Source organism: Cytobacillus gottheilii, from assembly GCF_001636345.1.
GTDB classification, from domain to species: Bacteria; Bacillota; Bacilli; order Bacillales; family Cytobacillaceae; genus Cytobacillus; species Cytobacillus gottheilii.
This window is the reverse complement of the sequence record NZ_KV440945.1, coordinates 96,340-154,010: the sequence shown is the minus strand read 5'-3', so window position 1 is coordinate 154,010 and position 57,671 is coordinate 96,340. Positions and strand designations below refer to the sequence as shown.

Sequence of the window (57,671 nt, the reverse complement as noted above, 5' to 3'; positions counted from 1 at the left end):
ACAGTCGAGCAGTCCTTCCTATCCAATTATGGCTTCACTCGATTTAGCAAGGCATTATTTAGCTTCTTTTACAAAAGAGGATGAACAATATACGTTAGAGAAGATTGCATCCTTCAGATCAGAGCTTATGAATATAAAAGGGATCAAACTGCTGCAATTCCAAGATGGCAAGGGAGATCCCTTAAAAATAACCATCCAATCTGAAACAGCTTTAAGCGGTTTTGAGCTGCAAGAGCAGCTTGAAAAAAAGGGAGTATTTACAGAATTAGCTGACCCCTATAACGTATTATTTGTTTTTCCGCTGCTGAAACAGGGAACGGATTTTCCTATGGAACAAACCGTTCAGTTAGTAAAAGAGGCTGTTTCTTCATATGAAATGAACCGTGTAAAGACGGAGAAACCTAAATTTCGTAAAACTTCCATTACAAAAGTAGAATTAAATGAAGAACAAATGAAAAAGATGCATTCAGCAGAAGTTCCACTTTCAATGGCTGTTGGTCAAATAAGTGCTCAAATGGTTATCCCATATCCGCCAGGAATCCCTTTATTGTACCCTGGTGAGAGGATTACTGAGGATGATCTCAACCTCTTAAGATTGCTGTTGGATAAGGGTGCAAGATTTCAGCAAGGAGAGAATTTAATCAAAGGGTTTATTACTATATATAAATAAGAAACAACTGGGGGTTACTAAATGGAAAATGGGATTTTTATAACAGCAGAAGGGCCTGAGGGCGCTGGAAAAACAACCGTCATTACCATGCTGGCTGAAAGCTTGAAGGCGGATGGATATCAGGTCATGTATACTCGTGAGCCTGGCGGAATTGAAATTGCAGAGCAGATCAGAAGTGTTATACTGGATACAAATAATACGAGCATGGATGCCCGGACAGAAGCGCTTCTTTATGCTGCAGCAAGAAGGCAGCATCTAGTTGAAAAAGTCATACCCGCAATGGAAAAAGGGTATATCATTCTTTGTGACCGCTTTATTGACAGCTCCCTTGCTTACCAGGGATATGCAAGAGGTCTTGGCATGGAAAATGTCCTTACAATTAATCAATTTGCGATTGAAAACATGATGCCATCTTTAACACTTTACTTTGATGTGGAGTCAGAGACAGGTCTTGCACGAATAAATCAACATAAAGATAGAGAAGTAAATCGGCTGGATTTAGAGACTCTTCAATTTCATCATTTGGTTAGGGAAGGTTATCATAAGCTTGTTCAAGCCTATCCAGACAGAATTCAGGTGATTGATGCAGGCAAGTCACTTGAAGAAGTCTTTAGCGAAGCCAAAAAAGCGGTTATTAAAAAAATTTCTGCGCAGTAATACATTCTTTTTTTTACCAGCTCTTTTACATGCGCAAATAATTGCTATAATAAGATAAAGTGATAAGAAATGAAGGGGGATTGCAAGGTGAAGCTCATATTAGCTGTAATTCAAGATCAGGACAGTAATAAACTAATGAATGCATTGGTGGATAATAATTTTAGAGCAACGAAACTCGCAAGCACCGGAGGTTTCTTAAAATCTGGAAATACAACGTTTATGATCGGAACAGAAGATATTCGAGTCGATCGTGCTTTACAGATCATAAAAGATAATTGCCAATCAAGGGAGCAATTAGTTGCACCCGTTTCTCCAATGGGCGGGCATGCTGATTCCTATATCCCTTATCCTGTTGAGGTAGAGGTTGGCGGAGCTACCGTGTTTGTACTGCCAGTAGAACAGTTTCACCATTTCTAAAATAGGTGAATCGGGGGTAAATGATGAAAATCAATCAAGATTTGCGCTTGAATTTAGATAAATCAAGACGAGATCATGGTCAGCCAGTTGCATCCTCAACCAGATTTAATGAACTTGTTCAAAAACAAGGACAAAAGATGCAATTTTCACAGCTTCAAGCATTAATGAAGGATATTGATTTAGCAGGTGAACGGCTGGGAAGATCGAGAAATTTTAAAGATATGGCTAAATTTAAAACCTTAGTCAAAAATTTTGTTAAAGAAGCAGTTGATTATGGCATGGAGCTGAAGCAATCCCATAGCTGGAATGAGATGGGGCAAGGAAGAACGCTTAAAATTGTCGAAACCATTGATAAAGAGCTTGCCTTATTAACTGAAGAAGCATTAAACAAAGAAGGAAAGTCCATTGATCTCCTAGGCAAGATTGGGGAAATTAAAGGACTGCTCATTAATTTATATATGTAAGAGAGTGATTTTTTTGGCACAATCGTGGGAGCAATTACAAGAAATACAGCCTGTAGTCTTAAAAATGTTAAAGAATAGCCTCAATAAGAACCGGCTGGCCCACGCTTATTTATTTGAAGGAATGAAAGGGACAGGGAAAAGGGAAGCCGGTATGCTGCTGGCGAAGAGTCTTTTTTGTCTGCAGCCAGAAGATGCTTATGTCCCATGCGAGCAGTGCGTAAATTGCAAAAGAATATCAGCTGGCAATCATCCTGATGTTCATATGATTGAACCGGATGGGCTATCGATTAAGAAACATCAGATTCAGCAATTGCAGGAAGAGTTCTCTAAAACAGGTGTAGAGTCAAAGAAGAAGGTTTATATTATTGCTGGTGCTGATAAAATGACAGTTAATGCAGCAAACAGCTTATTAAAATTTTTAGAGGAACCTCATGCAGAGACGACTGCCATCCTTTTAACAGAACAATTGCAGCAAATGCTGCCTACCATTTTATCACGCTGTCAAATTGTAACCTTCAAGCCATTATCTCCTATAAGAGTTGTCGATCAGCTTGTAGAACGCGGGATTGATCCCATGTTAGCGCCTTTACTTGCACAGATGACGAATAATTTAGAAGAAGCTTTGGCATTAAGTGGAGATGATTGGTTTGTACAAGCAAGAAAAATAGTGTTAAAATTATATGAAGCACTTAGGAAAAACCCTCTTGAGGCCATGGTCGCTCTTCAGGAGAGCTGGTTTTTGCACTTTAAAGAAAAAGAACAGTGTGATAGAGGTTTAGACTTACTACTTCTTTTATTAAGAGATTTATTATATATCCAGCTTGGCAAGTGGAAGCAGGTCGTTTTTCTAAATGAAAAACAGCGTTTAGAAATGTTTGCGCTGCAATCATCAAGCAAAAGGCTGACTGAGCAGATGAGTGCCGTGTTAGAAGCAAAGAGAAAATTGCACGCAAATATGAACACACAGCTCCTAATGGAACAGCTTGTGTTAAAAATGCAGGAGGGATCTACATTTGTATGATGTAACAGGAGTTCGCTTTAAAAAAGCGGGCAAAATCTATTATTTTGATCCCGGAGAACTTCCTATACAAAAGGACGACTATGTTATTGTCGAAACGGTTAGAGGTGTCGAATATGGCAAGGTGGTCATCGCTCCTAAAAAGGTCGATGAGCATGATGTTGTACTGCCTTTAAAAAAGGTCCTTCGTATAGCTGATCAAAAGGATCAAATGATTGTTGAAGAGAACAAACAGGCAGCTGCTGAAGCATATGAGGTTTGCTGTGAGAAAGTAAGCACCCATCAACTAGATATGAAGCTAGTGGATGTAGAATATACATTTGACCGCAATAAGGTGATTTTTTATTTTACAGCAGACGGAAGAGTCGATTTTCGTGAGCTTGTAAAGGATCTTGCGGCTATCTTTAGAACAAGAATTGAATTAAGACAAATTGGTGTACGGGATGAGGCAAAAATGCTGGGCGGCATCGGTCCTTGCGGAAGAATGCTCTGCTGTTCTACATTTTTAGGCGACTTTGATCCAGTATCCATCAAAATGGCGAAAGATCAGAATTTGTCTCTAAATCCTACGAAAATATCTGGATTATGCGGCAGGTTAATGTGCTGCCTAAAATATGAGAATGATGAATATGAAGCAGCAAAAGAGCAGCTCCCAGATATCGGAGAATGGATTGAGACACCTGAAGGCCATGGCAAAGTAGTAGGTTTGAATATTCTTGAACGAATTCTGCAAGTAGATGTTAAGGAGCAGGAACGCGTCCTTGAATTTACACTCGAAGAAATTACGAAACAACAAGGTGCTGTATCGGCTCAATCCACAGATTAATGAGGTGGAATGCTTGGATAAAAAAGAGATATTTGATTCAGTCATTAACATGGAAACGCAAATTGGCCAGTTGTATCAGCAGCTTGGAGAGCTAAAACAGCATTTGGCAGAAATATTAGAAGAGAACAATGCACTAAAGCTAGAAAATGAGCATTTACGTCGCCATATGAACAGCACAGTTGCAAAAGGTGCATCTCAGAAGAAAAAAGCAAAGAACGAACATGAGACAGATGCAGAGAAGCTGGATAAGCTTCTTGATGTTGGCGAAGGCTATGATAATCTTGCAAGACTTTATCAGGAAGGCTTTCACATTTGTAACCTTCATTTTGGCAGCCCTAGAAAAGAAGGAGATTGTCTATTTTGCCTATCTTTTCTTAATAAAAAGTAGTGTGATTACCTTCCTGTTATTAGGAAGGTTTTTTTTACAAATGGCAGTTACATAGTTAATAACCCGGAGGATTTAAATAATGGAATTTTTAAAGGGCGATGAACGCCTGGATTATCTGCTGGCGGAAGATTTAAGAATTATCCAAAGCCCATCTGTGTTTTCTTTTTCATTAGACGCAGTGCTGCTGTCCCGTTTTGTTTATGTGCCGATTCAAAAAGGCAAGCTTATTGATTTATGCAGCGGAAATGGAGTAGTTCCGCTTTTTTTAAGTGCGAGAACAAAAGGAACGATTACAGGAGTGGAAATTCAAGAACGCCTTTATGATATGGCGGTAAGAAGTATAAAATATAATGAGTTAGAAGATCGCCTTAATATGATTCATGGTGACCTGAAAGATATGCCGGCTCAGCTTGGATATGGAAACTATGATGTGGTCACATGCAACCCTCCATATTTTCCGACGCCATCTAATGAAGAAATAAACGAAAATGAACATCTTGCCATAGCCCGGCATGAAATTTATTGTACATTGGAAGATACAATCAAAGTATCCAGCCAGCTCGTAAGACAAGGCGGTAAAGTTGCTTTTGTGCATCGGCCTGGCAGACTAATGGATATCATAACGCATATGAGAGCCTATCAGCTTGAACCAAAGCGGATCCGCTTTGTATACCCGAAAGCAGGGAAGGAAGCCAATACGTTATTGATTGAAGCAATCAAGCATGGAAAGCCAGACCTCAAAATCCTGCCTCCTTTAATCGTTTATGATCAAAATAATGAATACACGGCAGAGGTGCGTGAACTTTTATATGGAGACAACTAGCCATTACTTCTATGTTCTGCATTGTCGGGATGGAAGTCTTTATGCTGGATATACAAATGATTTAGCAAGAAGAGTAAAACAGCATAATGAAGGAAAAGGGGCCAAGTACACACGAGGAAGAGGCCCGGTAGAGCTTGTCTTTTCACAGGCATTTGATAATCAGGGAGATGCTTTGAGGGCAGAATATCAGTTTAAGCAGCTTTCACGGCAAAAAAAGCTTCATTTTATAAAACAAACTGCGCCTATTTCGTGAACGGTGATGGCGCTTATACATAATAGAAGACGGGTGAGATGATGCAACAGCAAAAAAGCTTTCATAATGAAGAACAGAAAGGCATCCTTTATTTAGTTCCAACACCAATCGGCAATTTAGAGGATATGACGTATAGAGCAGTCCGGATTATGAAAGAAGCAGATTTTATTGCGGCAGAGGATACGCGAAATACTAAAAAGCTCTGCAACTACTTTGAAATGACAACGGCGCTGATCAGTTATCATGAACATAATAAGGAAGCGAGCGGCCAAAAAATTGTGGAAAAGCTCAAAGAAGGCTTGAAGATCGCTCTTGTCAGTGATGCGGGTATGCCTGCCATTTCTGACCCTGGCTATGAATTAGTGGCAGCTGCACTGGAAGAGAATATCACCGTTGTTCCACTTCCAGGGGCAAATGCTGGTCTAACTGCACTAATCGCTTCGGGTATTGCCACACAGCCTTTTTACTTCTACGGCTTTTTAGATCGTCAGAAAAAGGTAAAAAGAAAGCAGCTGAGTGAATTGGCAAACATGGAATCAACTATGATTTTTTATGAGGCACCACACCGTTTGAAGGAAACACTGATAATTATGGAAGAACAGCTGGGAGATCGGCAAGTTGTTTTATGCCGTGAGTTAACGAAGAAATATGAAGAGTTTATTAGAGGAAGCTTGTCAGAAGCGGTACAATGGGCAAAAACAGAAGAGGTTCGCGGTGAATTCTGTGTCATTGTTGAAGGCGGTGTGCCTGAAGAAAAGGATACTGCAGCATGGTGGGAGCACATGACAATTGTGGAGCATGTAGAGCACTATATTAATATGAAGGAACTCGCTGTAAAGGATGCAATTAAACAGACAGCCTTAGACCGGCAAATGGCAAAAAGGGATGTTTACCAAGCCTATCATGTTGAAGATCAGTGATTGTGGTGGAAAAACTCTCTTGCAGAATAAAGAAAAAGCTTCTCAAAGTGTTGAGAAGCTTTTTTATCATTATTTAGATGTTTCAAAGTTGCTTTGAATTTCTTGTAAAAGCTGTTCAGCACCTTCACGGCTTAAAATTAATTTACCGCCAGCCAAAGCAAGGTTATCATCAGAAACTTCACCAGTTACTTGGCAAGTCATGTTAGGCTTGTATTTTTTAAGAATGATTTTTTCGTCATCCACATAAATTTCAAGAGCATCTTTTTCTGCGATTCCTAGTGTGCGACGCAATTCAATCGGAATTACCACGCGGCCAAGCTCATCAACTTTACGAACAATACCTGTAGATTTCATTATTGTTTCTCCTCTCAAATCTCCAATTAATTTATGTTTATCTCTCTGTGTTTCGTCATTATTCGACAAAATTCTCTATATTTATATGATACCAGCCATTACCATATTCGTCAATTACTTTATAATGTTTTTATGTGGAAAATTTAGTTAGTCTGATAAAGGCTGATATAGAGCGGATTTCATTAAAAAAGTCTTGAATTAAGTATATATTTATTCCAGTTTATTATCAATCAAATAGTTTTAATTAAGGATAAATATTTTCTCATTCGACAAATTTCTACATTCGCAGGATGGTTTGTCGAACAGGATTTTTTAGTCAATTAAATGTCAAAAAGATAAAACGTTATAGTGCAAGGCTCATTATAGGATCTTTCCTTGCACAATTTCTTATTTTTAGGTATATTTTGTTGATATAAGAGGTAATGCTGACGAGTGTAATAATAAAAATATTTTGTACTGCAAGCTGGAATATAATGAAGAAGAATTTACGGTGCTAGAGCATAAAAAAGAGGGCCGCTTATCATAATAGTGCGTACTTTAGCACATCTCTGACCAAACTGTGCTTCCGCTATTCTTAATTCATCGATATGATAAGGAAGTTCCTTCGTTTCCCGTCTTTTCGGACGGGATTTTTTTGAAAGATGATCGGTAACTTCAAAAGGCAAACCTCGTCAGGTTATAGCCAAATAAAATGTTTGGTTCCCTGTCCATCAGGGTGGTCTTCATTAATAGGAGGTAATAGGAATGGAAGAAAAATTAAAGACGTTTTATTTAACAACGCCGATTTACTATCCAAGCGGAAATCTACATATAGGGCATGCATACACTACCGTTGCAGGTGATGCAATGGCTCGTTATAAGCGTATGCGCGGTTTCGATGTTATGTATTTAACGGGAACAGATGAACATGGTCAGAAAATCCAGGAAAAAGCAGAGGAAAAGGGTGTTACTCCGCAAGCATATGTAGATGAAATTGTGGCTGGCATTCAATCACTCTGGGAGAAGCTTGATATTTCTTATGATGATTTTATTCGAACTACACAGGATCGCCATAAGCAAATTGTAGAAAAAATCTTTTCACAGCTTTTAGAGCAAGGCGATATTTACTTGGGAGAATATGAAGGCTGGTATTGTACGCCGTGTGAATCTTATTTTACTGAACGTCAGCTTGTAGATGGAAAATGCCCTGACTGCGGCAGAGAGGTTCATAAAGTTAAGGAAGAATCTTACTTTTTCAAAGTGAGCAAGTATGCTGACCGACTGCTGAAATATTATGAGGAAAATCCAAGCTTCATTCAGCCTGAATCGCGTAAAAATGAAATGATTAATAACTTTATTAAACCTGGTCTGGAGGATTTGGCTGTTTCAAGAACAACGTTTGACTGGGGAGTGAAGGTTCCTGAAAATCCAAAGCATGTTGTATATGTTTGGATTGATGCTTTGTCAAACTATATAACAGCTCTAGGTTATGGAACAGAGGATGACCGGAAATATTTAAACTATTGGCCAGCAGATGTTCATCTGGTTGGGAAGGAAATTGTCCGCTTCCATACTATTTATTGGCCGATTATGCTGATGGCTCTAGACTTGCCGCTGCCTAAAAAAGTTTTTGCCCACGGCTGGCTTTTAATGAAAGACGGTAAAATGTCTAAATCAAAAGGAAATGTTGTGGATCCGGTTACATTAGTTGATCGATATGGTCTTGATGCGCTTCGCTATTACTTGCTTCGTGAAGTTCCTTTTGGAGCGGATGGGGTATTCACACCTGAAGGCTTTGTTGAGAGAATTAATTTTGACTTAGCTAATGATTTAGGGAATCTTCTTAACCGTACAGTTGCGATGGTTAATAAATACTTTGATGGTGTCATCCCAGCCTATAATGGGTCTACTGGTGAATTCGATCAGCTTCTTCTTCAAATGAATGAAGAAACGGTAGAAAAGTATGAAGCAGCAATGGAGAGAATGGAGTTCTCTGTAGCCTTAACAGCCTTATGGCAGCTTGTTAGCAGAACCAATAAATACATTGATGAAACAAAACCATGGGCTCTTGCAAAAGAAGAAGGAAAGAAAGAAGAGTTAGGCAATGTGATGTATCATCTTGCTGAATCTTTGAGAAGAATTGCTGTCCTTCTACAGCCTTTCCTTACACAAACACCGGTTAAAATCTTTAATCAGCTGAATGTTAATACCCCAGAACTAACATCATGGGAAAGTCTCGAAGGTTTTGGAAAAATTTCTGCTGAAACAAAGGTTGAGAAGGGAGAGCCGATCTTCCCTCGTTTAGAACTGGAAGAGGAAGTTGGTTATATTAAGGAAAAGATGCAAGGAAGCGCTCCTGCTCCGGAAGAGAAGAAAACGGAAGAGAAAACAGAAGATAAGCCGGACAGTGAAGAAATTACGATCGATGATTTTATGAAGGTCGATTTGCGTGTTGCCCAGGTTATTCAAGCTGATCCTGTTAAAAAAGCTGATAAGCTCTTAAAGCTGCAGCTGGATTTAGGGTATGAAAAGCGTCAAGTTGTCTCAGGGATCGCTCAGTTTTATAAACCAGAAGATTTAGTTGGCCGAAAAGTTGTTTGTGTAACGAATTTGAAGCCAGTTAAATTGCGCGGTGAATTGTCAGAGGGAATGATTCTTGCTGGAAGTAAGAATGGAGAATTATCTCTTGCAACAATTGCCGAGGCATTGCCGCTTGGCGCACGGGTAAAATAAATCTATTTTTCATTAGGACATAGAAGAGCCGCTGATTTTCAGCAGGCACTTCTATGTTTTCTTACAATTATAGAAGTAATTATCATATGGGACTTAATTGTTACAAAAAATAAATTTTCACGAAATGGCTCTGAACAAACTATAAAATTTATTGATAAATGGTTTTTTAGAATATTATATTTAACTAGCTATTTGAAGATTAATTTCATTTACTTGAGTTAGCCTTTTCTTAATCTTTATATGTTTAATATTTGAAAGAGCAATTGACTATGTTTTGAAGGATAAAAACTTTTATATTCTACTATAGTAAAAATCGCTGTTATACAATTGAAATAATTGTTATGGAATTTAAAAATATGACAATAAGGGGAATTCTTATGTATTTTGATACACATGTACATTTAAATGCTGAACAATTTGAAGATGATCTGCAGGAGGTAATTGACCGAGCAGTTGAAGAAGGTGTCACAAATATGGTCGTTGTAGGTTTTGATCGCCCGACCATTAAGAAGGCAATGGAGCTTGTTGAAAAATATGACTTCTTATATGCGAGTGTTGGCTGGCATCCTGTTGATGCTATTGATATGACTGATGAAGATCTCCTTTGGATTGAAAAACTTTCTGCTCATCCAAAAGTAGTTGCTTTAGGAGAGATGGGACTCGATTATCATTGGGATAAATCTCCAAAGGAAATACAAAAAGAAGTGTTTCGCAAGCAGATTCGCCTTGCAAAAAAAGTGGGACTGCCAATCGTCATCCATAATCGTGAGGCAACAGCGGATATTGTAGCGATTTTAAAAGAGGAAGAGGCAGCAGAAGTAGGAGGCATCATGCATTGCTTTAGCGGAAGTGCGGAAACGGCACAGGAATGTGTGGAAATAAACTTTCTCATTTCATTAGGGGGACCTGTAACATTTAAAAATGCGAAGAAGCCAAAAGAAGTAGCTGAGGTCATCCCGCTGGAAAAATTATTGATTGAAACAGACTGCCCGTTTTTAGCGCCACACCCGTACCGCGGCAAACGCAACGAACCGAGTTATGTGACTCTTGTAGCGCAGGAAATTGCTGAGATTAAAGAAATTTCTGTACATGAAGTTGCGAAAGCTACAACCGACAATGCAAAAAAACTATTCGGCATAAATTGATAGCAAAGGCTGTCGACATTTGGATAAGCTTGTCCGATTTTTTTCTAATTCTAAAAAGTTCTACATGTCTCATTGTCAACATAGGATAACCATGTCGATAACTCTCTCTTTTCTTTCTCTTTCTTTTTTTGCATAATAGGATATACGTTATCAGGCAAGTTTGTAAAATAAGGGAAGTTAGGCGTTGATCTGAAGGAGATTTACAATCTGGAGGTGAAAATGAAGGAGTCACTTTTGCTGATTTTTGCTTTCAAAGCTGGAGTTTTTTCGTGGAAAGGAGGAGCCCAACCGGTCTTCTATACCTATTTTTATGAAAGATGAACTTTTCCTTTAAAAATCTGGATCAAACGCCCGAACCTTTCAAACTGGAAAAGAGAAAGAGTTGACAGCCTGAGAGATTGTCTATATAATCACTCCGAGAGAAAAGGAGGCGTTTTTCATCGTGATACAAAACATGAAAAACCTGTTATCCGAGTCTTTGAGTAAAAAAAAGCTGGCCATTATTTCTGCTAGTTTTATAGTATTTGCAGCAGCCTTTGGATTTGTTATTTTTGAAATGACAAAAAAGTCCGTTGTGCTGACGCTTGATGGCCGTGAAGAAATCATCAAAACACATGCAGATACCATCAATGAAATATTTGATGATATGGATATAACATTACGCTCAGAAGATTACGTGTTTCCCTCGGTTAACACAAAGGTTGAGAATGATTTAGAAGTAATATGGAATCCTGCTAATGAGATTGAACTTGTGAATGGCAGTGAAACAAAATCCGTTTGGTCCGCAGCTGAAACAGTTGGCGAGTTCCTAAAGGAACAAAACATTGAGATCACAGAGCATGACCAGGTAGAACCAAAGCAGGAAGAAAAGATTACAGGAAATACAGCTATTCAGATTGAAAAAGCATTTTCTTTAACCCTGGCAAATGGCGGGGAAGAAAAGAAGGTTTGGTCAACTTCGACTACGGTCGCTGACTTTTTATCACAGCAGGGTATTGAGCTGAAAGAATTAGATCGTGTTGAGCCAAATTTGGAAGAGACAGTCAAAGCAGATGACACTATAAAAGTCATTCGAGTTGAAAAAGTCACCGATGTAGTGGAAGAACCAATAAATTTTGCAGTTGTGACAAAAAAGGATGACAGCTTGAACAGAGGTTCTGAGAAAGTTGTTACACAAGGTCAAGAAGGTCTCGTATCAAAACAATTCGAGATCATCAAAGAGAATGGGAAAGAAATTTCCCGCAAGCTGATAAGCGAGAAAACGCTCAAAGAAAAACAAGATAAAGTGGTTGCTGTCGGTACAAAAGTAGCTGCTGCAACGAAGGTTGTCTCTCGCGGCAGCAGTGCACCTGCTGGCGGTAAAGAGATGTATGTCAGCTCTACTGCTTATACGGCGGGCTGTAATGGCTGTTCCGGTTACACAGCTACGGGCATTAACTTAAAAGCGAACCCGAATGTAAAGGTAATCGCAGTTGATCCTAGTGTCATTCCATTAGGCACAAAGGTATATGTTGAAGGATATGGGTACGCAGTGGCAGCTGATACAGGCTCTGCGGTTAAAGGAAACAAGATTGATGTTTTCTTTGCTAATAAATCTGACGCCTATCGCTGGGGACGCAAATCTGTCAAAATAAAAATACTGAATTAACCACATTGCAGGGGATTTTTATCCTCTGCTTTTTTATGCTTTTCGAAGGATGAGCTTTATGCTCGAGGTCATTGCTTTCTTTTGTTTCCTTATATTTTCATATATAATAAATAGCATTGGAAAAAAATCTTGGTATATATATAGACGATTCACATTACAAAAATGTTTCATTTATTTTTCAATTATTTTATTTTTTTAATTTTAAAGAGGAGCATTTATGAAAATCAAAGAAATTATTGTCGTAGAGGGCAAGGACGACACTGTTGCTATAAAAAGAGCCCTTGAGGCTGATACTATTGAGACAAATGGCTCTGCCATTAATAAAGATACGCTGGAAAGAATTAAACATGCCCAGGAAGCAAGAGGAGTGATTGTGCTTACAGATCCTGATTTTCCTGGTCAAAAGATCCGACAAATCATCAGTGAATACGTCCCAAACTGCAAGCATGCGTTTATTGAGAAAAGCGCAGCCATTGAAAAGCTGGGCAGAGGAGTAGGAGTCGAGCATGCATCACCAGACGTCATCCGTGAGGCACTGAAGCATGCTCATATGATGACCCAAATCGTACAAATAGACATTACTCAGGCTGATCTGCTTGAAGCGGGACTAATTGGCGGTCCCAGGGCAAAGGAGCGCCGTGAGAAGCTGGGCAGGCTGCTTAAGATTGGCTATACGAATGGAAAGCAGCTTCATAAAAGGCTTACCATGTTTTCTGTGAAGAAGGAAGATTTTGAACGTGCGATAGAAGCAATCAGCCAGGAGGATAATCATGAATAAAGATATAGCGACACCGGTTAGAACGAAGGCGATCTTAGATAAATATGGCTTTTCTTTTAAAAAGAGTCTGGGTCAGAACTTCTTAATTGATACGAATATATTGAAGCGGATTGTTGATCATGCGGAACTAACGGAAACTTCAGGTGCAATTGAAATTGGTCCCGGCATTGGTGCGCTGACAGAACAGCTGGCACGAAGAAGTGCCAAAGTGCTTGCATTTGAAATTGATCAGCGGCTGCTGCCAATCCTGGAAGATACATTGTCTCCATACGAAAATAAAAAAATTATTAATAGTGACATATTAAAAGCGGATGTAAATAAGGCAATTGCAGAAGAATTTGCTGGTTTAGATGATATTATGGTGGTTGCAAACCTCCCGTATTATGTTACAACGCCGATTATTATGAAACTGCTTGAGGACAAGCTGCCCATTAGAGGTATTGTATGTATGCTGCAAAAAGAAGTGGCAGACCGTATAGCGGCTAAACCTGGTACAAAGGATTATGGCTCCCTATCTATTGCGATACAGTATTATACGGTGGCTGAAACGGTCATGATCGTTCCAAAAACGGTCTTTATGCCACAGCCTAATGTTGACTCAGCTGTCATTCGCCTAATAAAAAGAGAGACACCTGCAGTTGCGGTGAAAAATGAAGAGTTTTTCTTTTTTGTGACAAGGGCAAGTTTTGCTCAAAGACGAAAGACGCTGCTCAATAATTTAACAAGTCAGCTTCCGAACGGCAAAGAGAAGAAAGAGCAAATTCTTTCTGCGTTGGAACAAGTGGAAATTGATCCTGGCAGAAGAGGAGAGACCCTTTCAATTGAGGAGTTTGGAAAGCTAAGTGATGCCCTTTACCCCCATTTTGAGGGCCAGCTGTAAGGAAATCTGATTTAAAAAGCCTGCTTTTTTTGCAGGCTTTTTTTGTTATCTTACTCTATGATGAATGCTGCCGGAAAAAGCATGTGAAGAGCGCTCTCAGCTGCTTGAAACAAGGCCGTGGTTAATTATTATCTTTGAAAGGAATGGCGGGAAGAATCATTTAAACATTCATTTTAAAAGGAGAAGCCAGAAGGAACGAGTAAAAGAGGTGATCAGGGAATTACTGAGTCCATTCATTTCTGTTCATCAATATTAAAAGGCATCCCCGTCCTTAATACTCCTCTTGTTTCTATGCCTCCAATTCCTCTTTCGCCGGTTAAGGTATTACGGAGGACATCCCATACATTAATTCTCTCCATAAAGGGTGTGTAGCTTATTTTGGCTACAATATAGACTGGATCAAGGGCATGTATGTTGACTCTTGAAGGGGAGCTGGCAAAGTTCGCTCCAGCATGAATAAGAGACTCAAAATGAGATTGGCATGCTCCGGCAAATATGACAAGCTGATCTAAATGCGGAACTTTTTTGCGGGCTTCTCGTACTGTCTGTACAAAATGCTTTGAATGTCTGTAAGCGTTAATATCTGTTTTGCTGCCTTTTGCTTTTGAATAAGCATCATGGCCTGTAATGACAAGAATATCAGGTCTATAATACTCAACAAGCTCACCGATCTTTAGAGGCATTTCTTTTTCTGTTGAATGTATACCAGTGACGGGAACACCGATTTTTTCATATAAGGACAAGCACTTCTTTAAATAAGCAGGATCGCCATCAAGATGAAGAACTTTACCTGGCAGCTGAAAATAGTTATATGATTTGCTGTAGCTGTCTGTTGCTGTATATTCCTGCTTCTGCTTAATCAGATCAACATCCTGGCGGAATAAGTGGTACGATTGTTCTTCGAGAGAACGGTATTCCTGTTCTTTTCTCATCCGGTCCGGAGCACTAATCATAATTAAGTCTTCATAAGGTGCATCAGCAATTAAGCGAACATCCTCTCCGTACAAAATGGCTAGCTTCTGTCCGCCTTCTTCTTTAATATCGATGACGCGAAACATAATATCACAATTGTATGATACCCTCCCGACGATATCCATCATATTTATAGTCAAATGTCGTCACTCCAATTAGGCATTTCGTTACAATAACGTTTCTGACATAAACTATGCACTTGGCTTGTGACTTGTGCCTGCAAAGTTGAAGGCAGTAGCTCTGCTGCGAATTTAATATAAAAAAATCTAAAAAAGTGTACATATTCACTTTGATGATGGGATATCCTAAGAAATGTTGAAATTCAACAGAAAAAGAAGAAAAAAATATATTGACATACATTTTGAAATCCTGTTATAATTTATATTTTTATTTGACTATTTTGTGTCAGCGTGATATACTTTACATAGTGAGGTGGACCGAATGGCAAAAACATTAACGGATATTAAGAAAGCTCTTGATTCAAATCTTGGAAAAAGGCTATTGCTGAAAGCAAATGGCGGACGGAGAAAGACGATCGAGCGTTCAGGCGTTTTAGCTGAAACATATCCATCAGTATTCGTCATTGAGCTAGACCAGGATGAAAATGCATTTGAACGTGTATCGTACAGCTATGCGGATATACTGACAGAAACGGTTCAAATTACCTTCTATGATGAAACATCAGGACATGTTGCTTTAAGCTGACATTAAATAATGGCTACATCTGAAGCAGTGAACATGGTTTGCTGCTTTTTGCTTTGCCTTTTTATAGAACAGATATATATTGGAGAAAATAGCCTCTTATGAAAACAGAGCAGTGTTTCATACTAAGAATATCGCTGTGTGAAAAAGGAGAGGTTATCTGTGGCCAGAAGAAGAGGAATCATGTCGTATCGGCTGAAAGAAGAAATTGCAAAGGAACTTGGCTTTTATGATACAGTTCAAAAAGAGGGCTGGGGCGGCATTAAAGCTAAGGATGCCGGCAATATGGTAAAAAGAGCAATTGAAATTGCGCAGCAAAATCTTCAGGACAATCGCTAGACATCTCTAGGCTTCACTTACACAGTATTACATCACAATAGCACTGCGATGATAGCCGGGGCTCTTTGCTCCGGCTTATCTTAGAATAAAATGCCTGAAAAATGAACCAGCAATACGGAACGAATATGTTATATTAGATAGTTGCTGGTGCAAAAATGAATAATAATTTTTAATAATATGGTTTCACAGGTCTTACGATATTCGTTTTGTGGTAAAATAGGACAAAAAATGGAGATGCTGATTTACTCAAAAAGGAGTGCAGCAGGACCTATAGGATTTCAATCTGCAAACGGCAATTGCGGATTCATTTTATAAAGTAGGTGGAGATTTTGAAGCTTTTGGTGAAGGCCCCGGCGAAGATTAATTTATCATTGGATGTACTACATAAACGTGATGATGGCTATCACGAAGTAGAAATGATTATGACAACCATTGATTTAGCCGATCGGCTTGAGTTAACACTATTGGAAAAAGACGAAATTCGAATTATATCCCATAATCGTTTTGTTCCAGATGATCATAGGAATTTAGCATATCAGGCAGCGATGCTGTTAAAGGAACGATTTCAGGTAAAGCAGGGTGCCAATATCACAATTGAAAAAATGATTCCGGTTGCAGCAGGGCTGGCAGGCGGCAGCAGTGATGCAGCGGCAGCGCTGAGAGGTTTAAACAAACTGTGGAATCTTGGTTTAAGCTTAGATGAATTGGCAGTGCTTGGTGCTGAAATTGGTTCTGATGTATCTTTTTGTGTATATGGAGGGACGGCTTTAGCTACCGGAAGAGGAGAGATGATCCGTCAGCTTGAAGCACCGCCGACTTGCTGGGTGATCCTTGCAAAGCCTTTTATAGGGGTGTCTACGGCTGATGTGTATCGTAAGCTGGATTTAGACGGTGTAAAGCATCCGCAGACGGAAGCGATGATTCACGCAATTGAAAATGACGATTATGAGAAGGTGTGTCAGCATCTTGAAAATGTTTTAGAAACAGTAACATTAAAAATGCATCCTGAAGTCGCTCAGATCAAAGATCAAATGAAGCGTTTCGGGGCGGATGCGGTCTTAATGAGCGGCAGTGGTCCGACTGTTTTTGGACTTGCTCACCATGATTCGCGGATGCACCGTGTTTATAATGGTCTGCGCGGATTTTGTGATCAGGTTTTTGCGGTTAGAATGCTGGGAGAACGACATACGCTTGATTAAATCCGTATATTAATGGTATATTACTGTTAAAATATTCGGATTTAACAGGAGGGCCAATGATGAAGTTTCGCAGAAGTGAACGTTTAATAGATATGACGAATTATTTATTAGAGCATCCGCATCAGTTGGTATCCTTAACCTACTTCTCAGAGAGATATGGATCTGCCAAATCCTCTATTAGCGAAGATTTAGCTATCATAAAAGAAACCTTCGAACATAGAGGAATTGGGACTCTGCAAACCGTGCCAGGTGCTGCAGGCGGAGTAAAATATCAAGTGAGAATGACGGATGAGGATGCAAAGCCAATTATCAATCAGCTATGTGAGCTGATTGCAAGTCCTAATAGGCTGCTTCCGGGCGGTTATCTTTATATGACAGATATTCTTGGGGATCCTATGATTGTTAAACAGGTAGGACGGTTATTCGCCTCGGCATATGCGGATAAAGAGATAGATGTCGTCATGACTGTCGCTACAAAAGGAATTGCATTAGCTTATGCTGTTGCCAACTATTTGAATGTCCCAGTAGTGATTGTGAGAAGGGACAGCAAGGTAACAGAAGGATCTACCGTTAGTATTAATTATGTATCAGGCTCCGCCAAAAGAATTCAAACAATGGTCTTATCAAAAAGAAGTCTTGAAGAAGGTTCAAGGGTTCTGATTGTTGACGACTTCATGAAGGCAGGCGGTACAGTTAACGGAATGATTAGCATGCTGGATGAGTTCAATGCAGCGCTTGTCGGCATTGCAGTTTTAGTAGAGGCGGAAAAAGCAGAGGAAAGACTAGTGGATGATTATTTATCCTTAGTTAGGCTTTCAGATGTAGATGTGAAAGAAAAGAAAATCAATGTGACACATGGCAACTATTTTACCAATAAACAAGTGGAGGGAAAGTCATGAAAATCATTCAAACAAATGAAGCACCAGCTGCAATTGGACCTTATTCACAGGGAATTACAGTCAATAATCTCTTTTACAGTTCCGGGCAAATCCCTCTAAATGCTGATGGAGTGATGGTTGAGGGTGATGTAAAAGTTCAGACTCATCAGGTATTCAAAAACCTGCAGGCTGTTCTTCAGGCGGCAGGCGCTTCACTTGAAACCGTTGTGAAGGCAACTGTTTTTATTAAGAATATGGATGATTTTGCTAGTATCAACGAAGTATACGGCGAGTATTTCCACACGCATAAACCGGCGCGTTCTTGTGTCGAGGTAGCGCGGCTCCCAAAAGATAGCTTAGTAGAGATCGAAGTCATTGCACTGGTTAAATAGAATATAAGCCATAGTGAAGAAGCATCCGAAAGCATACGGATGCTTTTTATTTTGGACTCTTATTTAAAAGGGGAAAAATCTTAGCTTGGATATTTATGGTTTGAGTCTTACAGGGGTGGCGGGGAATGTGGTGAGCTTAACGGCACATCCAGCAGAAACAACGTGTCTCGCAGTGTAATTCGACCTGTTTTTCTTATATTAAAAAGCAACAAAGTCTGCAGGAACGGCCTCCTGAAGGAGCGTTTTCGGGACTTTATGACATGAAACCTGTCTATTTCATTATTTAGGCCTAATTATTCAAAAAATTTTTTCTATAAAAGGAGGAATAATGCAAAATGGTGTTGAATGTTAATAAATAGGATTTTATCTACTGGAAAAGGTGGTGAACATAGTGGAAGTAACTGACGTAAGATTACGCCGTGTAAATACGGATGGACGGATGAGAGCGATTGCCTCTATTACACTGGATCATGAATTTGTTGTTCATGATATTCGGGTGATTGACGGGAATAATGGCTTATTCGTTGCAATGCCGAGTAAACGCACCCCGGATGGAGAGTTCAGGGACATTGCTCACCCTATTAATTCCGGAACCCGCGGTAAAATCCAAGAAGCGGTCTTAGCAGAATACCACCGTTTAGGTGAGTTAGAAGTAGAGTTTGAAGAAGCTGGAGCTTCCTAGAAAGAGAGTCCAACAAGAGCCTGCTATGTAAAGTAGGGCTCTTTTTTATTTATAAAAAATGTGCACCTCGAAAGCAAACCCACCATTATATACCCTTACCAAATCTTGTTAAACATACCCCGGCAGAAAAAGTTATGAAATTGTTCAAAATTCTAATAAGACTTTCCAGTATGATTAAATAGCAGATTCAAATATAGTAAAAGTCTTTTTTATGTATGACATGCAGCGAAGTTAATCATCATGGATGAAGATGGAAGATTGAGTGTGCTTGTACAATAAGAGGAAAATATCCTGTAAAATATAACTACTTACACGAGATTCCTTGAAATCAGCCTCTATTTAAGATATATTCTTAATGGATAAAAAGGTGAAATTGGAGGCTATTAAATGTCTAATCGATACGCGGTCATTTTAGCCGCAGGTCAAGGGACAAGAATGAAATCAAAATTATATAAAGTCCTGCATCCTGTGTGCGGAAAACCGATGGTTCAGCATGTTGTTGATCAAGTTGCGAAGCTTGATATCCAAGATATTGTTACGATTACTGGGCATGGAGCTGAAAAAGTAAAAGCTCAATTAGGCGCTAAAAGCGTATATGCCCTGCAGGAAGAGCAGTTAGGTACAGCTCATGCTGTTATGCAAGCAGCAGATCATCTGGAGAACAAAGAGGGTGTCACAATTGTTGTTTGCGGAGATACGCCTCTAATTAAAGCGGAAACGATGGAAGCGCTTTTTGCTCATCACGAAAAAACAAACGCAAAAGCAACAGTGCTGACTGCTTTTGCAGATAATCCTGCTGGATATGGCCGCATTGTTCGTAATAGTCAAGGTCATGTAGAGAAGATTGTCGAGCATAAAGATGCTTCCGAGGAAGAATTAAAGTTACAGGAAATCAATACAGGCACGTATTGTTTCGATAATGCAGCATTATTTACAGCACTGAAGAAAGTTAAAAATGATAATGTTCAAGGGGAATATTATTTACCGGATGTCATCGAAATATTAAAAACAGAAGGTGAAATAGTAACAGCCTTTGGTACAAATGATTTTGAAGAGACTTTAGGTGTAAATGACCGTGTAGCATTAGCTCAGGCGGAATTGTTTATGAAGAATCGAATCAATGAATATCATATGCGTGCTGGTGTAAGCATGATTGATCCATCCAATACTTATATTGGTGCAGATGTTGAAATTGGTTCAGATACAGTTATATATCCTGGAACGGTGATTAGCGGAGAAACTAAAATTGGTTCAGATTGTACAATAGGTCCTAATTCGCATCTGGAAAATTGCGAAATTGGTGATAGAACGGTTATTCGCCAATCTGCTGCTTTTGATAGCCAGATCGGCTCAGATGTTCAGATTGGACCATTTGCGCATATTCGCCCGCAATCAAATGTTCATGATGAAGTGAAGATCGGCAACTTTGTCGAAATCAAAAAATCTGTTATTGAAAAGGGCAGTAAAGTATCCCATTTAAGCTATATTGGTGATGCTGAGGTCGGTAAAGATGTAAATATCGGCTGTGGAGCTATCACAGTAAATTATGATGGGAAAAATAAGTTCCTGACAAAAATAGAAAATGGCGTATTTATCGGCTGCAATTCCAACCTGGTTGCACCAGTGACAATTGGAGAAGGCGCATATGTTGCAGCAGGTTCAACCATTACTGAGGATGTTCCTGGAGAGGCGCTGTCTATTGCACGCGCTCGTCAAGTGAATAAAGAGAATTATGTACAAAAGCTAGATATCAAGAAATAAAAAAACACGGAGGCACAGGCATGTCGAATCAGTATTTAGATCCAAATTTAAAGGTTTTCAGTTTAAATTCAAACAAAGCATTGGCCGAGGAAATTGCAAAATTTATTGGCGTTGAATTGGGAAAATGCTCTGTTACCCATTTTAGTGATGGTGAAATTCAAATAAACATTGAAGAAAGTATTCGCGGCTGTGACGTATATGTCATTCAATCAACAAGCGCTCCTGTTAATGAGCATTTAATGGAACTGCTTATTATGATTGATGCATTAAAACGCGCTTCTGCTAAGACGATTAATATTGTTATGCCATATTATGGCTATGCACGCCAAGACCGCAAAGCTAGAGCACGTGAACCAATTACGGCGAAGCTTGTGGCGAATCTGCTTGAGACAGCAGGTGCGACTCGTGTAATTACTTTAGATCTGCATGCTCCGCAAATTCAAGGTTTCTTTGATATTCCGATTGACCACTTAATGGGCGTGCCAATTCTAGCAGAGTACTTTAAGAATAAAGACCTGCAAGGCGATGTTGTCATCGTTTCTCCTGACCACGGCGGAGTAACACGTGCCCGCAAAATGGCAGACCAGCTGAAAGCGCCGATTGCGATTATCGATAAACGCCGTCCAAAGCCAAATGTGGCTGAGGTAATGAATATTGTTGGTAATATTGATGGCAAGATTGCTATCTTAATTGACGATATTATTGATACAGCTGGAACGATCACACTAGCTGCTAATGCATTAGTAGAAAATGGCGCTGCTGAAGTATATGCTTGCTGCAGTCATCCTGTATTATCAGGACCTGCAATTGAAAGAATTGAGAACTCTAAGATTAAAGAACTAGTCGTAACGAACTCAATCGCTTTGCAGGAAGAAAAGAAAACAGGTAAAGTTGTTGAACTGTCTGTAGCATCACTTATTGGTGAAGCCATTATCCGTGTACATGAAGAACAGTCTGTAAGTGTATTGTTCGATTAATATTTTTTGTTAGGCCTGCTAAACGAAAGCAGGTCTAACTGCATTATAGAAAAATTGCCGCTCCAGCCTATATAGATCTACTTTTCTGCTTCCCGCTGTACTGATCTTATAAACTAAAACGTTTAGACTTCCTCTTTTTAGGGCATTTTTTATATAGAAAGCCATTCAATATACAAGAGGAAGGGGATCATTATGGCAATAACATTAGAAGCAAAAAAACGAAGTGAATTTCGTCATTCATCGCTTACGAAAATTAGACATGAAGGGAATATCCCAGCAGTTGTATATGGGCAAAAAGTGGAGAGTACACCGATATATTTAAGTGAGTCTGACTTTATCAAAACGATTAAGGAAGTTGGGCGCAATGGTGTATTCTCATTAAATGTTGATGGCAAGAAACATGAAGTTATGTTAACGGAATATCAAACAAACTCATTGCGTAATAATATTGTGCATGTAGACTTTCTAGCAGTCGATATGTCCAAGGAAATTACGGCAGAGGTAAGAGTCAATTTGGTCGGCGATGCACAAGGCGTGAAAGATGGCGGTGTTATGCAGCAATCACTGCATGAAGTTTCCGTAACAGCTACTCCAAATGAAATTCCTTCTTCAGTTGATGTGGATGTAACAGATTTACAAGTGAACGAAACTATTACTGTTGCTGATCTTAAGACAAGCGGTTCTTATTCACTCAACAATGATGCTGAAGAAGTGATCGCTTCCATTCTCCCGCCTAAACAGGAAGAAGAAATAAACAGCGGTGAGCAGCAGGAGGAAGGTACGCCTGAGCAAGAAGAAGGAAGAGAAACAGAAAGCGAGTAAAAAGAATAACTTTTATACTTGCCAAGAGCTGGCTGCATTACGATGTTAGGCCAGCTTTTGCTTTTTCTTTATGACGAGTTAAATTAGCATTGCAGCTAATTTAGTAACTTCTAACATGCCGTCTGGTGCTGACAGCTGCCATCACTAGATTAAGAAGCAGGTGAAGTGAAGATGAAATTATTTGTTGGCCTTGGAAATCCAGGCAAACCATATGAACATACAAGGCATAATATCGGTTTTGAAGTGATTGATCACTTGGCTGTTAAGCTTGGTATTACATTAGATCAGGCAAAGTTTAAAGGTGTTTATGGATTTGGAATTGTTAACGGAGAAAAAGTATATTTATTAAAGCCTCTTACATATATGAATTTATCTGGCGAATCCATCCGCCCACTTATGGATTACTATGGAATTGAAGATGATGAATTAACCGTCATTTATGATGATCTTGATTTGCCTGTCGGAAAAATTCGTCTCCGCCAGAAAGGAAGCGCCGGCGGGCATAATGGAATTAAATCGACAATTGCCCATCTTGGCACAATGCAATTTAATCGAATTCGAGTAGGAATTGATCGTCCCCCAGCGGGCATGAAGGTTCCCGATTACGTGCTGGGTAAATTTTCTTCTGAGGAACAGCAGGAATTACAGAGCGTAATCGAGAAATGTGTAAACGCATGTGAAGCTGCCATTAAGGAGCCTTTCTTGCAAGTGATGAATCAGTTTAATCAATCTTAAATACATCATAAGCATATAAAATGAATAAGCTAGTTTAACACATTTAACTTTTTGCACATCTTGTGCCCCTTTAATTGATTGAATAACTTCCTTTCTGAACGTCCATAATAGGGATATGTACGGATAGGAGGGGCTTTAATGGCTATTCATTATCATTGCCGTCATTGCGGCGCAAAGCTTGGCTCTATTGATTCGATGTCTGTTCAAACAGAGCAGCTCGGATTTCACAAATTAAATGATGAAGAGCGTCAAGATATGCTGATGTATGATTCCTCGGGGAATGTGCAAGTTAAGGCGATTTGTGAGGACTGCCAAGAATCTCTAGAACGCAACCCTGATTACCATCAGCAGGATTTTCTTATTCACTAACGCTTTGGGCCGTTTTGTCCAAAGCATTTTTCTATTTGCATTTATAGTATTTTTTTAATAGTTTATGGGTTTGTTGAACCCTTTCGTTATGGATAAAATGAGATTAATTTCGTATCGCTTCTACACGGCGATGTTTTTAGAAGCGACGTACTTTATATAGGGGGACTTTTCTGTATGTTAGGGCTTAAGCGAATATTTGGCCAGCAGGATGATGTAGTATCTATCTTGTCTGGTGTTCAAGAAGGGTTAAAGGAGCAACTGATCGCTGGCTTATCTGGTTCTGCACGGGCACTATTCATTTCTTCTGTTTATGAGCAGTCGAAAAGGCCTATTCTGATTGTGACTCACAATTTATTGCAGGCGCAAAAATTATATGATGATATCATCAGTTTAATAGGAGAAGAGGAAGTACTTCTTTATCCGGCGAACGAATTGATTGCTGCTGAAATAAGCATCGCAAGCCCAGAACTTAAGGCACAAAGAATAGAGGCACTGAATTATTTGATCCAGCAGAAGGCAGGGATCGTCATAGCTCCAATGGCAGGTGTGAGAAAGGTGCTGCCGCCATCAGACCTATGGAAAAAATACCAGATGACATTGTCTGTTGGAGATGACTTGCTTGAAGAGCAATTAAACCGTTTCGTCCAGATGGGTTATGTTCGCGTTGATATGGTTTCAGCTCCAGGTGAATTTAGTGTGAGAGGCGGAATCATTGATATTTACCCATTAACTGAAAATGATCCCATCCGAATTGAACTTTTTGACACAGAAATTGATTCCATTCGAACATTTTCACTAGAAGACCAGAGATCCAAGGAAAAGCTCCAGCAAACATTAATTGGTCCAGCAACCGAAATCCCGCTTGAAAAAGAACATTATGACAAACTAGTTGAGCGGATTGAACTGGGACTGGGGAAAAGCCTGAAAAAGCTTAAAAATGATAAAGACAAAACATTATTATCACAAAATATCGGCTATGAGCTTGAACAGCTGAGAACAGGCCATAAGCCTGAGCAGCTCTTTAAATACACTTCTCTTGCTTATGAATCAGGAAGTAGTTTAATAGATTATCTGCCAGAATCAGGTCTTATTTTTATAGATGAAATCAGCAGAGTACAGGAAATGAATGATTCACTTGAGAAAGAAGAAGCAGAATGGTATACAAGCATGCTCGGTGAAGGGAAAATGATTCATGATGTGAAGGTTGCTTACTCTCTAAAGGAGCTCACAGCCAGAACGGATCATTCCATTACCTATATGTCTTTATTTCTTCGCCATGTTCCTAATACAAGCCCGCAAAACATTGTGAATATGACTTGTAAGCAAATGCAGAATTTTCATGGGCAAATGCATGTGCTAAAAGGAGAGCTGGAACGCTGGGAGAAGAATAATTATTCTGTTGTATTTTTAGCATCTGACGAAGAGAGAGTAGATAAACTTCAAAAGGTTCTCGAAGATTATGAAATTGATGCTGCTAAAATAAGTGCCGATCAGGCAGTTCTTCAGGGAAGAGCTCAAATTCTTCCAGGCGGCCTGCAAACTGGTTTTGAGCTAAGCTCCCAAAGGCTGGCTGTTATAACAGAGGAAGAACTATTTAATAAAAAAGTTAAGAAAAAATCACGAAAACAAAAACTTTCCAATGCAGAGCGTATTAAAAGTTATTCCGAGCTGAAAATCGGCGATTATGTAGTTCATGTGAATCACGGTATCGGGAAATATATTGGCATTGAAACGTTAGAGATTAACGGGGTACACAAAGATTACCTTCACATTCGCTATCAGGGAAGCGATAAGCTTTATGTGCCGGTTGAACAAATTGACCTTGTTCAAAAATACGTTGCTTCTGAAGCAAAAGAACCGAAAATCTATAAACTTGGCGGAAATGACTGGAAGCGGGTAAAGAAAAAGGTTCAATCTTCAGTGGAAGACATTGCGGATGATTTAATTAAATTGTACGCAGAGCGGGAGTCATCGAAAGGCTATGCTTTCAGCCCGGATGGAGAGATGCAGCGAGATTTTGAAGCAGCCTTCCAATATCAGGAGACAGAGGATCAGGTTCGTTCCATCCATGAAATTAAAAAGGATATGGAACGGGAACGTCCGATGGATCGCCTATTATGCGGAGATGTTGGCTATGGGAAAACAGAAGTTGCCATTCGTGCCATTTTTAAAGCCATTGCGGATGGAAAACAGGTAGCATTCCTGGTGCCAACAACCATTCTGGCACAGCAGCATTATGAAACAATGCGTGAGCGTTTTCAAGATTATCCGATTGAAATTGGTCTGCTGAGCCGTTTCCGGACAAAGAAACAGCAAACAGAAACGTTAAAAGGGTTAAAAGCAGGAACGATTGATGTAGTTGTCGGTACCCATCGGATCCTTTCAAAAGATATTGAATATCGGGACTTAGGTTTGCTAGTCATTGATGAGGAACAGCGTTTTGGTGTTACACATAAGGAGAAAATCAAGCAGCTGAAAACAAATGTTGATGTTTTAACACTGACGGCTACACCAATTCCAAGGACTTTACATATGTCCATGCTTGGGGTCCGGGACCTATCTGTCATAGAAACACCGCCGGAAAACCGTTTCCCGGTTCAAACTTATGTAATGGAATATAACGGGGCTTTAGTGAGAGAAGCGATTGAACGAGAGCTGGCTCGCGATGGCCAAGTGTACTTCCTATATAACCGTGTGGAGGATATTGAGCGGAAAGCGGAGGAAATCTCGATGCTTGTCCCTGATGCAAGAGTCACATATGCACACGGAAAAATGACAGAAAATGAATTAGAGTCGGTAATGATCGGCTTTCTAGAGGGCGAGTATGACGTACTTGTCAGCACGACTATTATTGAAACCGGTGTAGATATTCCGAATGTAAATACACTGATTGTTCATGATGCTGATCGCATGGGACTTTCACAGCTTTATCAGTTAAGAGGCCGCGTAGGACGCTCGAATCGGGTAGCTTATGCTTACTTTACGTATAGGAAGGATAAAGTTCTGACTGAAGTGGCGGAAAAGAGATTACAAGCCATTAAAGAATTTACAGAGCTGGGGTCCGGCTTCAAAATTGCTATGAGAGACTTGACGATTCGAGGTGCAGGAAATCTCTTGGGAGCAGAACAGCATGGGTTTATTGACTCTGTTGGTTTTGACTTATACTCGCAAATGCTGAAAGAAGCAATTGAGGAACGAAAAGACGTTATGTTGGGCACAGAAGAGAAAAAGGCAAGAATGGAAATTGATCTTGAGCTTGATGCTTATATTCCGGATGCCTATATTTCAGATGGCCATCAAAAAATCGAAATGTACAAACGCTTCAGAGGAATTTCTGCTCTGGAGGACGTAGAAGAGCTTCAAGAAGAGATTGTTGACCGTTTTGGAGATTATCCGCAGGAAGTTTGGTATTTATTTACGATTGCAGAAATGAAAGTATACGGAGAGCTTGCTGGGGTAGAACTCATTAAACAGTCTAAACAGGAAATCTTACTGCTATTTTCGGAGCAGGCAAGTGCTCAAATCGATGGGCAAAAGGTATTTCAGCTGTCGAGCAAATATGGCAGAATGATTGGATTAGGCATGGAAGGGCAAAAGCTGAAAGCTGTATTCCATATTAAAGGCATTGAAGTAAACAAGTGGCTTGAAACATTGTACGAATTTATTCAAGGTCTTCAGAATGCGAAAAAAGAAGCAAAGCAGGCAAAAGCATAATCCTTCTGCTTTTTTATCTCAATGGAACTCAGTGGGCGAATCAAATAAGAATTTTGTAAATAAATTGAAATATATGAAATGTTTAAATGCGCAGAGTCGGGGTAATTTCACAATAAATCATCTATTGGAATGTTTATCCGTTTATGGAATTTAAAACAGCTTAAAGAAAACCTATATGCATGTGTATAGAACTTTCCATATGAAAGATACTAAGTTCAAACATGGTGATGGATTCATTTTCTCCCAATTGTGATTTTGAAGCATTGCCGTATTAGAATGGCAGAAGTGCTGGATATATGGACGTGGCCCGGTTATGAAATGGTGCTTACTCTACATATCAAACCATCCTACAAGTAGTAAGGCAGCGAATGATCCCTTATACATCCATTTTTTGCTTGAGGAACGGTAGAGTGCTTCAGTTGTTCAAAAAAATCATCAGATGAAAGTGAGGCAACGTTGGATGAAAGCAACTGGTATAGTTCGTCGTATCGATGATTTGGGTCGTGTTGTCATTCCGAAAGAAATCCGCAGAACTTTGCGCATACGAGAAGGGGACCCACTTGAGATCTTTGTAGACCGAGATGGCGAGGTCATTTTAAAGAAATATTCGCCAATCAGCGAATTAAGCGATTTTGCGAAGGAATATGCAGAGGCACTATATGACAGCCTCGGAAATGCCATTTTAATCTGTGACCGTGATACTTATATCGCAGTAGCTGGCGGCTCCAAGAAAGATTATTTAAACAAAAACATTAGTGATCTGATTGAAAAGACGCTTGAGGACAGAAGTTCCGTCCTTGTCACACAATCCGGTGACATTTCAATTGTTGATGGAAACACAGAATCAGTTGCTTCTTATACGATTGGACCGATCGTAGCAAATGGTGATCCAATTGGTGCCGTGGTTATATTTGCAAAAGAGGATACACTGGGCGAAGTAGAGAAGAAAGCAGTTGAAACAGCTGCTGGCTTCCTTGCAAGACAAATGGAATCATAAGAAACAGGCGGCGTGGGCTGCCTGTTTTTTTGTGCACCATTTCTAGTTGTCCAGTTCCGGCGGCTAGCCCCTCGAGGTCATAAGTCGATCCGTCTAGAAGGTTAAAGAACAACCTTCCAGCCGTCTCGCCTTATGCTTGTCGGGGCTGAGCAAGCCGCCTCCACATTTCTAGTGTCCAGTTCCAGGCGCTAGGGGCTCGAGGTCATAAGCCATGTTGCCCTAAAGGTTAAAGAACAACCTTTATGTCAACCTGTCTTATGCTTGTCGCCCCTGGGCAAGCGCCTTCCACATTTCGTAGTATGCTATAATATTTAAAGTTGTTTTTGAGAGGGGTTGGGCGATGGAGCGCGTGGATCGTTCAGGTGAATTTATTAGAGGCGCGCTTGTTTTGACAGCAGCGGCAGTGATTACGAAAATATTGAGTGCTGTGTATCGGGTGCCTTTTCAAAATATTGTAGGAGATGTTGGTTTTTATATTTATCAGCAAGTCTATCCTTTTTACGGGATTGTTCTTGCATTAGCTACCTATGGGTTTCCCGTTGTTATTTCTAAATTGTATGCTGAACAAATTAGTTTAAATAAATGGCATGGAGCTCGTCATGTATTAGCTGTGTCGTCGATTATTTTATTATTCGTTAGCATTGGCGGATTTTCTTTATTGTATGGCAGTGCCAATTTCCTGGCTGAAAGAATGAAGGATCCGTATTTGGCAGATCCCATCCGAACAGTTTCATTTGTATTTCTTTTACTGGCTCCAATTTCTATACTAAGAGGCTATTTTCAAGGAAGAAATGATATGGTCCCTACAGCGATTTCTCAAATAGGAGAACAGCTTATTCGGGTTTTAACTATTTTACTGCTTGCTATTCTATTAGTGAGACAGAATGAATCACTTTATAGCATAGGAAGTTCTGCGTTTTTAGGTTCTTTGGCAGGCGGATTGATGGCGATTGTTTTGTTGAGCCTTTTTTTTGTTAAAAGAAATGCAAATTTGAAAAAGACTTTATGGGGAGAGCGGCTGGAGTTAACTTCCTCTGTCACAATAGCAAAGGAACTCACCGTTCAAGGATTTGCTATTTGCGTAAGCAGCCTGCTGCTTGTCTTCATTCAGCTGGCGGATTCGTTTAATCTTTATTCTTTGCTTTTTTCATCTGGTTTTGGCATTGAGGAGGCAAAGCAGTTAAAGGGGATTTATGATAGAGGACAGCCTATTATTCAGTTAGGTACTGTAGTTGCTACCTCATTATCACTTTCGCTTGTTCCCTTGATTACCAAGGCGAAGCTTGAGAGTGACCGGCAGCTTTTAAAAGAGAAGATTCAGCTGGCCTTTCGCGTTGCCGTCTTTGCTGGAGCAGGGGCGATGGTGGGGCTAATAGCTATTATCAAACCAACGAATACGATGTTATTCGAAAATGCGGCTGGCTCTAATGTGCTGCAGATTTTAAGTATACTGATTTTCTTAAGCTCGATTATTATGACTGCGTCAGCCGTATTACAAGGTTTAGGATTTACCTTATACCCTGCTTTTGTTATTTTAGGCGGCTTTATTATAAAATATTGTTTAAATATACTGTTCATCCCTCATGCAGGCTTAAGAGGCGCTGCTATTGCGTCATGCATTGCTTTGCTTCTTGTTGTCATAGCCTTGCTGATTAAGTTAAAATTTCAATTACATATTAAAATTGTTCAGTTGGAATTTATCACTCCCATTTTAAAGGGAGCGGTTTGTATGTATATTGTTTTAAAAGGGTATTTGCTGCTTACCGATTTCTTTTATGGGATTGGTTATGAAAGAATAGCATCAAGTTTCCAGGCTATAAGTGCTGTTTTTTTAGGCGGATTTATTTATTTGATAGTGGTGCTGAGAAGCCAGGTCTTTACTGAGGAGGAACTGTATATGCTTCCTTTAGGCAGTAAGCTTTTACTGCTGCTTCCCAAAAATAAAACGAGGATGACGAAAAAATGAACAAAATTAAGATAATTGGATTAGGTGCAGGCGATTTAAATCAGCTTCCTTTAGGCGTCTACAAAACGATACAAAACACTGAAAATCTTTATTTGCGGACAAAGGAGCATCCAGTTGTGGAGGAGCTAATAAAGGAAGGGGCTCATTTCCAATCCTTTGATGAAGTGTATGAGAAGTATGATACCTTTGAGGCTGTTTATGAAGAAATTACGAATGTGCTCCTGAATGCTGCACAGAGTGAAGATGTTACATATGCCGTGCCTGGTCATCCGCTCGTTGCTGAAAGAACGGTACAGCTTCTGATCGAACGGGCAGAACAAAGTGGAATACAACTAGAAGTTGGCGGAGGCCAGAGCTTTTTGGATGCCCTTTTTCAAGCTCTGCGAATTGATCCGGTAGAAGGATTTCAGGTTCTTGACGGAACTGATTTTTCGGTTGAGGAAGCACAGCTGCGCCAGCATATCATCATTGGCCAGGTATATGATCAATTTGTTGCCTCAGATGTAAAGCTGGAGTTAATGGAAAGGCTGCCGCATGATTATCCGGTTTTTATTGTGACAGCTGCCGGAAGCAGTCAGGAAAACATCAAAAAAGTAGAATTGGTTGAACTTGATCGTGAGGTAGAGCTGAATAATCTAACTTCTCTTTATGTACCGCCTGTCCAGGATGAAACCATTCTTTATAAAGACTTTGCTAAGTTAAAAGAGATCATTGCCATTTTGCGCGGACCGGATGGCTGTCCTTGGGATCGGAAACAAACCCATGAATCACTAAGAAAATATGTCATTGAAGAAGCATATGAACTGATCGATGCAATCAACAATGATGATATTGATAATATGATTGAAGAGCTTGGCGATCTGCTGCTGCAGATTATGCTTCATGCCCAAATTGGTGAAGATGAAGGCTTTTTCTCTATCACAGATGTCATTGAGGGTATATCAGAAAAGATGATCCGAAGACATCCGCACGTATTTGGTGAAGGACAAGCGGAGGATGCAGAAGAGGTCGTTAAGAATTGGCAGGAAATCAAAAAGGAAGAGAAGGCAGGCAAGGAAGAAAAAACATCTCTCCTTGATTCTGTTCCTCGCTCTTTCCCGGGACTAATGAGAGCAGAGGAGCTGCAGAAAAAGGCTGCATCTGTTGGATTTGATTGGGATGAAGCGGATGCTGCCTGGGAAAAGGTTAAGGAAGAAATTCGTGAGTTTGAGGCAGAAAAAGAGTTAAGCAGTGAAAAGATGAAATTAGAATATGGCGATATTTTATTTGCTTTTGTCAATGTTGCAAGATTTTTAGGCCTTAATCCAGAAGAAGCAATCCATGAGACCAACGAAAAATTTATCCGGCGTTTTAATTATATAGAAGATAGGGTAAAGGAAACAGGGAGAGAGTTTGCTGACTTCCAGCTTGAAGAACTGGATCAATATTGGGAAGAAGCCAAAAAATCTGGGATATAAACTAAAAAACTAAGTGATGGAGCGTTTGCATATGAGATTAGATAAATTTCTAAAAGTTTCCCGTCTGATAAAAAGGAGAACATTAGCAAAAGAGGTTTCCGATCAGGGGAGAATTTCAATAAATGGAATACAAGCCAAAGCAAGCTCTAATGTAAAAGTAGGCGATGTATTATCCATTCGCTTTGGTCAAAAGCTTGTAACAGTCAGAATTGATGGGCTGCAGGAAACAACACGCAAGGAAGAAGCACAAGAGCTTTACAGCATTTTAAAAGAAGAAAACGCTGGAACTGAAGCTGGAAAAGATTGATAGGAATTCACCAGTAAAAAGTGATATCTGAACATCTTAAAAATAGATTGCCAAGCCTATGTGGGGGCTGATTAAAGGTAGGCGTAAGTGTCTTGCCCGATAACCTTAAAAGCTGATCTTTCCGTATAAAGGAATGGCTTGTTCTAATTCATCCCTTACCTTCATAAACATGTACAAACAGCAGTACATTGCGATTGTGAGGGATATGATATGAGCCAATATTATGAATCAAATGCAAATAAGCCAAATGCCCAGGAGCATGACGTGATCATGCGAGGCAGAAGAACATTGGAAATATCAGGGGTAAAACAAGTAGAAAGCTTTGATAATGAAGAGTTCTTACTCGAAACGGTCATGGGATTTTTGGCGATTCGAGGGCAAAATCTGCAAATGAAAAACCTTGATGTCGACAAAGGAATCGTATCCATTAAAGGGAAGGTTTTTGATCTTGTCTACATCGATGATCAGCACGGAGATAAGGCTAAAGGATTCTTTAGCAAGCTATTCAGATGACACTGACGACACAATTTATGACAATGCTTGCGATGATCGGCATGGGCGGAATGTTTGGTGCGTCGCTTGATACGTACCAGCGTTTCCTCAAACGACCGGAAAGAAAGAGATGGGCTGTTTTTATAAATGATATTTTCTTCTGGCTCCTGCAAGGACTAGCCATCTTCTACATTCTATTCCTCGTGAATCAAGGCGAATTGCGTCTATATGTTTTTCTCGCCTTATTGTGCGGATTTGCAGCTTATCAAAGCTTATTCAAAAGAATTTATTTAAAGCTCTTAGAGTTGTTAATTTCCATGTTTATTTCTTTTTACCGTTTTATTGTAAAGTTTTTGAGATTTTTTGTCATAAAGCCAGTCCAAGGGCTTGTAACGGCAGTAATAGCGGTTATACTTATGCTAGGAAAAGCGACTTTAGCACTATTCTTATTTTTGTATAAGGTCATTATACTTATATTGAAAATAATCACACTTCCGCTAAAATGGATCTTTATGCTTATATGGAGACTTTTGCCGAAACATATTAAAAAAATGGTCGATAAGTTCTATAGAGCGTTAGCAGGATATTTTATAAAAATAAAGAATTATTGTGTTAAGAAAATAAACAACTGGAAGAAAAAGAACTAACAGAGAGGGGGGAGCGACGAATGAGTGACAACGAGAGAAAGAATGTAGCCAAAATGCAAACGAGCTATGTGAAGCAGAGAGAGGATGCAACGATTAGTGCCAATCGAAAAAGAAAGCTATTGTTTAGAAGATTAGCCGCTTTTTTCATTGTCGCAGCGACTGTATCCATATTTATGATTACTACACTCGTCTCGCAATCCGCCGCTCTGGATGAAAAGCTGGCTGAAAAGAAAAAACTTGAAGATGAGCTGGCGGGATTGGAGAAACAGCAAGTCGTACTCGAAGAAGAAATCGTTAAACTGAATGACGATGAGTACATTGCCAAACTTGCCCGCAAGGATTATTATTTATCAGACAAAAGTGAAACAATCTTTGTTTTGCCGGAGACAGAAGAGGAGCAAAATAAGGAGAAGAAAAAGGTAAAAGAAAAGGACGCTGAATAGAGCTGTATTGACACCCTTTTTTCTAATTCGTTATAATATAGAGTAAGTATGAAATTTTTTAGTTTCACTTTATATCTTTAAGGAGGCAATTTCTTTTTATGTCAATCGAAGTAGGCAGCAAGTTACAGGGAAAGGTCACAGGAATTACAAATTTCGGAGCGTTTGTTGAGCTGCCGGAAGGTTCAACTGGTCTTGTTCACATTAGTGAAGTAGCAGACAACTATGTTAAGGATATCAACGATCATTTGAAGGTTGGTGACATGGTTGAGGTTAAGGTCATTAATGTAGAAAAAGACGGAAAAATCGGTTTATCTATTAAAAAGGCTAAAGACCGTCCTGAAAGACCGGAAAGACCAGAAAGACCTGAAAGAAGAGAGTCTAGAGGTCCTTCTCAACGTCCACGTCAAGGCAGAACAAATGATAATCGTGCTCCAAGAGAAAATTTCGAATCAAAAATGGCACGCTTCTTAAAGGACAGTGAAGACCGCCTATCATCTTTAAAGCGCAATACGGAATCAAAACGTGGGGGAAGAGGCGCTAGACGAGGCTAACTTGTTGCTGATTTTATTCATATATCGCAGGGTTTATCGTGATATTCCCTTAAAAATAGACAGTCCAATTATGGACTGTCTTTTTTTTTGTCTGAATGATAGGGAACAGGATTAAAATACAAAAAAAACGTCTGGAATTCTCCAGACGCTTTTTCTTATAGATGACCCGTACGGGATTCGAACCCGTGTTACCGCCGTGAAAGGGCGGTGTCTTAACCGCTTGACCAACGGGCCAGTACATATTTAATAACAAGTATAGCGGCGGAGGGGATCGAACCCCCGACCTCACGGGTATGAACCGTACGCTCTAGCCAGCTGAGCTACACCGCCAAATGTATCAATCAGACACAAGTAATATCATACAAACTTTTATAGGAAGTGTCAATAAAAAATTGTAAAGTATTTTATGCACCTGAAGGGAGCAATACTTTTTTTAGAAAATGGTCAGAAATCTATGATATATATCCCTATAGTCGTTTTTTAAAACCGTAAAAATATTGTCATATTGCTCCCTATTAATGCCGCATAGCATCAATAAGAACATTTTTATCATAAACAGCTATCTCCGCCATTCCTCGATTTCCCTTATTTTTTGTACAGAATTCACTCATTTCGGAGAAACAAGTCGAACGAAAAAATAAAGCTTGTCTGCGATTTTGACAAACTTTTTTATTTAAGAATTTTATAATGATCTGCAAACAATACGAATCTAAATAGGGAGTGAGCAATATATGCAAAAGGTTGGAAGGTCAATGACAGAGCCGCTCGGGGAAGTTCAGCTTAATCGATCTAAGGTGGATATTGGACAAGCCTTTATCAATTTTCAATTATGGCTGGAGACTTTTTTTCTAAAAAAGGGGTACATCCTTCTGTTTATCGGTTTCTTGCTGGGCAGAGCCTTAATTTTAGCTAAGCTGACCCCTTTTACGCTTCCTTTTTTCGCAGCTGTATATCTATTAAGGAAGGATCGGGCTCCTTTGGCACTTGTTGGACTCACGGCCGGTGCGGCTACACTATCCGTGCAAAATGCTGCATCCGCGTTTAGTATATCTTTTTTACTTTTATTTGTGTTCAGGATCTCAAAAAAGTGGCTAAGTAATGAAATGAAGGCCCTTCCGTTTTATGTTTTTGCGATTTTATTAGTAGGGAAAATAGCGGAAGGTTTTATTCTGACAAGCACGGTCACGCTATATAACGGGATGATGGCGGGAGTAGAGGCTAGTCTCGGATTTATTTTAACCATGATCTTTTTGCAGGGGCTGCCGCTGTTATCCATTAATAAGAGAAGGCAATCCTTAAAGACAGAGGAGATTGTCTGTCTAATTATTATTCTTGCTTCTGTGATGACCGGGACAATTGGCTGGACGATTTACGATTTGTCGATTGAGCATATCATGTCGAGATATTTGGTTTTATTATTTGCCTTTGTTGCAGGAGCAACAGTTGGTTCTACCGTAGGGGTTGTAACGGGCTTAATATTCAGTCTTGCCAATATTTCAAGCTTCTTTCATATGAGTTTGCTGGCCTTTGCCGGCTTACTTGGCGGGCTCTTAAAAGAAGGCAGGAAATTGGGTGTATCTCTAGGACTTCTGATTGCGACATTGTTAATGGGCATGTATGGAGAAGGTAATGGAAATCTTATGATTACCCTTTATGAAACAGGTGCTGCTATTTTTATTTTCCTGGTTACGCCGATCAGCTTGACTTCAAAGCTTGCGAAGCATATACCAGGTACTCCTGAATATGCAGCTGAGCAGCAGCATTATATGAGAAAGATGCGGGATGTTACAGCTCAAAGAGTCTCTCAATTTTCAAACGTGTTTCAAGCTTTATCAAAAAGCTTTTCTAATTATGATGCAACATCCAGCAGGGACGATGATGAAGATCGTGAAATTGATTATTTCTTAAGCAATGTTACTGAAAAGACATGCCAGACATGCTTTAAAAAGGAACATTGCTGGGCAAGGAATTTTAATACAACCTATGATTATATGAAGGATATTATGACAGAAATAGATAGCAGCGATGGAATTGTATCTCCAAAACTAGCAAGAGAATGGGAAAAGCATTGTACACGTTCAAAAAAAGTAACGGAAACGATTCAGCAGGAACTTACTTATCTAAAAGCAAATCAAAAACTGAAGAAGCAAGTGCATGAAAGCAGAAGACTTGTAGCAGATCAGCTGCTGGGTGTTTCAGAGGTAATGGGAGATTTTGCGAAAGAAATACAGCGCGAGAGGGAAAACCATCATAAACAGGAAGAACAGATTCTTGAAGCACTTCAAGAATTCGGAGTAGAAATCGAACAGGTTGACATCTACAGCTTAGAGCAGGGCAATGTGGACATTGATATGGCGATTCCATACTGTAATGGGCATGGAGAATGCGAAAAACTGATTGCACCGATGCTATCGGATATTCTTGGAGAAACCATTCTTGTTGGCAAAGAGGAGTGTGCTGCTTATTCAACCGGATTTTGTCATGTTACGTTCCGTTCAGCGAAAGCATATGCGGTTGAAACGAGTGTGGCCCATGCAGCAAAGGACGGAGGCTTTATTTCTGGTGACAGCCATTCTACGATTGAGCTAGGAAGCGGAAAATATGCGATTGCCATCAGTGATGGAATGGGGAATGGCGAGAGAGCACATATAGAAAGCCAAGAAACACTCGAACTCCTTCAAAAAATCCTGCAATCGGGGATAGAGGAACGGGTAGCGATTAAATCAGTGAATTCCATTTTATCATTAAGGACCACAGATGAGATTTTCTCGACCCTGGATTTAGCCATGATTGACCTGCAAAATGCTGAAGTGAAGTTTTTGAAAATTGGCTCAACACCAAGCTTTGTTAAGCGTGGGTCAAAGGTGATGAAAATACAGGCAAGCAATCTGCCGATGGGAATCATACAAGAGTTTGATGTCGATGTGGTCAGCGAGCAGCTGAAGGCAGGTGACCTATTGATCATGATGAGTGATGGCGTATTTGAAGGGCCAAAACATGTTGAGAATTTCGATTTATGGATGAAGCGGAAAATTACTGAGTTAAAGACCTCAGATCCGCAGGAAGTGGCAGATTTAATTATGGAGGAAGTGATCCGATCCCGCTCCGGCAGAATAGAAGATGATATGACAGTAGTTGTATCGAAAGTTACTCATAATACACCAAAGTGGTCGAGTATTCCAATGCAAAATATGCGCAAGAAGGCAAATTAAGAATAAATTTATTAGGATCTGCTAAATGAAATGAAATCATGTATATTTCTACCTCATACCGTCGAAAATGGTAATAAATTGAGATGGAGGGGAAAATATGAAAACAGGTACATTGAAACAGATTCTGCTGATTACAGACGGCTGCTCCAATCAAGGTGAAGATCCAATTGCAATGGCTGCCTTGGCGAAAGAACAGGGAATTACCGTTAATGTCATTGGTGTTATGGAAAATGATGTGATAGATGAAAAAGGGATGAGTGAAATTGAAGGAATCGCCATGTCAGGCGGCGGAGTGAGTCAGGTTGTTTATGCAAAACAATTATCACAAACGGTTCAAATGGTGACAAGAAAGGCGATGACTCAAACACTTCAAGGAGTCGTTAATAAAGAATTAAAAGAAATTCTAGGGAGTTCTAAAACGGTTGAAGATCTACCGCCTGAGCAAAGAGGCGAGGTCATGGAAGTGGTAGATGAACTCGGTGAAACTGTAGAACTGGAAGTGCTGATCTTAGTTGATACGAGTGCAAGTATGAAACAAAAGCTGCCAACCGTGAAAGAAGCGATATTTGATTTATCATTAAGTTTAAACGCCAGGTCAGGAGATAATCGCTTCTCGGTCTTTGTATTTCCCGGGAAAAAGAAGGATGTCGAGAAGCTGCTTGATTGGACACCAAGGCTGGAGTCATTAAATAGTATTTTTGCTAAGCTGACAGTAGGCGGCATTACGCCAACAGGGCCAGCACTGCGCGAGGCATTGCAATACTTTAAGAAAAAACGGTCGTTAAGGGGACTGCTTTCTCGTGATGATGAATCATTCTATGAAGAGTCAGTTTAACGTTCGCTCCGGCACAGTTATAGAGGGGAAATGGCACAATAACCGTTATGTCATTTTAAAAGAGCTTGGATATGGAGCAAATGGCGTTGTTTACTTGTCAAAGTTTAATAATCAGCAAGTAGCGATTAAAATGAGTGATAACGGGATGTCCATTACATCCGAAGTGAATGTGCTTAAATCATTTGCGAAGGTCCAAGGGTCTGCCCTCGGGCCTTCTTTGCTTGATGTTGATGATTGGGCTGTTAATGGGAAAAACATTTCTTTTTATGTGATGGAATATATTCATGGTCCGGACTTGCTGTCCTTTATTCAGCAAAAGGGTCCGTCATGGACAGCTGTACTGATCCTTCAGCTTTTAAATGATCTGGCAAAGCTTCATGACAGCGGCTGGGTGTTTGGCGATTTAAAGCCAGAAAATTTGATTGTGACGGGCCCGCCCTCCAAGGTGCGCTGTATTGACGTTGGCGGGACGACCATGCAAGGAAGAGCAATCAAGGAATTTACAGAGTTTTATGACAGGGGCTACTGGAATCTCGGTACAAGAAAGGCTGAACCAGGATATGACCTATTTGCGGCAGCTATGATTATGATCAATACAGTTTATCCAAATCGATTTACAAAAAAGACTGGCGGAATAGCGGAATTAAAGGAGAAAGTGCAAACCAGCAAAGAACTAATTCAATATGAAGAGGTTATTTTAAATGCCTTAATGGGTAAATATCTATCAGCTAAAGAAATGAGGCATGCACTACTGGAATCAATGAACAGAAGTGATGCTCCGAGAGCAAGCAGCAGGGTTAATAGAAAATCGCCCCCGCCTGTATCTGGAGGCAGCACGGTTACGCGCACGCAGCAGAACGTCCGGAAAAGGAAAAACGGAGGATTTTTTGAAACAGCCTGTATTGTCGCCGTTATTTCTTGCCTATATTTTCTTTATATTTATGGTCAATTAATTTAAATGAAAGCGCCAAGACTTTGATGCAAAGCATAAGAATGGTATGATTTTAATATAGGTGAATGGGAGTATAAAAGAGGACAGTAATACAGGCAATTCTCCTGCTCATTTATCAATACTGTAAAGAGGAAACGAAGATGCTGGATTCAAAAGTAAAATTATTTCTCAATAGACGGGGCTTTGACCTGCAGCATAAACGCATTGCGGTCGCAGTGTCAGGAGGTCCGGATTCATTAGCGCTGCTCCACTATTTAAAAGAGAAAAGTGCGATCTTTCATATAGAGCTGCTCGCTCTGCATGTCGATCATATGTTCAGAGGGGAAGAATCTTTACAAGATGCGCAATTCGTTGAACAGTTTTGTGAAAAATTAGACATCCCTTTTAAAATGGAGCGCATTGATGTTCCTGCTTATATGAAAGTGACCGGTAAAAGTGGCCAAGTTGCAGCAAGGGAGTGCCGTTATCGCTTTTTTGCTGAAATGATGAAGAACGAAAACTTTACTTATTTGGCACTTGGGCACCACGGGGATGACCAGGCAGAAACGGTTTTAATGCGGCTTGCAAGAGGCAGCACAGGAGCAGCTAGAGCAGGGATTCCCTTTGAGAGAAAATTTGCCGGAGGTTTCATTATCAGACCTTTTTTATGCCTTAGCAGAGAAGAAATAGAAGATTATTGCCGAGAGCATCAATTAAACCCCCGCCGAGATCCTAGCAATGAAAAGGATACGTACAGCAGAAACCGATTTCGCCATCATGTATTGCCGTTTTTGAGACATGAAAACCCGCAAATGCATGAACAGTTCCAGCGATTTAGTGAGGATTTGGAGAGCGATGAGGATCTGCTGCAGGAATTAACTTTCAGAGAAATGAATAAAGTAATGGAGAAGAAAAAAGATAACGAAGTAAGATTAGCCATTGATTTGTTTCTAGATATGCCAATGCCTTTACAAAGAAGAGGGATTCAACTAATATTAAACTATCTTTATAATGAGAAACCATCTTCTTTATCCGCAGTGCATATTGAAAATGTTTTTTCTTTAATCCGTAATCCTCACCCATCAGGAGTCCTGCATTTGCCAGGTGGATTGATTGTTAAACGCTCGTATAGGGAATGTAGTTTTTCATTTCAAACGAAAGACTTGCCACAGTCATCCTATCATTATGAGTTATCTGAACCTGGGAAAATTGATCTTCCAAATGGCAGCAGTATTGAATTTGAGTTTACCTGCAGCCAACATGCGAAAGATCATTCCGGATCCCTCCTTTTATCTGCTGACAGTATTCCCATGCCACTCATTATCCGAACGAGAAAAAATGGAGATCGAATTGATTTAAGAGGAATGAAAGGAACAAAAAAGATTAAAGATATCTTTATTGATCAAAAAGTTCCAAGGGATGAAAGGGATCAATGGCCGGTACTGACAGATGCAACAGGGAAAATTCTTTGGCTCCCGGGTTTAAGAAAGTCTGATGAGCCTATGCTGGGTGATGCTCATTCTTGTTATATTCTTTTAAAATACATAAAGCAATGATCTTCTAGGGGGCACAAAAATGAAAAATGATATTGAAAAGGTACTGATTTCAGAGGAAGAGCTGCAAGAAAAAATCGCTACTCTTGCAAAAGAGCTTACAGATGAATATCAAGATCGTTTCCCGCTTGCAATCGGTGTGTTAAAAGGAGCAATGCCTTTTATGAGTGACCTGCTCAAACGCATGGATACATACTTGGAAATGGACTTTATGGATGTTTCCAGTTACGGAAACTCCACTGTTTCTTCTGGTGAAGTAAAAATTCTAAAAGATCTTGATACTTCAGTAGAGGGCCGTGACATTCTTATTCTTGAGGATATAATTGACAGCGGCTTAACATTAAGCTATTTAGTAGAGCTTTTCCGCTACAGAAAAGCAAAATCCATCAAGATTGTAACGCTATTGGATAAACCTACTGGAAGAAAAGTAGACATTAAAGCAGATTATGTCGGCTTTATTGTTCCAGATGAATTCGTTGTTGGCTATGGTTTAGATTATGCTGAAAGATACCGCAACCTACCATATATTGGGGTTCTTAAACCAGAGGTATACAGCAGCAACGATTAAGAGAAAGATAAAAGGAAATAATCTTGGTAAGCCCTTTACTTACAGCATGAATTGGCCCGGTGTGAAAAGTGTAAATATTTGAATTGGCACGATTTTCTATGATACTATACTATGTAGTTTGTTTACCGTGGGAGGAGGTAAGGGATGAATCGGATCTTCCGTAATACCATCTTTTATTTATTAATATTTTTAGTGATTATAGGGGTTGTCAGCTTCTTTAATGGCGGCAACGAACCAACAGAACCAATGAGCTATGATGATTTTGTTCAAAACCTTGAAAGTGGTGCAATTGAATCAGTTTCACTGCAGCCTGAAAGAGGCGTGTTTGCCGTAACAGGTAAATTAACATCTCAAGATGAAGGTGAACAATTCATTACGTATGTAGCTAATAGCGATTCAGTACTTACTCGAATTGATGCATTAGCAGCAGGGAATGAATCAGAAGTGAATATTCAGCCTGCTAAGGAAACAAGCGGCTGGGTGACATTTTTCACCTCAATCATTCCATTTATCATTATTTTTATCCTGTTCTTCTTCCTTTTAAATCAAGCACAGGGCGGCGGCAGCCGAGTAATGAATTTTGGGAAGAGCAAAGCAAAGCTTTATGATGAAAGCAAGAAAAAAGTACGTTTTAAAGACGTTGCTGGTGCAGATGAAGAGAAGCAAGAGCTTGTAGAGGTTGTTGACTTCTTGAAGGATCCGCGCAAATTTGCTGAACTCGGTGCAAGAATCCCTAAAGGAATCCTTTTAGTCGGACCTCCGGGAACTGGTAAAACATTGCTTGCACGTGCTGCGGCAGGTGAAGCTGGTGTGCCATTCTTCTCAATCAGCGGATCTGACTTTGTGGAAATGTTTGTCGGTGTCGGTGCATCTCGTGTTCGTGACTTGTTTGAAAATGCGAAGAAAAATGCGCCATGTATTATCTTTATTGATGAGATTGATGCAGTTGGACGTCAGCGTGGAGCCGGACTTGGCGGCGGTCACGATGAGCGTGAACAAACGCTGAACCAATTGCTAGTTGAAATGGATGGCTTCGGTGCAAACGAAGGTATTATTATCATCGCAGCAACTAACCGTCCAGATATTCTTGATCCTGCCTTATTGCGTCCAGGACGTTTTGACCGTCAAATTACGGTTGACCGACCAGATGTAACAGGCCGTGAAGCGGTATTAAGAGTACATGCACGCAATAAACCGCTTGATGAATCAGTTAACTTAAAATCCATTGCACAGCGGACACCAGGCTTTTCTGGAGCTGACCTTGAAAACTTATTAAACGAAGCGGCGCTAGTAGCTGCTCGCCGAAATAAGAAGAAGGTAGACATGGAGGACGTGGACGAAGCGACAGACCGCGTTATTGCTGGTCCATCGAAGAAGAGCCGTGTCATTTCAAAGAAAGAAAGAAATATTGTTGCATTCCACGAAGCTGGTCATACAGTGATCGGAGTTGTGCTTGATGAAGCAGAAATGGTTCATAAGGTAACGATTGTACCTAGAGGCCAGGCAGGCGGATACGCTGTTATGCTTCCAAAAGAAGATCGTTATTTCATGACAAAACCAGAATTGCTTGATAAAATTGTCGGCTTGCTTGGCGGACGTGTTGCTGAGGAGATTGTGTTTGGAGAAGTGAGCACAGGTGCTCATAACGACTTCCAAAGAGCAACAGGCATTGCTCGCCGAATGGTAACAGAATTCGGTATGAGTGATAAGCTTGGACCGCTTCAATTTGGTCAATCCGGGGGCGGGCAAGTATTCCTTGGCAGAGACTTCAATAATGAACAAAACTATTCGGATGCTATTGCATACGAAATTGATTTAGAAATTCAGCGTATTATTAAGGAGTCTTATGAAAGATGTAAGCAGCTTCTTACTGAACACCGCGAGAAGCTAGACCTTATTGCCAATACGCTATTAGATGTTGAGACGCTTGACGCTGAACAAATTAAACACCTTGTTGATCATGGAACACTTCCAGATCGCTCAGCTAAAAAAATCGAAACTTCTAATGATGTGAAAGTAAACATCAACATGAAAAAAGAAGAAACAACAGGTGAAGGTGAAATCACAGAAAGCAGAGAGAATACTTCTCCTGAAGAATCTGTTGATCCGCCAGCCATCGATGAAGAGCGCAAATAGATAGCAGAATGCCCCAATGCCATTGACATTGGGGCATTTTTTCATTCCTTCACAGTATATCAATTCCGCAGAGCTCCTGCTGTTTCTCTTCCTGCGATTTTTCAATTACACGATCAGTTGTTAGTTATGGTATGATGTTTGCAGTATAATAGGCAAGAATAAAAATAAAGTGGTGAGAATGGTGATTTTTGTTTTTGATGTAGGCAACACGAACATTGTGCTTGGAGTATATGACAAGGATGTGTTAAAACATCACTGGCGTATTGAAACAAACCGTAATAAAACAGAAGATGAATATGGAATGATGGTTAAATCATTATTTGATCATGCAGGATTAAGCTTTAATGAGATCGATGGCATTATTATTTCATCGGTTGTTCCGCCCATTATGTTTTCGCTTGAAAGAATGTGCCAAAAATATTTTCAGCTCAAACCTTTAGTTGTTGGACCTGGGATTAAAACAGGTTTAAATATAAAATACGAGAATCCTCGTGAAGTAGGGGCAGACCGAATTGTAAATGCGGTTGCTGCTATACATGAATATGGAAGCCCGCTTGTTGTAGTTGATTTTGGAACAGCTACTACGTACTGCTATATAAATGAACATAAACAGTATATGGGAGGCGCGATTGCCCCTGGAATAGGCATTTCAACAGAGGCTCTATATTCGAGGGCTGCTAAGCTTCCTCGTATTGAAATTGCCCGTCCTGATGGAGTTGTTGGCAAAAATACAGTTTCTGCTATGCAGGCTGGTATTTTTTACGGCTATGTTGGACAAGTTGAAGGAATTGTAAAAAGAATGAAGGACGAATCAGCCGTTGCGCCAACAGTCATTGCAACGGGAGGTCTAGCTACATTAATAGCAAAGGAATCCACGATGATTGATATTGTTGATCCTTTTTTAACCTTAAAAGGATTACAGCTTATTTATAAACGCAACATGGATAGTATAAAAGATAAGGCATAAACGATTGCCATAGGGGCTGTTGTAAAATGCTCTTATGACATCTGAATAAAGGAGATTGAAATATGAGTGATTATTTAATTAAGGCACTTGCCTACAACGGACAAGTTCGGGCATACGCAGTATCATCCACAGAAACCATCGGAGAAGCACAGCGCCGTCATCAAACATGGCCAACTGCTTCAGCAGCTTTAGGAAGAGCAATGTCTGCATCTGTAATGATGGGTGCTATGCTAAAAGGCGAGGAGAAAATCACGGTTAAAATTGAGGGTGGCGGTCCGCTTGGTCCTGTCTTAGTGGATGCCAATGCAAAAGGGGAAGTGCGCGGTTATGTGACACATCCTCAAGTACACTTTGATCTAAATGCACAAGGAAAACTGGACGTTCGTCGAGCTGTTGGAACAGAAGGATTTTTAACGGTCATAAAAGATATTGGAATGCGTGAACATTTTACTGGTCAAGTACCAATCGTTTCTGGTGAGCTAGGAGAAGATTTCACCTATTATTTTGCTTCTTCAGAACAAGTGCCTTCTTCTGTTGCGGTTGGTGTGCTTGTCAATCCTGATAACACCATTTTAGCTGCTGGCGGTTTTATTATTCAGCTGCTTCCAGGTGTAGAGGAAGAGGTTATTTCACATATCGAGAAACGTCTGACTCAAATCGATCCTGTCTCTAAAATGATTGAAAAGGGCTTAACACCAGAACAAATTTTAGAAGAGGTGCTAGGCAAAGACGAAGTAAAGGTTCTGGAGAAAATGCCTGTAGCCTTTACATGCACTTGTTCAAAAGACCGTTTTTCAAATGCGATCGTAACACTTGGAGCGGAAGAGATCACAGATATGATCGAATCAGATGGACAAGCTGAGGTACAATGTCATTTTTGCAATGAAATCTATGTCTTTTCTAAGGAAGAGCTAGAGGAAATGAGAGAGGCTGCGCAGGCTAAATAGAACTAAACATTTGTGCCAACGGACTGTGCTTAGCTTTAGCGTTTTTCTATAGGGAGAGGGAAAAATGAAAAAACAGCATTTATGGCTGATTATTGCTGCTTTAATCATAACAAATGGCGTCACTCTCACCTTTCTTCTTTCCGGTGAAAGCAAAAAGGGAAGTGAGGTTGTCGCAACCATCGGCAATCAGGAAATAACAAGACAAGAATGGCTCAGTGAGATTGAATTAAAATATGGAAAAGATGTATTAGATGAACTGGTAAGTGAAGAGGTTATTAGTCAAGCTGGAGAAAAATATGATATTTCCATTTCACAGGAAGATATTGATCGTGAAATGAAAATGATGAAAAGCGCATATGGTCCAGCAGGTGATTACTCCCTATATGATGAAGAGAAGCTTGCTGAGCAAATCGAAAACAGTTTGATTTTAGAAGAGCTGCTGACAAAAGATGCGGATATTTCAGAGGAAGAATTGGAACGGTATTATGAAGAAAACCGTTCAATGTTTACGTTTCCTGACTCTTATCATATTTCTAAAATTGTTGTAAAAACCAAAGAAGAAGCAGAGCAGACAATGCAAGAGCTTGAACAGGGGTCCAGCTTCTCAGTACTGGCAATGGAACGCTCGATTGATGAGTTCACCGCAGGCCAAGGTGGAGACGCTGGATTTGTCGGTGCTGATACCGAACATGTTAGTGATTTAATGCTTGGAGAAATAAGTTCACTAAAGCCTGGTGAGTGGAGCGAAGCAATTGAAGTTGAGGACGGGTATGCGATTGTGCTGCTTCATGAGTATATGGAAGAAGAGTCCTATGATTATCAGGATGTAAAAGCACAAATCCGCCGTCAGCTGGCTATTGAGCAGATGGATACACCAGTGTCTGCAAGGCCTTTCTGGGATGAAGCAGAAGTAGAATGGTTTTATGATGAAACACAATAACACGGAGACAAACTCCGTGTTATTTTTTTCTGTTAAAACGGAAAGAATCTCATTTGCAGGAGTATGATATATACTAGGCTGGTGCTTACTTTTTTATCATAAAAAAGTGCTGCAACCCTGCAAAATAATTGACTTTTCAGTCATCAATTGGTAAGTTTTAATAAAACCAATAAAAATACTCGGAATAAGAGGTGGGAATATGGTACGTGTAGCAAATTCAATTACTGAATTAGTTGGACAGACGCCAATTGTAAAGTTAAACCGGATTGTTGAAGATGAATCTGCTGAAGTTTATCTAAAATTAGAATACATGAACCCTGGCAGCAGTGTAAAAGACCGAATTGCTCTTGCAATGATTGAAGCAGCAGAAGAAAACGGTGGTCTTAAAGAAGGAGATACCATCATAGAGCCGACAAGTGGAAACACTGGAATTGGATTGGCGATGGTGGCTGCTGCAAAAGGATACAAAAGCATTCTCGTTATGCCGGAAACAATGAGCATGGAGCGCCGCAACCTGCTTCGTGCATATGGAGCGGAATTAGTTTTAACTCCAGGACCTGAAGGCATGGGCGGAGCGATCCGCAAAGCTGAAGAGCTATCAAAGGAACATGGCTACTTTATGCCGCAGCAGTTTAAAAATGAATCAAACCCAGAAGTTCACCGTTTAACAACAGGCAAGGAAATTACCGAGCAAATGGGCGATCAGCTTGACGCATTTATTTCAGGAATCGGTACAGGTGGAACGATTACCGGTGCAGGTGAAGTGCTTAAAGAGAAATATGAAAATATTAAAATTTACGCAGTTGAGCCTTCTGATTCTCCTGTTCTATCTGGAGGAAAGCCGGGTCCGCATAAAATCCAAGGAATTGGAGCTGGATTTGTTCCTGATATTTTAAATACAAAAATCTATGATGAAATTATTAAGGTCGAAAATGAAACAGCTTTTGAATATGCCCGCCGTGCAGCCAAGGAAGAAGGAATTCTAGGAGGCATTTCATCTGGAGCAGCCATTTATGCGGCTTTACAGGTTGCAAAAGAGCTAGGCAAAGGTAAAAAAGTTCTTGCCATCATTCCAAGTAATGGTGAGAGATATTTAAGCACACCGCTGTATCAATTTGAAAATGAATAAGATTGTTCACTAGAGTGTATTAGGCAGCTTTCTCAGAAAGCTGTCTTTTTGCTGCTTAAGGAATGGTACATTCATGATTTAAGCAATTGCTCTGATGTAATACCGCACTTCTTATAAACCTATAAAGCAAAGGGTAATGTGAAAGTTATGGAATTTACTTTTATAGCAGGCTCCTTCCAAAACAATATTCGCTTGCTAAAAACATGTTATTATTTAGATGGTTATACTTATCTTAAAGAGGGTGTTTTAATGGGGTATAAGATATACGCAAGAAAGGAATCCATTTCATATAAACAATTCTACAGCAGTTATAGGTTCCTCTCAGAATCATGTGTACAGCATGTTATTCTGGAAAGCGGCAGAGGCGGAAGATACAGTATTGCTGCTTTTGAGCCTGAAGTGATTTTGAAGGGGAAAGACCATCAGCTTGAGATTGTAACAGGCGAGAAAAAAGAAATTATCAAAGGGAATCCGCTTCATAGTATGAAACAGTGGCTGGAAGCATATAAAGTTGAACCGATCAGAGAACTCCCCGATTTTCAAGGTGGAGCAATTGGATATATTAGTTATGAGTATGGTCGTTACATTGAAAAGCTGCCTGCTCTTTCGGAAGATGATCTTCATTTACCGGACATTCATTTTTTAATTCACAATGAGTGGTTTGTATATGATCATCAAGAGGAAGTAATGTGGATGTTATTGCTATATAAAGAGGAAGAAGCGGACAAGCTGCCTGAACGTGAAGCTTTATGGCTGAAGCGGTGGCGAGGATCTGCTGAAGTGCATGAGGAACCGAAGCATCATGATCCTCCTGAACAGCGCCTGGAAGTATCCATGAGTGAGGAAGAGTTTATAAAGGCAGTTGAAAGAATACAAGAATACATAGCTGCTGGAGACGTTTTTCAGGTCAATTTGTCTGTTCGTCAAAGTAAGCCGCTAAATGTGAAAGCGATTGAGGTATATGATCAGCTTAGAGTCCTTAATCCTTCCCCGTATATGGGATATTTTCAAACAGATGAATATGAGCTTGTCAGCGGGTCACCTGAGCTGCTCGTGAAAAAGAAAGGCAGCACGGTCAGCACAAGGCCGATTGCCGGTACCAGATCTCGAGGAAAAGATGAACTTGAGGACATCCGGCTTGCAAATGAATTGATTGAAAATGAGAAGGAGCGGGCGGAGCATGTGATGCTTGTTGATCTTGAACGAAATGATCTTGGCAGAGTCTGTGAATATGGAACAGTCGAAGTGGACGAGTTTATGGTCATTGAAAAGTACTCACACGTCATGCACATTGTTTCGAATGTTAAAGGAAAGATTGCTGAAGGAAAGCATGGTGTTGATCTAATTGATGCAGCTTTTCCGGGAGGTACGATTACTGGGGCTCCAAAGGTCCGTACGATGGAAATCATTGAGGAACTCGAACCGGTGCGCCGGGGAGTTTATACAGGTTCATTAGGATGGATGAATTTCAGCGGCGATCTTGAATTAAATATCATTATTCGCACGATGCTTATAAAAGATGACATGGCTCATGTGCAGGCAGGAGCTGGAATTGTCATCGACTCTAATCCGAAAAATGAATATAAAGAATCGATGAAGAAGGCAATTGCTCTATGGAAAGCAAAAGAAGCAGCAGAAGAAGCTAAAGGAGCATTACAATGATTTTAATGATCGATAACTACGATTCATTCACGTATAACCTCGTTCAATATTTAGGTGAAATGGGACATGAATTAGTTGTAAAACGAAACGATGAAATTTCAATCGAAGAGATTAGAAACCTGAAGCCAGATTATATTATGATTTCCCCAGGGCCGTGCAGCCCCAATGAGGCAGGTATAAGCTTAGAAGTGATCACTGCTTTTGCAGGGGTTATTCCGATCTTTGGTGTTTGTTTAGGACAGCAGGCTATTGCCCAGGCATTCGGAGGAGAAGTAGTGCGTGCGGAAAAGCTGATGCATGGGAAAACATCTCCTGTTTATCATGATGGTCAGACGGTCTTTCATACACTGTCAAACCCGTTTACGGCGACAAGATACCACTCGTTAATTGTTAAAAAAGAAACCTTGCCATCCTGCCTGGAAGTATCAGCTTGGACAGATGAAGGAGAAATTATGGCCATTCGCCATAAAGAGCTTCCAGTGGAGGGAGTGCAATTCCACCCTGAATCGATCATGACCGCTGAAGGGAAGGATTTGCTGAGAAATTTCTTCTGTACAGGAGTTACTGAAGTAAAAGAGGTGTAGGTATGTATATCTATTTAAATGGCCAAATGGTTAAGCAAGAGGAAGCTTTGATCTCTCCTTTTGACCATGGATTTTTATATGGAATGGGCCTCTTTGAGACGTTTCGGATCTATGACGGGCATCCCTTTTTGCTGAAAGATCACTTAGAGCGCCTCCGCCATGGACTAGAGACTATGAATATCCGCAGTCAGTTCAGTGATGAAGGAGTACAAACTGTATTAGAAGAGTTGCTGGAGAAAAACCAAATATCTAATGCTTATATTCGTATGAATGTTTCCGCAGGTGCAGGTGAAATTGGTTTAAGAGCGGCACCGTATTCTGAACCGAATATGATTATTTTTGCAAAGGAATTACCTGAACAAGCTGTTACTCATGAAAAAGAGATTGTGGTATTAAATCTCCGGCGCAATACGCCTGAAGGTGAAATAAGGTTAAAATCTCACCATTATATGAACAATCTTTTAGCTAAACAAGAGTTAGGTGATGACTCAAAAAAGGAAGGGCTGTTTTTAACAGAAGGCGGATTTGCCGCAGAAGGAATTGCATCTAATATCTTTTGGATAAAGGGGGAAACACTTTACTCTCCCTCAGTCGATTTAGGTATTTTAAATGGAATTACGCGTCTATTCGTGATGAGGCTTGCTGAAAAGAACGGACTATCAGTTGAGGAGGGGCACTATTTGCCTTCAGCTCTTACCGAGGCAGATGAGATATTTGTAACCAATTCTATTCAGGAGATTGTCCCGGTTTCAGCTTTTGAAAATGGTGTAATGCCGGGTATGGATGGAAAGTATACGATGCTTTTATCCTATCAGTATAAGAGTTTAACCTCGCAGCTGTTAAGCCGGCATGAATTATAGGAGGGCAAAGAATGCAAAAAAATAGTTTAAACTGTGGTCCCTATACTCTGGATTATGGCAAGAAAACGCTGATTATGGGGATTTTGAATACCACACCAGACTCTTTTTCAGATGGAGGAAAATATAACCATGCAGAAGCGGCGGTTATCAGGGCGCAGGAGATGGTGGATGCTGGAGCAGATATCATTGATATCGGCGGAGAGTCGACAAGACCGGGACATACGGCTGTTTCAGTAGAGGAAGAACTTCAGAGAGTCATTCCAGTGATTGAAGCTGTCTCTTCTAAAGTTAAAGTTCCTATTTCAGTGGATACATATAAGGCGGAAGTCGCCAAACAGGCGATCAAAGCTGGAGCTCATATTATTAATGATGTGTGGGGAGCGAAAGCGGACGAAGGCATGGCCACTGTTGCAGCGGATACGGGAGCACCGATTGTCCTCATGCATAATCGTACTGATATGTCTTACACTGACTTTCACAGGGATGTCCTAAATGACTTATTTGAAAGCATCATGCTTGCCAAAAAGGCAGGAGTAAAGGATGAACAAATCATTCTCGATCCGGGCATTGGTTTTGCAAAGGATTTAACATACAACCTTGAAATGATGAGGAATCTGGATAAGCTTGTCGATATCGGCTATCCGGTTTTGCTGGGCACGTCTAAAAAGAGCATAATCGGACAAGTGCTTAATTTGCCGATAAACGAGCGCACCGAAGGCACTGGAGCGACAATATGCTATGGCATACAGAAGGGCTGCCAAATCATTCGCATTCATGATGTGAAGGAAATGGCGAGAATGGCTAAAATGATGGATGCTCTTTGCGGAAAGGGTGAATATAATGGATAAAATCTATGTGAATAAGATGAATTTTTATGGATATCATGGCGTTTTTCCTGAAGAAACAAAGCTAGGGCAGCGATTTATCGTGGATTTAACGGTAGAAACAGACTTGCGCCAGGCCGGAAAAACCGATCGGCTTGATGATTCAATTAACTATGGGGAGCTTTATGAAGTTTGTAAGCAAATTGTGGAGGGGAAGCCTTATAAGCTTGTTGAAGCGGTAGCTGAATCAATTGCTGAAGCTTTATTACTGCGTTTCAGTGCAATTGATTTTCTTACGGTAAAAGTAATTAAGCCAGATCCTCCTATTCCAGGACATTATGAATCCGTTGCAGTAGAGATTACGAGGTCCCGGTCATGAACACTGCTTTTATTTCTTTGGGCTCTAATATAGGAGACCGATTCTCTTATTTGCAGGATGCCATTGAAATGTTAACGTCAAATAAAAAAATAAATATGGTAAATTACTCCTCTGTTTATGAAACAGATCCGGTGGGCTATGAAGATCAAGATCGGTTTCTAAATATGGTCATCCAGGTAGATACGGAACTTAGTCCTTATGAATTGTTAGAAACATGCTTGGCGGCTGAGCAGGAACTTGGAAGAAAACGGCTGATCAAATGGGGTCCCCGGACAATAGACCTTGACATCCTGCTATATAATCAAGAAAATATTGAATCAGAGAAGCTAACTGTTCCTCATCCTCGGATACAAGAAAGAGCTTTTGTTATGATACCTCTTTTAGAGATAAAGCCTGACATCACCCTTCCGGCGATGGACATGCCTCTGCGTATATTGGCTGAGGAGATTCCAGACAAAAAAGGAGTTCAAATATGGAAGCGGAAAAATGGGGAAGACGCATTCGCGCTTTTCGAAAGCTGAAGGGTTTTACACAAGAAACCTTTGCGCGCGAAATTGGAATATCAGTATCAATCCTCGGGGAAATTGAGAGAGGAAATAGGATGCCGAGCGAGCAGCTCCTTATGAAGATCAGTGAGGTGCTGAAAACGTCATTAGATGAGATTGCACCAAAGGAATAATAATAGATAAAGAAGGAGGTATCACTATGCTTAAAATTGGCGATATTGAAATGAAAAACCGAGTTGTGCTGGCACCAATGGCTGGCATCTGCAACTCTGCTTTTCGTCTGACGGTTAAAGAATTTGGTGCCGGCCTGGTTTGTGCGGAAATGGTTAGTGATAAAGGCATTGTTTTTCAAAATGAAAAAACGTTAAATATGCTCTATATCGACGAACAGGAAAAGCCGCTTAGTCTGCAGATTTTTGGCGGAGAGAAAGATACGCTTGTACAAGCTGCCAAATTTGTTGACCAAAATACCAATGCGGATATCATTGATATAAACATGGGCTGCCCGGTGCCGAAAATCACAAAATGTGATGCGGGTGCAAAGTGGCTATTAGACCCGGATAAAATCTATGAAATGGTTGCAGCGGTAACAGATGCTGTTGAAAAGCCGGTTACAGTAAAAATGCGAATGGGATGGGATGATAACCATATTTATGCTGTCCGTAATGCACAGGCAATTGAACGGGCTGGCGGGAAAGCTGTTTCCCTTCATGGCCGTACACGCGTGCAGATGTATGAAGGAACAGCAAACTGGGACATTATCCGTGAAGTAAAGCAAAGCATTGGGATTCCGCTCATTGGGAATGGTGATGTGAAAACACCTCAGGATGCAAAGCGGATGCTTGATGAAACTGGCTGTGACGGTGTCATGATTGGACGGGCAGCCTTAGGGAATCCTTGGATGATCTATCAGACGGTAAAATATTTGGATTCAGGCGAATTGATCGACGAACCATCAGTGCGAGAAAAAATGGATGTATGTATCCTGCATCTTGACCGCCTGGCTGCATTGAAGGGCGAGCATATTGCGGTAAGAGAGATGAGAAAGCATACCGCGTGGTACCTGAAGGGGATCCGCGGAAATGCAAGATTCCGCAATGCTGTTAATGAAAGTGATACTCGTGATGAACTTGTTGCCATTTTAAATGCTATTGTCTTGGATGCAGAAGAAAAAGAGCGCATGGAGTCACAGGTTGGCTAATGCTGTTTGACATGGAAAATTTCTTTGCCTATAATAGCTTTGATTAGACAACTGCCAGTGGATGAACTGGCAGTTTTTTATTATCCAGGCTGGAAAATGCTTTTCAACTTCAAGTTTATTGGAAATAAAAGTACTAGAACATTCAATTTTTAATCAATTATGCTGTCTGTTTGAATCATATTGTGTAAAATAATAAACATGTACTGAAAATGTGATACTTCGCCTAGTGCGTTACATATTTCACGAATGAAAAAATGGAGATGATATAAGTGAGTCAGAGTCATGAAGAATTAAATGACCAATTAAGAGTAAGACGCGAAAAAATGCAAAACTTGCGTGATAAAGGAATGGATCCTTTCGGCAAACGCTTTGACCGTTCACATCAATCCGATGTATTAATAGATCAGTATGGCGGTCTTGAAAAAGAAGAGATTGAAGAGAAGAGTGTTTCTGTCACACTAGCGGGCAGAATTATGACAAAGCGCGGAAAAGGGAAAGCTGGATTTGCTCATATCCAGGATCTGACTGGCCAAATTCAGATCTATGTCCGCAAGGATGCGATTGGTGAAGAAAGCTACGCTATCTTTGAAACTGCTGATCTTGGGGATATTGTAGGGGTTACTGGTACACTTTTTAAAACTAAAGTAGGGGAGCTTTCAATTAAAGTAGAAGAATTTGTTCTTTTAACAAAATCTCTGCGTCCGCTTCCTGAAAAGTTCCATGGACTTAAGGATGTTGAGCAGCGCTATCGTCAGCGTTACCTTGACCTTATTATGAGCCAGGAAAGTAAAGCAACATTTGTAGCCAGAAGCCGCATTATCCAAGAAATGAGACGCTATCTTGATTCTAATGGTTATCTTGAAGTGGAAACACCAATGATGCATTCAATTGCTGGCGGAGCTTCTGCAAGACCATTTATTACACATCACAATGCTCTGGACATGCAGCTTTATATGCGTATTGCCATCGAACTTCATCTTAAAAGACTGATTGTTGGCGGACTTGAGAAGGTTTATGAAATCGGCCGTGTTTTCCGAAACGAAGGAGTATCTACTCGTCATAACCCTGAGTTTACGATGATTGAGCTGTATGAAGCATATGCGGATTACAGAGATATCATGAGTCTGACAGAAAACATGATTGCTCATATTGCAAAACAGGTTCTTGGCACAACGGTTATTCAGTATGGTGACTATGAAGTAGACTTAACACCGGAATGGACAAGACTTCATATGGTAGATGCCATTAAAGAATATACAGGGGTAGACTTCTGGAAAGAAATGAGCAAGGAAGAAGCGGGTGCTCTTGCGAAGGAGCATGGTGTTGAAATTACAGAACATATGCAATACGGGCATATTGTAAATGAATTCTTTGAACAAAAAGTAGAAGAGAAGTTAATTCAGCCAACCTTTATTTACGGTCACCCGGTTGAAATCTCTCCTCTTGCAAAGAAAAACGATGAAGATCCGCGTTTTACAGATCGTTTTGAGTTATTCATTGTGGCTCGCGAACATGCTAATGCTTTCACGGAGCTCAATGATCCAATTGATCAGCGTGAACGATTCGAAGCACAATTAAAAGAGCGTGAGCAGGGTAATGATGAAGCACATATGATGGATGATGACTTTATTGAAGCATTAGAGTATGGTATGCCGCCAACAGGCGGACTGGGGATCGGCATCGATCGTCTAGTCATGCTCTTAACAAACTCTCCTTCTATTAGAGACGTGCTTTTATTCCCGTTAATGCGTCACCGCTAATCTATAGTATAGGAAAAGACAGGGCAGATGCTCTGTCTTTTTTCTTTATATAAGAAGGTGTGAGTCAAGGCCATCTATTATTGAAGTAGTTAGTTTAGATTCTTCTTATCTTATAAATTGGTGTAGTGAATTATATGAATATTTTTTTATTATCATTTATGAAAAAAAGTTTAATAAACATGTTGCACACTCGTCAGTATGGTGGTATATTAATATCTGTTGCTGCGAGAGAGCGGCACAAACGAAAAAATAAATTAAAAAAGTTGTTGACTTGATCATCTGGTTGTGATAATATTTAAAAGTCGCACTCGTGACAAACAAACAACAAAAATTGCTCTTTGAAAACTGAACGAACAATAAAACGTCAACGTTTAAAAAAGATTCTTCGGAATCAACAATGTACATTATGTACACAAGAGCTAATCAACTCTTTCTTGGAGAGTTTGATCCTGGCTCAGGACGAACGCTGGCGGCGTGCCTAATACATGCAAGTCGAGCGGACAGATGGGAGCTTGCTCCCTGAAGTCAGCGGCGGACGGGTGAGTAACACGTGGGCAACCTGCCTGTAAGACTGGGATAACTTCGGGAAACCGGAGCTAATACCGGATAATGCTTTTGGACTCATGTCCTTAAGCTGAAAGATGGTTTCGGCTATCACTTACAGATGGGCCCGCGGCGCATTAGCTAGTTGGTGAGGTAACGGCTCACCAAGGCAACGATGCGTAGCCGACCTGAGAGGGTGATCGGCCACACTGGGACTGAGACACGGCCCAGACTCCTACGGGAGGCAGCAGTAGGGAATCTTCCGCAATGGACGAAAGTCTGACGGAGCAACGCCGCGTGAGTGATGAAGGTTTTCGGATCGTAAAACTCTGTTGTTAGGGAAGAACAAGTACCGGAGTAACTGCCGGTACCTTGACGGTACCTAACCAGAAAGCCACGGCTAACTACGTGCCAGCAGCCGCGGTAATACGTAGGTGGCAAGCGTTGTCCGGAATTATTGGGCGTAAAGCGCGCGCAGGCGGTCCTTTAAGTCTGATGTGAAAGCCCACGGCTCAACCGTGGAGGGTCATTGGAAACTGGGGGACTTGAGTGCAGAAGAGGAGAGTGGAATTCCACGTGTAGCGGTGAAATGCGTAGAGATGTGGAGGAACACCAGTGGCGAAGGCGACTCTCTGGTCTGTAACTGACGCTGAGGCGCGAAAGCGTGGGGAGCGAACAGGATTAGATACCCTGGTAGTCCACGCCGTAAACGATGAGTGCTAAGTGTTAGAGGGTTTCCGCCCTTTAGTGCTGCAGCAAACGCATTAAGCACTCCGCCTGGGGAGTACGGCCGCAAGGCTGAAACTCAAAGGAATTGACGGGGGCCCGCACAAGCGGTGGAGCATGTGGTTTAATTCGAAGCAACGCGAAGAACCTTACCAGGTCTTGACATCCTCTGACACTCCTAGAGATAGGACGTTCCCCTTCGGGGGACAGAGTGACAGGTGGTGCATGGTTGTCGTCAGCTCGTGTCGTGAGATGTTGGGTTAAGTCCCGCAACGAGCGCAACCCTTGATCTTAGTTGCCAGCATTCAGTTGGGCACTCTAAGGTGACTGCCGGTGACAAACCGGAGGAAGGTGGGGATGACGTCAAATCATCATGCCCCTTATGACCTGGGCTACACACGTGCTACAATGGATGGTACAAAGGGCTGCAAGACCGCGAGGTTTAGCCAATCCCATAAAACCATTCTCAGTTCGGATTGCAGGCTGCAACTCGCCTGCATGAAGCCGGAATCGCTAGTAATCGCGGATCAGCATGCCGCGGTGAATACGTTCCCGGGCCTTGTACACACCGCCCGTCACACCACGAGAGTTTGTAACACCCGAAGTCGGTGGGGTAACCTTTTGGAGCCAGCCGCCTAAGGTGGGACAGATGATTGGGGTGAAGTCGTAACAAGGTAGCCGTATCGGAAGGTGCGGCTGGATCACCTCCTTTCTAAGGATGAAATGAAGTTTATCTTCATTAAAAGACGTCTTTATTTGTTCGTTCAGTTTTGAGAGAGCAATCTCTCACTGCTAGAATTCAATTGCTTTGTGATTGAATCAGTAGTCTTGTTCCTTGAAAACTAGATAATGCAATATAGAAGAAGATTACCAAGTAATCGCCATCTTAGTTTTTTCTCTCTTATTTATTTTAAGTAAGAGCAATAACCATAAACATTGGTTAAGTTAGAAAGGGCGCACGGTGAATGCCTTGGCACTAGGAGCCGATGAAGGACGGTACTAACACCGATATGCTTCGGGGAGCTGTAAGTAAGCTTTGATCCGGAGATTTCC

Annotated in this window: 56 protein-coding genes, 2 tRNA genes and 1 rRNA gene (1 of these 59 running past the window's edge); 55 read left to right on the top strand and 4 right to left on the bottom strand. The window is 40.5% G+C overall.

What is annotated here, in order from left to right; translation table 11 throughout:
* The 10 genes from A6754_RS00845 to rsmI form a co-directional block, all read left to right on the top strand.
* On the top strand, positions 1-670 hold the end of the coding sequence (locus A6754_RS00845; RefSeq protein ID WP_066441815.1) for an aminotransferase class I/II-fold pyridoxal phosphate-dependent enzyme. The gene continues 767 nt to the left of window position 1, outside the view; only the last 670 of its 1,437 coding nucleotides appear in the window; its start codon lies off the left edge, out of view; it ends in the stop codon at positions 668-670.
* A 21-nt stretch (positions 671-691) separates the two neighbouring features.
* Positions 692-1,327, top strand: coding sequence for a dTMP kinase (tmk, locus tag A6754_RS00840; protein ID WP_066441811.1), 636 nt, complete (start codon positions 692-694; stop codon positions 1,325-1,327).
* 87 nt (positions 1,328-1,414) lie between these two features.
* Positions 1,415-1,744: a cyclic di-AMP receptor DarA gene (gene darA / locus A6754_RS00835; protein WP_066441809.1), complete on the top strand. Its 330-nt coding sequence runs from the start codon at positions 1,415-1,417 to the stop codon at positions 1,742-1,744.
* 23 nt (positions 1,745-1,767) lie between these two features.
* Positions 1,768-2,208, top strand: coding sequence for a YaaR family protein (locus A6754_RS00830; protein WP_066441808.1), 441 nt, complete (start codon positions 1,768-1,770; stop codon positions 2,206-2,208).
* Between the two features lie 13 nt (positions 2,209-2,221).
* Positions 2,222-3,229: a DNA polymerase III subunit delta' gene (gene holB, locus A6754_RS00825; RefSeq protein WP_066441807.1), complete on the top strand. Its 1,008-nt coding sequence runs from the start codon at positions 2,222-2,224 to the stop codon at positions 3,227-3,229.
* The gene (locus A6754_RS00820) at positions 3,222-4,052 is read left to right on the top strand and encodes a PSP1 domain-containing protein (protein WP_066441806.1); all 831 of its coding nucleotides are present in this window, start codon (positions 3,222-3,224) and stop codon (positions 4,050-4,052) included. Before holB ends, A6754_RS00820 begins: the two co-directional genes overlap by 8 nt.
* A gap of 13 nt (positions 4,053-4,065) precedes the next feature.
* On the top strand, positions 4,066-4,440 hold the full coding sequence (gene yabA / locus A6754_RS00815; protein WP_066441804.1) for a DNA replication initiation control protein YabA: 375 nt from the start codon (positions 4,066-4,068) through the stop codon (positions 4,438-4,440).
* A 79-nt stretch (positions 4,441-4,519) separates the two neighbouring features.
* A complete protein-coding gene (locus A6754_RS00810) occupies positions 4,520-5,263 on the top strand; it encodes a tRNA1(Val) (adenine(37)-N6)-methyltransferase (protein WP_066441802.1) in 744 nt (247 codons plus the stop codon).
* The gene (locus A6754_RS00805; RefSeq protein ID WP_066441798.1) at positions 5,250-5,516 is read left to right on the top strand and encodes a GIY-YIG nuclease family protein; all 267 of its coding nucleotides are present in this window, start codon (positions 5,250-5,252) and stop codon (positions 5,514-5,516) included. Before A6754_RS00810 ends, A6754_RS00805 begins: the two co-directional genes overlap by 14 nt.
* Before the next feature lie 41 nt (positions 5,517-5,557).
* On the top strand, positions 5,558-6,436 hold the full coding sequence (rsmI, locus tag A6754_RS00800) for a 16S rRNA (cytidine(1402)-2'-O)-methyltransferase (RefSeq protein ID WP_066451226.1): 879 nt from the start codon (positions 5,558-5,560) through the stop codon (positions 6,434-6,436).
* Positions 6,437-6,505: 69 nt separating this feature from the next.
* On the opposite strand, the gene abrB is transcribed toward rsmI, so the two are convergent.
* The gene (abrB, locus tag A6754_RS00795) at positions 6,506-6,790 is read right to left on the bottom strand and encodes a transition state genes transcriptional regulator AbrB (RefSeq protein WP_066441796.1); all 285 of its coding nucleotides are present in this window, start codon (positions 6,788-6,790) and stop codon (positions 6,506-6,508) included.
* Between the two features lie 744 nt (positions 6,791-7,534).
* On the opposite strand from abrB, the gene metG reads away from it, so the two are divergent.
* From metG to rsmA, 5 genes are all read left to right on the top strand, one after another.
* The gene (metG, locus tag A6754_RS00790; RefSeq protein ID WP_066441793.1) at positions 7,535-9,502 is read left to right on the top strand and encodes a methionine--tRNA ligase; all 1,968 of its coding nucleotides are present in this window, start codon (positions 7,535-7,537) and stop codon (positions 9,500-9,502) included.
* Positions 9,503-9,879: 377 nt separating this feature from the next.
* Positions 9,880-10,647: a TatD family hydrolase gene (locus tag A6754_RS00785; RefSeq protein WP_066441792.1), complete on the top strand. Its 768-nt coding sequence runs from the start codon at positions 9,880-9,882 to the stop codon at positions 10,645-10,647.
* 454 nt (positions 10,648-11,101) lie between these two features.
* Positions 11,102-12,295: a resuscitation-promoting factor gene (locus tag A6754_RS00780; protein WP_066441790.1), complete on the top strand. Its 1,194-nt coding sequence runs from the start codon at positions 11,102-11,104 to the stop codon at positions 12,293-12,295.
* A gap of 217 nt (positions 12,296-12,512) precedes the next feature.
* Positions 12,513-13,073 (top strand): ribonuclease M5, encoded by a 561-nt coding sequence (gene rnmV, locus A6754_RS00775; protein ID WP_066441788.1) that lies wholly within the window; start codon positions 12,513-12,515, stop codon positions 13,071-13,073.
* Positions 13,066-13,953 carry a 16S rRNA (adenine(1518)-N(6)/adenine(1519)-N(6))-dimethyltransferase RsmA gene (gene rsmA / locus A6754_RS00770; protein WP_066441786.1) on the top strand — a complete coding sequence of 296 codons (888 nt, stop codon included), beginning with the start codon at positions 13,066-13,068 and terminating at the stop codon, positions 13,951-13,953. Before rnmV ends, rsmA begins: the two co-directional genes overlap by 8 nt.
* A 233-nt stretch (positions 13,954-14,186) precedes the next feature.
* On the opposite strand, the gene yabG is transcribed toward rsmA, so the two are convergent.
* A complete protein-coding gene (yabG, locus tag A6754_RS00760) occupies positions 14,187-15,065 on the bottom strand; it encodes a sporulation peptidase YabG (RefSeq protein ID WP_066441784.1) in 879 nt (292 codons plus the stop codon).
* Between the two features lie 301 nt (positions 15,066-15,366).
* On the opposite strand from yabG, the gene veg reads away from it, so the two are divergent.
* The 20 genes from veg (at position 15,367) to A6754_RS00660 (ending at position 34,355) form a co-directional block, all read left to right on the top strand.
* A complete protein-coding gene (gene veg / locus A6754_RS00755) occupies positions 15,367-15,630 on the top strand; it encodes a biofilm formation stimulator Veg (protein ID WP_066441783.1) in 264 nt (87 codons plus the stop codon).
* A gap of 159 nt (positions 15,631-15,789) precedes the next feature.
* Positions 15,790-15,966, top strand: a complete 177-nt coding sequence (locus tag A6754_RS00750; RefSeq protein ID WP_066441781.1) for a small, acid-soluble spore protein, alpha/beta type — start codon at positions 15,790-15,792, stop codon at positions 15,964-15,966.
* A 329-nt stretch (positions 15,967-16,295) separates the two neighbouring features.
* Positions 16,296-17,165: a 4-(cytidine 5'-diphospho)-2-C-methyl-D-erythritol kinase gene (gene ispE / locus A6754_RS00745; RefSeq protein ID WP_066441777.1), complete on the top strand. Its 870-nt coding sequence runs from the start codon at positions 16,296-16,298 to the stop codon at positions 17,163-17,165.
* 59 nt (positions 17,166-17,224) lie between these two features.
* On the top strand, positions 17,225-18,064 hold the full coding sequence (purR, locus tag A6754_RS00740; protein WP_066441772.1) for a pur operon repressor: 840 nt from the start codon (positions 17,225-17,227) through the stop codon (positions 18,062-18,064).
* Positions 18,061-18,435, top strand: coding sequence for a RidA family protein (locus A6754_RS00735; RefSeq protein ID WP_066441766.1), 375 nt, complete (start codon positions 18,061-18,063; stop codon positions 18,433-18,435). The genes purR and A6754_RS00735 overlap by 4 nt, the downstream gene beginning before the upstream one ends.
* 391 nt (positions 18,436-18,826) lie before the next feature.
* Positions 18,827-19,117, top strand: coding sequence for a septation regulator SpoVG (gene spoVG / locus A6754_RS00730; RefSeq protein WP_009336662.1), 291 nt, complete (start codon positions 18,827-18,829; stop codon positions 19,115-19,117).
* A 387-nt stretch (positions 19,118-19,504) separates the two neighbouring features.
* Positions 19,505-20,878 carry a bifunctional UDP-N-acetylglucosamine diphosphorylase/glucosamine-1-phosphate N-acetyltransferase GlmU gene (gene glmU, locus A6754_RS00725; protein ID WP_066441761.1) on the top strand — a complete coding sequence of 458 codons (1,374 nt, stop codon included), beginning with the start codon at positions 19,505-19,507 and terminating at the stop codon, positions 20,876-20,878.
* A gap of 20 nt (positions 20,879-20,898) precedes the next feature.
* Positions 20,899-21,855, top strand: coding sequence for a ribose-phosphate diphosphokinase (locus A6754_RS00720; RefSeq protein ID WP_066441758.1), 957 nt, complete (start codon positions 20,899-20,901; stop codon positions 21,853-21,855).
* 192 nt (positions 21,856-22,047) lie between these two features.
* Positions 22,048-22,677, top strand: coding sequence for a 50S ribosomal protein L25/general stress protein Ctc (locus A6754_RS00715; protein WP_066441756.1), 630 nt, complete (start codon positions 22,048-22,050; stop codon positions 22,675-22,677).
* Positions 22,678-22,848: 171 nt separating this feature from the next.
* Positions 22,849-23,412: an aminoacyl-tRNA hydrolase gene (gene pth, locus A6754_RS00710; RefSeq protein WP_066441754.1), complete on the top strand. Its 564-nt coding sequence runs from the start codon at positions 22,849-22,851 to the stop codon at positions 23,410-23,412.
* Positions 23,413-23,550: 138 nt separating this feature from the next.
* Entirely contained in the window at positions 23,551-23,781 is a 231-nt protein-coding gene (gene fin, locus A6754_RS00705; protein ID WP_066441752.1) for an anti-sigma-F factor Fin, read from the top strand.
* Between the two features lie 174 nt (positions 23,782-23,955).
* Positions 23,956-27,495 (top strand): transcription-repair coupling factor, encoded by a 3,540-nt coding sequence (gene mfd, locus A6754_RS00700; protein WP_066441749.1) that lies wholly within the window; start codon positions 23,956-23,958, stop codon positions 27,493-27,495.
* Positions 27,496-27,955: 460 nt separating this feature from the next.
* Positions 27,956-28,492, top strand: a complete 537-nt coding sequence (spoVT, locus tag A6754_RS00695; protein ID WP_066441747.1) for a stage V sporulation protein T — start codon at positions 27,956-27,958, stop codon at positions 28,490-28,492.
* A gap of 340 nt (positions 28,493-28,832) precedes the next feature.
* On the top strand, positions 28,833-30,458 hold the full coding sequence (locus A6754_RS00690; RefSeq protein ID WP_066441740.1) for a putative polysaccharide biosynthesis protein: 1,626 nt from the start codon (positions 28,833-28,835) through the stop codon (positions 30,456-30,458).
* The gene (yabN, locus tag A6754_RS00685; RefSeq protein WP_066441732.1) at positions 30,455-31,915 is read left to right on the top strand and encodes a bifunctional methyltransferase/pyrophosphohydrolase YabN; all 1,461 of its coding nucleotides are present in this window, start codon (positions 30,455-30,457) and stop codon (positions 31,913-31,915) included. The genes A6754_RS00690 and yabN overlap by 4 nt, the downstream gene beginning before the upstream one ends.
* Positions 31,916-31,946: 31 nt before the next feature.
* Positions 31,947-32,222, top strand: a complete 276-nt coding sequence (locus tag A6754_RS00680) for an RNA-binding S4 domain-containing protein (RefSeq protein ID WP_066441731.1) — start codon at positions 31,947-31,949, stop codon at positions 32,220-32,222.
* Between the two features lie 210 nt (positions 32,223-32,432).
* The gene (gene yabP / locus A6754_RS00675; RefSeq protein WP_066441729.1) at positions 32,433-32,735 is read left to right on the top strand and encodes a sporulation protein YabP; all 303 of its coding nucleotides are present in this window, start codon (positions 32,433-32,435) and stop codon (positions 32,733-32,735) included.
* On the top strand, positions 32,732-33,361 hold the full coding sequence (yabQ, locus tag A6754_RS00670; protein ID WP_066441726.1) for a spore cortex biosynthesis protein YabQ: 630 nt from the start codon (positions 32,732-32,734) through the stop codon (positions 33,359-33,361). Before yabP ends, yabQ begins: the two co-directional genes overlap by 4 nt.
* A 20-nt stretch (positions 33,362-33,381) precedes the next feature.
* Positions 33,382-33,804, top strand: coding sequence for an FtsB family cell division protein (locus tag A6754_RS00665; RefSeq protein WP_066441723.1), 423 nt, complete (start codon positions 33,382-33,384; stop codon positions 33,802-33,804).
* Between the two features lie 98 nt (positions 33,805-33,902).
* On the top strand, positions 33,903-34,355 hold the full coding sequence (locus A6754_RS00660) for a S1 domain-containing RNA-binding protein (protein ID WP_066441720.1): 453 nt from the start codon (positions 33,903-33,905) through the stop codon (positions 34,353-34,355).
* A 162-nt stretch (positions 34,356-34,517) separates the two neighbouring features.
* Here A6754_RS00660 and A6754_RS00655 read toward each other — a convergent pair.
* Both A6754_RS00655 and A6754_RS00650 read right to left on the bottom strand, forming a co-directional pair.
* Positions 34,518-34,589, bottom strand: a tRNA-Glu gene (locus A6754_RS00655).
* Between the two features lie 22 nt (positions 34,590-34,611).
* Positions 34,612-34,685, bottom strand: a tRNA-Met gene (locus A6754_RS00650).
* Between the two features lie 401 nt (positions 34,686-35,086).
* Here A6754_RS00650 and spoIIE point away from each other — a divergent pair.
* From spoIIE to A6754_RS00550, 20 genes are all read left to right on the top strand, one after another.
* A complete protein-coding gene (gene spoIIE / locus A6754_RS00645; RefSeq protein WP_066441717.1) occupies positions 35,087-37,567 on the top strand; it encodes a stage II sporulation protein E in 2,481 nt (826 codons plus the stop codon).
* A 97-nt stretch (positions 37,568-37,664) separates the two neighbouring features.
* Positions 37,665-38,402, top strand: coding sequence for a vWA domain-containing protein (locus A6754_RS00640; protein ID WP_066441708.1), 738 nt, complete (start codon positions 37,665-37,667; stop codon positions 38,400-38,402).
* Entirely contained in the window at positions 38,371-39,360 is a 990-nt protein-coding gene (gene prkT, locus A6754_RS00635) for a serine/threonine protein kinase PrkT (RefSeq protein ID WP_066441706.1), read from the top strand. Before A6754_RS00640 ends, prkT begins: the two co-directional genes overlap by 32 nt.
* 134 nt (positions 39,361-39,494) lie before the next feature.
* Positions 39,495-40,889, top strand: a complete 1,395-nt coding sequence (gene tilS / locus A6754_RS00630; RefSeq protein ID WP_066441704.1) for a tRNA lysidine(34) synthetase TilS — start codon at positions 39,495-39,497, stop codon at positions 40,887-40,889.
* A gap of 19 nt (positions 40,890-40,908) precedes the next feature.
* On the top strand, positions 40,909-41,454 hold the full coding sequence (gene hpt, locus A6754_RS00625; RefSeq protein WP_066441701.1) for a hypoxanthine phosphoribosyltransferase: 546 nt from the start codon (positions 40,909-40,911) through the stop codon (positions 41,452-41,454).
* A gap of 144 nt (positions 41,455-41,598) precedes the next feature.
* Positions 41,599-43,590 carry an ATP-dependent zinc metalloprotease FtsH gene (gene ftsH / locus A6754_RS00620; RefSeq protein ID WP_066441699.1) on the top strand — a complete coding sequence of 664 codons (1,992 nt, stop codon included), beginning with the start codon at positions 41,599-41,601 and terminating at the stop codon, positions 43,588-43,590.
* Positions 43,591-43,771: 181 nt separating this feature from the next.
* The gene (locus A6754_RS00615) at positions 43,772-44,557 is read left to right on the top strand and encodes a type III pantothenate kinase (protein ID WP_180320265.1); all 786 of its coding nucleotides are present in this window, start codon (positions 43,772-43,774) and stop codon (positions 44,555-44,557) included.
* 62 nt (positions 44,558-44,619) lie between these two features.
* On the top strand, positions 44,620-45,504 hold the full coding sequence (gene hslO / locus A6754_RS00610) for an Hsp33 family molecular chaperone HslO (protein WP_066441693.1): 885 nt from the start codon (positions 44,620-44,622) through the stop codon (positions 45,502-45,504).
* 64 nt (positions 45,505-45,568) lie between these two features.
* Positions 45,569-46,444 (top strand): peptidyl-prolyl cis-trans isomerase, encoded by an 876-nt coding sequence (locus A6754_RS00605; protein WP_066441685.1) that lies wholly within the window; start codon positions 45,569-45,571, stop codon positions 46,442-46,444.
* 199 nt (positions 46,445-46,643) lie between these two features.
* Positions 46,644-47,573, top strand: a complete 930-nt coding sequence (gene cysK, locus A6754_RS00600; protein WP_066441684.1) for a cysteine synthase A — start codon at positions 46,644-46,646, stop codon at positions 47,571-47,573.
* A gap of 249 nt (positions 47,574-47,822) precedes the next feature.
* Complete coding sequence (locus A6754_RS00595) at positions 47,823-49,235, top strand: anthranilate synthase component I family protein (RefSeq protein WP_066441680.1); 1,413 nt, start codon at positions 47,823-47,825, stop codon at positions 49,233-49,235.
* A complete protein-coding gene (gene pabA, locus A6754_RS00590; RefSeq protein ID WP_066441677.1) occupies positions 49,232-49,819 on the top strand; it encodes an aminodeoxychorismate/anthranilate synthase component II in 588 nt (195 codons plus the stop codon). The genes A6754_RS00595 and pabA overlap by 4 nt, the downstream gene beginning before the upstream one ends.
* Positions 49,820-49,821: 2 nt before the next feature.
* Positions 49,822-50,679 carry an aminodeoxychorismate lyase gene (gene pabC, locus A6754_RS00585; RefSeq protein ID WP_066441674.1) on the top strand — a complete coding sequence of 286 codons (858 nt, stop codon included), beginning with the start codon at positions 49,822-49,824 and terminating at the stop codon, positions 50,677-50,679.
* Positions 50,680-50,690: 11 nt separating this feature from the next.
* Positions 50,691-51,527: a dihydropteroate synthase gene (gene folP / locus A6754_RS00580; RefSeq protein WP_066441671.1), complete on the top strand. Its 837-nt coding sequence runs from the start codon at positions 50,691-50,693 to the stop codon at positions 51,525-51,527.
* On the top strand, positions 51,520-51,882 hold the full coding sequence (gene folB, locus A6754_RS00575) for a dihydroneopterin aldolase (RefSeq protein WP_066441669.1): 363 nt from the start codon (positions 51,520-51,522) through the stop codon (positions 51,880-51,882). The genes folP and folB overlap by 8 nt, the downstream gene beginning before the upstream one ends.
* Positions 51,879-52,403 carry a 2-amino-4-hydroxy-6-hydroxymethyldihydropteridine diphosphokinase gene (gene folK, locus A6754_RS00570; RefSeq protein WP_066441663.1) on the top strand — a complete coding sequence of 175 codons (525 nt, stop codon included), beginning with the start codon at positions 51,879-51,881 and terminating at the stop codon, positions 52,401-52,403. The genes folB and folK overlap by 4 nt, the downstream gene beginning before the upstream one ends.
* A complete protein-coding gene (locus A6754_RS00565; protein ID WP_066441660.1) occupies positions 52,355-52,561 on the top strand; it encodes a helix-turn-helix domain-containing protein in 207 nt (68 codons plus the stop codon). Before folK ends, A6754_RS00565 begins: the two co-directional genes overlap by 49 nt.
* A 26-nt stretch (positions 52,562-52,587) precedes the next feature.
* Positions 52,588-53,589, top strand: coding sequence for a tRNA dihydrouridine synthase DusB (gene dusB, locus A6754_RS00560; RefSeq protein WP_066441657.1), 1,002 nt, complete (start codon positions 52,588-52,590; stop codon positions 53,587-53,589).
* A gap of 269 nt (positions 53,590-53,858) precedes the next feature.
* Positions 53,859-55,349 (top strand): lysine--tRNA ligase, encoded by a 1,491-nt coding sequence (gene lysS / locus A6754_RS00555; RefSeq protein WP_082851570.1) that lies wholly within the window; start codon positions 53,859-53,861, stop codon positions 55,347-55,349.
* Between the two features lie 431 nt (positions 55,350-55,780).
* Positions 55,781-57,330 (top strand): 16S ribosomal RNA (locus A6754_RS00550).
* Positions 57,331-57,671 lie beyond the last annotated feature (341 nt).

Bases quoted from the DNA above. Each gene is read 5' to 3' on its own strand.
- tmk (WP_066441811.1), top strand. From the start codon at position 692: ATGGAAAATGGGATTTTTATAACAGCAGAAGGGCCTGAGGGCGCTGGA.
- A6754_RS00830 (WP_066441808.1), top strand. From the start codon at position 1,768: ATGAAAATCAATCAAGATTTGCGCTTGAATTTAGATAAATCAAGACGA.
- A6754_RS00810 (WP_066441802.1), top strand. From the start codon at position 4,520: ATGGAATTTTTAAAGGGCGATGAACGCCTGGATTATCTGCTGGCGGAA.
- A6754_RS00805 (WP_066441798.1), top strand. From the start codon at position 5,250: ATGGAGACAACTAGCCATTACTTCTATGTTCTGCATTGTCGGGATGGA.
- rsmI (WP_066451226.1), top strand. From the start codon at position 5,558: ATGCAACAGCAAAAAAGCTTTCATAATGAAGAACAGAAAGGCATCCTT.
- abrB (WP_066441796.1), bottom strand. From the start codon at position 6,790: ATGAAATCTACAGGTATTGTTCGTAAAGTTGATGAGCTTGGCCGCGTG.
- metG (WP_066441793.1), top strand. From the start codon at position 7,535: ATGGAAGAAAAATTAAAGACGTTTTATTTAACAACGCCGATTTACTAT.
- A6754_RS00785 (WP_066441792.1), top strand. From the start codon at position 9,880: ATGTATTTTGATACACATGTACATTTAAATGCTGAACAATTTGAAGAT.
- A6754_RS00780 (WP_066441790.1), top strand. From the start codon at position 11,102: ATGAAAAACCTGTTATCCGAGTCTTTGAGTAAAAAAAAGCTGGCCATT.
- rnmV (WP_066441788.1), top strand. From the start codon at position 12,513: ATGAAAATCAAAGAAATTATTGTCGTAGAGGGCAAGGACGACACTGTT.
- rsmA (WP_066441786.1), top strand. From the start codon at position 13,066: ATGAATAAAGATATAGCGACACCGGTTAGAACGAAGGCGATCTTAGAT.
- veg (WP_066441783.1), top strand. From the start codon at position 15,367: ATGGCAAAAACATTAACGGATATTAAGAAAGCTCTTGATTCAAATCTT.
- purR (WP_066441772.1), top strand. From the start codon at position 17,225: ATGAAGTTTCGCAGAAGTGAACGTTTAATAGATATGACGAATTATTTA.
- A6754_RS00735 (WP_066441766.1), top strand. From the start codon at position 18,061: ATGAAAATCATTCAAACAAATGAAGCACCAGCTGCAATTGGACCTTAT.
- glmU (WP_066441761.1), top strand. From the start codon at position 19,505: ATGTCTAATCGATACGCGGTCATTTTAGCCGCAGGTCAAGGGACAAGA.
- A6754_RS00720 (WP_066441758.1), top strand. From the start codon at position 20,899: ATGTCGAATCAGTATTTAGATCCAAATTTAAAGGTTTTCAGTTTAAAT.
- A6754_RS00715 (WP_066441756.1), top strand. From the start codon at position 22,048: ATGGCAATAACATTAGAAGCAAAAAAACGAAGTGAATTTCGTCATTCA.
- pth (WP_066441754.1), top strand. From the start codon at position 22,849: ATGAAATTATTTGTTGGCCTTGGAAATCCAGGCAAACCATATGAACAT.
- fin (WP_066441752.1), top strand. From the start codon at position 23,551: ATGGCTATTCATTATCATTGCCGTCATTGCGGCGCAAAGCTTGGCTCT.
- mfd (WP_066441749.1), top strand. From the start codon at position 23,956: ATGTTAGGGCTTAAGCGAATATTTGGCCAGCAGGATGATGTAGTATCT.
- spoVT (WP_066441747.1), top strand. From the start codon at position 27,956: ATGAAAGCAACTGGTATAGTTCGTCGTATCGATGATTTGGGTCGTGTT.
- A6754_RS00690 (WP_066441740.1), top strand. From the start codon at position 28,833: ATGGAGCGCGTGGATCGTTCAGGTGAATTTATTAGAGGCGCGCTTGTT.
- yabN (WP_066441732.1), top strand. From the start codon at position 30,455: ATGAACAAAATTAAGATAATTGGATTAGGTGCAGGCGATTTAAATCAG.
- A6754_RS00680 (WP_066441731.1), top strand. From the start codon at position 31,947: ATGAGATTAGATAAATTTCTAAAAGTTTCCCGTCTGATAAAAAGGAGA.
- yabP (WP_066441729.1), top strand. From the start codon at position 32,433: ATGAGCCAATATTATGAATCAAATGCAAATAAGCCAAATGCCCAGGAG.
- yabQ (WP_066441726.1), top strand. From the start codon at position 32,732: ATGACACTGACGACACAATTTATGACAATGCTTGCGATGATCGGCATG.
- A6754_RS00665 (WP_066441723.1), top strand. From the start codon at position 33,382: ATGAGTGACAACGAGAGAAAGAATGTAGCCAAAATGCAAACGAGCTAT.
- A6754_RS00660 (WP_066441720.1), top strand. From the start codon at position 33,903: ATGTCAATCGAAGTAGGCAGCAAGTTACAGGGAAAGGTCACAGGAATT.
- spoIIE (WP_066441717.1), top strand. From the start codon at position 35,087: ATGCAAAAGGTTGGAAGGTCAATGACAGAGCCGCTCGGGGAAGTTCAG.
- A6754_RS00640 (WP_066441708.1), top strand. From the start codon at position 37,665: ATGAAAACAGGTACATTGAAACAGATTCTGCTGATTACAGACGGCTGC.
- prkT (WP_066441706.1), top strand. From the start codon at position 38,371: ATGATGAATCATTCTATGAAGAGTCAGTTTAACGTTCGCTCCGGCACA.
- tilS (WP_066441704.1), top strand. From the start codon at position 39,495: ATGCTGGATTCAAAAGTAAAATTATTTCTCAATAGACGGGGCTTTGAC.
- hpt (WP_066441701.1), top strand. From the start codon at position 40,909: ATGAAAAATGATATTGAAAAGGTACTGATTTCAGAGGAAGAGCTGCAA.
- ftsH (WP_066441699.1), top strand. From the start codon at position 41,599: ATGAATCGGATCTTCCGTAATACCATCTTTTATTTATTAATATTTTTA.
- hslO (WP_066441693.1), top strand. From the start codon at position 44,620: ATGAGTGATTATTTAATTAAGGCACTTGCCTACAACGGACAAGTTCGG.
- A6754_RS00605 (WP_066441685.1), top strand. From the start codon at position 45,569: ATGAAAAAACAGCATTTATGGCTGATTATTGCTGCTTTAATCATAACA.
- cysK (WP_066441684.1), top strand. From the start codon at position 46,644: ATGGTACGTGTAGCAAATTCAATTACTGAATTAGTTGGACAGACGCCA.
- A6754_RS00595 (WP_066441680.1), top strand. From the start codon at position 47,823: ATGGGGTATAAGATATACGCAAGAAAGGAATCCATTTCATATAAACAA.
- pabA (WP_066441677.1), top strand. From the start codon at position 49,232: ATGATTTTAATGATCGATAACTACGATTCATTCACGTATAACCTCGTT.
- pabC (WP_066441674.1), top strand. From the start codon at position 49,822: ATGTATATCTATTTAAATGGCCAAATGGTTAAGCAAGAGGAAGCTTTG.
- folP (WP_066441671.1), top strand. From the start codon at position 50,691: ATGCAAAAAAATAGTTTAAACTGTGGTCCCTATACTCTGGATTATGGC.
- folB (WP_066441669.1), top strand. From the start codon at position 51,520: ATGGATAAAATCTATGTGAATAAGATGAATTTTTATGGATATCATGGC.
- folK (WP_066441663.1), top strand. From the start codon at position 51,879: ATGAACACTGCTTTTATTTCTTTGGGCTCTAATATAGGAGACCGATTC.
- A6754_RS00565 (WP_066441660.1), top strand. From the start codon at position 52,355: ATGGAAGCGGAAAAATGGGGAAGACGCATTCGCGCTTTTCGAAAGCTG.
- dusB (WP_066441657.1), top strand. From the start codon at position 52,588: ATGCTTAAAATTGGCGATATTGAAATGAAAAACCGAGTTGTGCTGGCA.